Raw genomic sequence first — 55,896 nt, forward strand, 5'->3', positions numbered from 1 at the left:
TGTTTGTGGTGATGCCCATAGCTCTCCCCATCGGTGGCTACATGCGAAAGCTGCGCCGGATTATCGTTGGCCGCCGCGGGATGGAACCCCCCCAGCAGCCGCTCGGCGAACTTCTCCCCCGAATCCAGCAGCCCCTCAAACGCAATCGCACGCGAGCCCGGCCCGTCGTAAAAGAACACCGCCAGCGAGCGCCCCTCGTCCAGTTTTACGAGATAGGGCTGGGTCGGATCCACGTTTGCGTTCGCGGTCTCGGACCACGTCCGCGTCGCCGCGTTCGGGTCACTCCCCTCATCGCTCAAACGGCGCACCCGCGCACACTGAACCGGCGCAAGAATCGTAAACTTGATCCCCTCCTGCGCCAGCAGGTCGAGCACATGACGATTGGCCGCCGTCTCCGCCAACCACATCCCCTCCGGCTTCCGTCCGAACCTCGCTTCGAAGTCCGCGATCCCCCACCGGATCTGCGTCAACGCATCCCGCGTGCTGGCCAGCGGCATGATGATGTGGTTGTAGACCTGCGCCACCGCCGAGCCGTGTCCCGAGTACCGCTGCGCGCTGGCCACATCCGCATCCAGGATCATGCGGTAGGTGCGCGGCGCAAACTCCTCCAGCCAGCTCAGCAGCGTGGGCCCGAAGTTGAAGCTCATCCGCGAGTAGTTGTTGACGATGCGGATGATCTCGTTCTTCTTGTTCTGGATGCGCGAGGCGCCGTTGGGCGCGTAGCACTCTGCCGTGATGCGGTCGTTCCAGTCGTGATACGGCGCGGCGGAGTCCTGGATCTCGACCGTCTCCAGCCACGGGTTCTCGCGCGGCGGCTGGTAGAAGTGCCCATGGACGCAGATGTAGCGCGGCGGCGCTCCGTTGTCGGCGGGGGCGGTCTCAGGACGTTTGTTGCGTGTGCGTGCTCGTACCATCACTCGAACCAGAATATCGTCCCAAACCGCGGTGTTGTGCTGTTGCGGCAATCGCTTTCCATGCGGCAAAGCTCTTGTGGGACGACCATTCCGTTTGGAACCAGCCGCACCGAAGGAAGAAATCTGTGTCCGCGTGTAAGCTCGTCCGCAAACCTGGGTGTCTATAGGGGTGTGCAGGGCGAGATGATCTTCGAGCGGACCGGTGAAAAGAGCTTCGCGGAACTGGATTGGCCTCCCGCCGAGACGCTCGCATGCGGCGTCGGCATCTTGGCTTCGGCCGAGGCGCTCGCGCATAGCCAGCGCGCCCGCATCTTTCGCTTCCTCTTCTACTCGCTGCGCGAGCGCGAGGTCGCCGAGGAGCTAACGCAGGATGTGTTGCTGGCCGTGTGGCGCGCACGGGAGAGCTTCCGCGGCGAGTCGTCCCCGGAGACCTGGGTGATGCGCATTGCGGTCAACACGCTGCGCAATCACACCCGCACCGGGCGCTTCAAGTTCTGGCGGCGCGTGGAGAAGGTGGAGGTCGGCGAACTGCTGACGCCACCGCCAGACCCCGCCCGGTCGGCCGAGGCGACGTTGCTCGCGGAAGAACGGTTGCGTGCGGTGTGGCGCGCCGCGGAGAGATTGTCGGAGAGGCAGCGGAGCGTCTTCCTGTTGCACTTCGTGGAAGAGATGGAGGCGCGCGAGATCGCCAACGCCACCGGCATGGCATTGGGCACCGTGAAGACGCACCTGTATCGCGCCATCGATGCCGTCAAGGCAGCGGTACAAGCCGTTGAAGAGGAGAGAGTGCGATGAAGCATCCCGAGCAGGACGACAAATTCGACTCGTTGGGAGAACTGATGCACGAGTTCCGCGAGGCCTGTGTGCACACAGCGCATCGCGAGCAGGTCACGGCGCAGACGTTGCGCCATGAGCGGGCCGCAGCCGATCTGCGCGCTGACGTACGGCTGCGCTGGGGAGTGCCCGCACTGGCGGCGCTCGTACTGATGCTGTTCGGAGGAGGCTGGGGTGCGTGGTGGTATGCGCATCCTGAGCACGCCGGCCATGGCGCACCGCACACGGACGCCCACGTGACGAATTCATCCAATAGCCCCACGGACGCCGCCGCAGTTTCTGATGAGGCGCTGCTGAGCGCGGTGCAGAGCGATCTTTCCGATCGAGTCCCGCAGGCCCTCGAGCCCCTCGCGGTCTCGTACACCAGCAACAGCCGTGCCCATAACGGGCAGGAGGAGATGCAGTAATGACGACGAAGCGAAATGTAGTTCTGGCGGTAGCGCTGGGATTCGCGGGAGCTCTCGGAGCCGCGGGGCTGGGAGCTTCGGCCCAGGGCCCAGGCATGGGTCCCATCGGCCCAATGGGCCCAGGTCAGGGGGTCTACAAGATGGAACCCAAGGGTCCCGGCATACGTGGTGGTCCCGATCGCCTGCTGCCTCCAGGCACATGGTGGCGCGACCAACAGGTCATCACCGCCATCGGTCTCTCCGCCGATCAGCAGAAGAAGATCGACGCCATCTTCCTCGAGGCGCGCGTCCAGCTCATCCATCTGCATGCAACGCTCGAAGAGACCCAGGTGCGCCTCGACGATACGTTGAGCGCTCCCACGCTTGACTCGGCGAAGGCGCAGAAGCAGATCGACGATGCGGCGGACACCCGCGCCGGACTCGAGAAGGCCGAGGCGCACATGCTGCTCACCATCCGCGGCGTGCTCACCTCCGACCAGTGGGGCAAGCTGCAGACGCTGCATCCGCGCGGCATGGAGCGCAAGATGGATCGCGGATCGGATCGCGGCCCCGGGGGGCCAAAGAGCTTTCGTCGCGATGGGCCGCAGGACAACAGCATGCCGCACCCTCCCGCAGCAGGCCAGCGTCCCGACGGCCCGCCTTCGTCGCAACCTGAAGACCAGGAGTAGAAGTACCTGGTACTCCCCGAAGGCCGCCTCTTGAATCATGAGAGGCGGCCTATTTTCGGATGAAAGCCCTTACTCCGGCTGCACGATCTTGCCCGCCGCCAGGTCGCAGGCGCGCCACATGTACCAGCTGGCCACCGAGCTCCAGGGCTGCCACTTCTTCGCGCGCCGCACGATCTGGTCCTTCTTCGCCAGCAGGTCCGGCGTCACCTTCTGCGTGGGCTTGAGGCCCAGGAACGTCAGCGCAAAGCCCTTGCGGATGCCATAGTCATCCACCGGAAGCACGTTGGGCCGGCCCAGGCGGAACATCAGGAACATCTCCACCGTCCACTTGCCGATGCCGCGCACCTGCGACAGGTGCTCGATGATGGCTTCATCGGACATCTTCCGCACGCGCTCCAGGGTGGGCACGGTGCCATCCAGCGTCTTGGCCGCGAGGTCGCGCAGCGCCAGGGCCTTGTTGTGCGAGAGGCCCGCGTGGCGCAGCTGCTCGTTGGGGCCGTCCAGCAGCATCTGCGGCGAGAAGTGCACGGGCTCCTCGTACTCGTTCAGCCCAGTGAGAGGCTTGAAAGACTCGAGTAGGCGGCGATAGATCGCCGCCGCCGCCTTGCCATGCAGCTGCTGGTAGATGATCGATTCGGTCAGTGCCTCAAAGGGAGAAGTCGTCGCCGTGAGCCGCAGGGTGAATGGTCCGGCGCGCTCGATGAGCTTCGCCAGCTTGGGGTCAGCGGCGGAAAGCTCAGCAACGGCGAGCTCTGTGTCGTAGGGTGGCTTGCGGGTGCGGCCTTTGCGGGTGCGCGGCATGGAAAACCATCATAGGCGAAGAAGAACAAGACTGTTATAACTAAGTTGCAACACGTTATAACTTAGGTTATAACGGTGCCATGGCTATTGAGCTGAAGGTCCGCAAAGTCGGCAATGGATATGGCGTTCTGCTGCCTAAGCAGTTCCTCGAGGAGGCGGGCCTCGAGGAAGGGGCGATGCTGAGCCTGGAGCGGGTCGGCGGGGTGTATCAGCTTAAGCCGGTGGATGAAGAGTTCACGCGCCAGGTTGAAGCCTTCCTTCGCACCGAGCCCAGCCACCGCAACACGTACCGCGAACTCGCCAAATGAGCATCGTCTTCGTACGCGGGGACGTTCTCCGCAATGTGCATGATCGTCTCATCGAGAGATACGGTGGTCTCGCCGGAGTGCGCGACGAAAACGCGCTGGAGTCTGCTGTCGGCCGGCCCAGAAACATTCAGAGCTACGGCGGCGTGACGTCCATCGCTCATCTTGCGGCCGCACTGCCATGGGCTATCCTTCGCAATCACCCGTTCAGCGATGGGAACAAGCGCGCTGCGTTCGCTGCGCTGACGATCTTCCTCGACCGCAATGGATATGAGCTCACTTGCAGTGAGGTGGAAGAGACGGCCATGATCCTGCGCGCCGCCGCCAGCGAGATCACCGAAGAGGAGTGGACCGGGTGGGTAGCCCGTGTGATCGCTTCCGTGTCACACCGATAAGGTCCATCCCAATCCTCTCTCGACACCTCTCCCGTCGATATCCGGTCAGCAGGAATCTCTTCATGTTCCAAGTTGAACTCGGACTGTTAAGGGCTGCGTTCGCCTGCAAACTTTGTCGCCACCCATCATGGGTGATGTCCATCACAGTCAGTAGTGACGCGGCTTTCGCTTCCATGTGCACTTTGATACAGACATCTGCGCATGGCCGTTGCCCGAACATCTGCCTCCGATAATCGGAGTGCCCGCAAATCCCTCAAAAGAGTGCGCAACGCTGGCTTGATAAAGCTCCACTTTCCGCTGCTATACTCAGATTCCTGACCGGCAAGCTCTCATCATGACCACCCCGCAGAGGCTTTTCTGTTGACTGTGGGACCGGTCATGGCCCTTGAAGTTCAGGACATCGGTTGCCCCATGCGCGCCTTGGAGCGGCAGGGTAGCACAAAGCAATTTTGATCTAGACCCGAAGAGGAAGCGGGACGTACTCATGGCGCAAGTTTTTGACCGCAGTTCGAATGCACTGGCGCGCGCAAGCCTGGTGCTGACGGGCTTGATCGTCATCGCGCTCGGCGTGGCGCTGAACTACCTGCAGCGCTCGCCCTGGGTGACGAAGCAGGGTCAGCGGCCTGACCAGCCGGTGCCTTTCAGCCACAAGCACCACGTCGAAGGCCTCGGACTGCAGTGCCAGTACTGTCATACGTCCGTGGAGAAGAGCGCCTATGCCGGCATTCCCCCGACGAAGACGTGCATGAACTGCCACTCGCAGATCTGGACGAACGCGCAGCTCCTGGAGCCGGTTCGTAGCAGCTGGGCGACAGGCAAGTCGATCCAGTGGATCCGTGTCCATGACCTTCCGGACTACGTGTACTTCAATCACGAAATTCACGTGAACAAGGGCATCGGCTGTTCCAGCTGCCACGGCCGCGTCGACCAGATGCCGCTGATGTATGCCGAGAACTCGCTGCAGATGGAGTGGTGCCTCAACTGCCATCGCGACCCCGCGAAGAACCTCCGCCCCACCTCCGAGATCTACAACATGGCGTGGGAAGGCCCCAGCGGCGACAAGCCTGTGTGGTGCGGCACTACCGGCGCCGGTTCGGCGACAGCGCAGCAGGTCAACTGCACGCTCTCGGATCCTGCGAAGGCCTCCGAAGCTTCGATCGCTCCTCTCGCCAGCCGCATTCAGCTCGCGCAGGTGGAGATGACCGACAAGCCTGGCGCTCCCGCCACGGCAGCCCCGGTCTCTGACGTTCCTGCCATGCCCATGCTTCCGATCAAGTACCAGAAGTTCGAGAGCCAGCGCGCCCTCGGCTACTACCTGATGGACAAGTACCACATCCGCACTGCGAACGAGCTTTCGAGCTGCGAGGTGTGCCACCGATGAACATGAGAGACGAAGCCATGGATCAGAAAATGGCCCAGCCGGTGGCAGCGGCCCCGCAGATCGTAACGGCCATCAAGTCCGCGAAGAAGTTGACGCTGGCTGAGGTGCAGGAGAAGCTCTCCGGCAAGAGCGGCAAGCGTTACTGGAAGCACCTGGACGAGCTGGCGGACACGCCCGAGTTCCAGGAGATGGTGCGCGAAGAGTTCCCGCGCCAGGCTGGCGCCGGCGAGTGGATTGACTCGGTCTCCCGTCGCGGCTTCATGAAGGTCATGGGCGCGAGCTTTGCGCTCGCTGGCCTCGCAGGCTGCACCAAGCAGCCGGATGAGCCCATCTTCCCGTACGTGAAGCAGCCGGAGGATCTGGTCCTCGGAAACCCGATGTACTTCGCCACGGCCCATCCGTTCCCCACCGGAGCGGTGCCGGTGCTGGTCAAGAGCGAAGCGTTCCGCCCCATCAAGATCGAAGGCAATCCCGAGCACCCTGTCTCGAAGGGCAAGACCGACGCCTTCACCCAGGCGACACTGCTCGACCTCTACGATCCGGACCGTTCGCAGTTCCCGCTGTGGCGCGGCAACAAAGCCGACTGGGGCACCTTCCAGCAGGACTTCGCAGCGGCAGTCGATGCGACGCATGACGGTACCGGCGTGTACTTCCTGTCGGAGACCGTCACCTCACCCACGCTGGCGGCCCAGTGGAAGCAGGTTCAGGCCAAGTACCCCAAGGCCACGCTGGTGCAGTACGACGCCGTGAACGGCGACGTTGCGCGCGCTGCCTCCAAGGCTGCCTTTGGCGACTACCTCGATACCCAGTACAAGCTCGAGGATGCGGACGTCATCCTGTCCCTCGATGCCGACTTCCTCTCCGGCAACGCCTTCCCTGGCTTCCTTCCCATGGCCGCGGCGTATGCCGAGCGTCATCGCTACGAAGCCGGCAAGACGATGAACCGTCTCTACGTCGTCGAGACGATGCCGACCGTGACCGGCTACAAGGCCGAGCATCGCCTGGGCCTCAAGCCCAGCGAGATCGAGCACTTCCTCGGCCTGCTGGCAGATTTTGCCGGTATGGGCCGATCGAATAGCGAAGCAGAGTTCGACGGTAATCGTCTTGGCGAGGTTCGTAAGTTCGCCGAAGAGGTCTACAAGGACCTCAAGGCCGCCGGCGAAAAGGGTGTGGTGGTCGTCGGCCCGCAGAGTTCGCCCGCGGCGCACGCTCTCGCGCACCAGCTCAACGCTTCGATCGGCGCAGCCGGCAAGACCGTGGTCTACACCGAAACCCTGGCGGCCATTCCGTCCGATCAGGGCACGGACCTCAAGTCGCTGGTCGCTGCCATCAACGCCGGCCAGGTCAAGTGGCTGGTCACGCTCGGCGTGAACCCCATCTACAACGCTCCTGCGGACCTTGAGTTCAAGACCGCGTACCTGAAGGTGCCGGCCACGGTGCACCTCGGCAACTTCGTCGACGAGACCGGTGAGCTTTCGGCCTGGCACATCAACCAGGCGCACTTCCTGGAGAGCTGGTCGGATGCCCGTGCCTGCGATGGGACGATCACGATCATCCAGCCGATGATCGCTCCGCTCTATGACTCGAAGAGCGCGCACGATATCCTGCAGGCCCTGCTCGATCCCTCGATCAGCGCTCACGATGCTGTGGTTGCGACCGCCAAGACGTACATTACGGGCGGCGACTTCGCCAAGGCCTGGCGCAAGGCGCTGCACGATGGTTGGGTTGACGGCACGGCGTTCTCACCGAAGGCCACCAACGCGGCGAAGATGACCTCGCTCCCGGCCGCGGCGGTACTCGGCGGTCAGGATCTCGAAGTCAGCTTCCGCCCCGATCCTTCGCTGTACGACGGCCGCTACGCCAACAACGGCTGGCTGCAGGAACTGCCCAAGCAGGTGACCAACCTCGCCTGGGACAACGCCGCGCTGATGAGCCTCAACACGATGACCAAGTACGGCATCGAGGAGAACGACGCTCTCGAGCTCGAGCTCAACGGCCGCAAGGTGATCACGCCGGTGCTCATGGCTCCCGGTCATCCCGATGGCGCCGTCACCCTGCACCTAGGCTTCGGCCGCACCCGCGTGGGCCGTGTCGGCGAAGGCGTGGGCTTCAACGCCTACCTGCTCCGCACCTCGGACCAGCCCCTTTCGGCATCGGGCCTCAAAGTCAAGAAGTCAGGCGGCGTCTACGATCTCTGCGTCACCAAGGTGCACAACATCGAGCACCGCGGCAAGTACGCGCAGCACGACCTCGAGTTCAAGCACTACGACAACGAGGGCACCTACTCACTGGCCGGGCACGAAGCGTCGGAGCGCTCCATCATCCGCTACGCCACGCTGGCCGAAGTGCAGCGCGATGCCGACTACACGCATCACGGCACCTTCGATGCCCAGGGCAAGCCAACCGAGCATACCGTCGTCAATAAGGTCGGCTACAACCCCCAGGGTGAGGCTGTACCGCACGAAGAGAGCTTCTGGCCCGACGCCTGGCGCTACGATCACGTCGAAGTCGTGGGCAAGGAAGAGCGTGTCCTGCAGAACAAGTGGGGCATGTCGATCGACCTCAACAGCTGCATCGGCTGCAACGCCTGCGTGGTCAGCTGCTATGCGGAGAACAACATCCCCGTCGTCGGGCGCGAGCAGGTCAAGATCGGCCGCGACATGCAGTGGATCCGCATCGATACCTACTTCGAAGGCGATCTCCACGCCCCGCGCGCGCACTTCCAGCCCATGCTCTGCCAGCATTGCGAGAGCGCCGGTTGCGAGCAGGTCTGCCCGGTGGGCGCCACGGTGCACACGCCGGAAGGCATCAACACGATGGTCTACAACCGTTGCGTTGGCACCCGTTATTGCTCCAACAACTGCATGTACAAGGTGCGCCGCTTCAACTTCCTTCTGTACTCGTACAACGGCGAGGACTACGACCAGGAGAGCCTGAAGTTCATGCGCAATCCTGACGTCTCGGTCCGCAGCCGCGGTGTGATGGAGAAGTGCAGCTACTGCATCCAGCGCATCGAGCGCGTCAAGATCGAAGCGGACAAGGAAAACCGTTCCATCCGCGACGGTGAAGTCGTGACGGCCTGCGAGCAGGCCTGCCCGACCGGCGCCATCGTCTTCGGCAATCTGAACGACCCCAACGCCCGCGTGACCAAGCGCAAGGCCGAGGAGCGCGACTACCAGGTGCTGGCCGACTTGAACTACCGTCCCCGCACCAGCTACACGGCCGGCGTGATCAACCCGAACCCGGAGCTTGCATAACATGGCAACGCAAGGACCCATTCACGATCCCAACGAAGTCGTCGACCGGATGATCGACCCGCGAACCGGTGAGTTCGCGGTCATCGCCCCGGGCCACAACTTCCGGACGGTCACGCAGAAGATTGCGGATATCGTGCTCACGGACAACACGCCACTGGCGTGGTGGGGCGGGCTCTTCTTCGCAGCCACCGTCGCCCTGCTGATGGTCACGGCGATCACGTGGCTGGTCCTTAAGGGCGTCGGCATCTGGGGCGTCACGATTCCCGGCGCCTGGGGATTCGCCATCATCAACTTCGTATGGTGGATCGGTATCGGCCACGCCGGCACGCTGATCTCCGCCATCCTTCTGCTCTTCAAGCAGACCTGGCGCAACTCGATCAACCGCTTCGCCGAGGCCATGACGATCTTCGCCGTGTGCTGCGCGGGGCTGTTCCCGCTGCTGCACGTCGGCCGCCCGTGGCTCGGATACTGGCTGCTGCCGTATCCGAACTCGATGAACGTCTGGCCGCAGTTCCGCTCGCCGCTGGCCTGGGACGTCTTCGCGGTCTCGACCTACGCGACGATCTCGGTGGTCTTCTGGTACATCGGCATGGTGCCGGACTTTGGCACGATGCGCGACCGCGCCAGGAACCCCATCGCCAAGACCTTCTACGGCGTGCTTTCGCTGGGTTGGCGCGGTTCCACTCGCCACTGGATCCGCTATGAGTCCGCTTCGCTGCTGCTCGCCGGCCTCTCCACCCCGCTGGTTCTGTCAGTCCACACCACCATCTCCTTCGACTTCGCGGTCGCGGCGATGGCTGGCTGGCACACCACGATCTTCCCGCCCTACTTCGTCGCCGGCGCCGTGTACTCGGGCTTCGCGATGGTGCTGACGCTGGCGATCCCGATCCGCAAGTGGTATCACCTCGAAGACCTGGTCACGGAGCGCCACCTCGACAACATGTCGAAGGTCATGCTCGCGACCGGCTCCATCGTGGCCTACGGCTACGCCATGGAAGTCTTCATGAGCTGGTACTCGGCCAGCCACTGGGAGTTCTTCATGATGTGGAACCGCATGTTCGGCCCCATGGGCTGGGCATACTGGGTCCTCATCCTTACGAACATCCTCATCCCGCAGTGCACGCTGTGGTCCCGCAAGCTGCGCGTGAATGTGACCTGGCTGTTCATCCTCAGCTTCATCATTAACATCGGTATGTGGTTCGAGCGCTTCGTCATCGTTGTGACTTCGCTCTACCGCGACTACCTGCCATCCAGCTGGGGCACCTACCGCGCGACCAAGTGGGACTACATGCTTTTCATCGGAACGTGGGGCTTCTTCACCTCGCTGTTCCTGTTGTTTGCCCGCATCGCTCCGATGATCCCGATGTCCGAGATCCGCATGATGCTGCCCCAGACCAAGATTCGCCCGGGCGGCGCGGATGCTGAAGTTGTCACGCAGGAGGCGCTCTAATGCCTATCCAAGAGGGAGTCTACGGCCTGCTGGCTGAGTTCAATTCTCCCAGCGAGCTGGTGCACGCCACCGAGATGGCGCACCGCGCTGGCTACCGCCGCATGGAGTGCTACACGCCCTATCCGGTGGAAGAAGCCGCCGAGGCGCTGCGCTTCCACAAGACCCGCGTGCCGTTGATGTGCCTGGTCGGCGCGGTGATGGGACTCATCACCGGCTACGGTCTGGAGATGTGGGTGAATATCTGGGGATATCCGCTCAACATCAGGGGCATGCCTCTGTTCTCGTGGCCGGCGTTCGTCATTCCCGGCTATGAGTGGACGATCCTGTTCGCGGGCCTGAGCGCGGCCTTCGGCATGCTCGCGCAGAACGGCCTGCCGCAGCTCTATCACCCTCTGTTCAACGCTCCGAACTTTGCCAATGGAGCCACGACCGACAAGTTCTTCCTCTGCCTCGAGGCGTACGACCCGAAGTTCGACCGCGATGCAACGCGGTCGTTCCTCGAGCAGTTCAGCCCCGTGAGCGTGGTGGAGGTTGACCTGTAATGCCCGTCGAGATGCGAGATGCGAGATTCGAGATGCGCCGCGCGGAGCCCAACGCTCCCGCGCCTGCGATCCAGAGAGCAAGCATGATGCGTACGAAGTACATCCTGGCGTTGGGAGCTATGGCCTCGCTGCTCGTGCTGGCCGGCTGCCGCCAGGACATGCATGACCAGCCGAAGTTCTTCCCGCAGCGTGGGACCACGTTCTACGCCGACGGACGCAGCGTGCGTCCGCAGGTGGCCGATACGGTGGCCCGCGAGCAGCTGCACGAGGACTCGTACCTCTATACCGGCATGATCGCCGGCAAGGAGGGCGACGGCCTTCCGCTGCCGCTCACGCCGGAGCTGATGGCCCGCGGCCAGGAGCGCTTCAACGTCTACTGCACGGCCTGCCACTCGCGCGTCGGCAATGGCGACGGCATGATCGTGCAGCGCGGTTACAAGCCGGCTGGCAACTTCCACACCGACCGCCTGCGCAACGTTCCACTGGGTCACCTTTTCGCTGTGATGACCCATGGTTATGGCGCAATGCCGGACTACGCCGCGCAGCTCACCCCGGCCGATCGCTGGGCGGTGGCAGCCTACATCCGGGCCCTGCAGCTCAGCCAGGATGCCAAGCCCTCGGACGCGGGTTCGGTTCAGGCAGAAAGTCTGGAGACGATCGCGGCCAAGCAAGGCATGCCCGCAGCGTGGACCGAGCCGATGAAGTTTCCAGCGACCGCCGTATGGGGTCGCCCGCATACGCAGGAAGGTATGACGGCTCCGGTCTCGCCGACGGGCAAGCCGGTGCTGCCGGCGGCAACAACCGGTACGACGCCGGACACGGACAAGAAGGAAGCGGCTCCCGCAGCGGAGCCCAAGGCCAGCAGCACCACTCCCTAACCGGGGGTGGCTGAAGGCAAAACGAATTCCCCAGGCAGAGCAGCCTGGCAAGGTTGAAGGCGACTGACGCGATGGCAATAGAACACGGACAAGGCGGAGGAGCGATGGCCCACGGAGATCATGGCGATCACGGGCATCTCGATGCGCACGCTCATCATGGACCGCGCGCGATGCCCACGGTGCTGACCGCGCCCGAGGCGGTGACGGTATGGCGCAAGCGCGCGATGATCGTCGCGGTGGTGTTCACCGTCCTCTCTCTGGTGTTTGCGTTCACGGCGGAGGGCCGCGAGCACCTGCTCCGCAGCTACCTCATGGGCGTGATGACCTGCTTCAACTTCGTCGGCGGCGCACTGGCTTTCCTTCTGGTCCAGTACCTCTCCGGCGGTAAGTGGGGCGCCATCCTGCGCCGCCCGCTCGAGGCCATGACCCGCACCTTCTGGGTGGTTGTGGTCATGATGATTCCGATCTTCATCGGCATGAAGGCGCTCTACCAATGGGCGCGCTATGACACTCCTGAGAAGACGTGGAACGCCTGGAAAGCCGGCCAGATGACCCAGGAGCAGATGCTGACGGCCAACGCCAAGCACGCCATGCTCAGCCCCATCTCTGCGCTGGTGCAGACGGCCATCGTCTTCGCCTTCATGGGCATCGTTATTCACCTGGCGAACAAGTGGTCGCTCGAGCGCGACGCCGATCCCGCCGCGGGCACCGCCGGCAGCTACAACAAGTGGCGCGTGCGTTTCGAAAACCTCGCTGGCCCGTCGACCCTGATCTACGTGACCCTCATGACTGACTTCGTCATCATCTGGATCAAGTCGCTGGACGTCACCTGGTACTCCTCGGTCTACGGCGCGCAGCTGCTCGTCGCGCAGGGCTACGCGGTCCTCGCGCTGGGCATCCTCACGCTGATCCTGCTCTCCAAGTACGAGCCCATCAAGACAATGTTCCGCTATACCGAGCAGCACGATCTCGGCAAGCTGGCCTTCGCTTTCACGATGCTGAACATCTACCTCACGTTCTGCGAGTTCCTCATCATCTACTCGGGCAACGTGCCGGACGAAATTCCCTGGTACCTGAACCGCATCCGCGGCGGCTGGTGGGTCATCCTGTCGTTCAATGTGATCTGCCACTGGGTTGTGCCGTTCTGCATCCTGCTCAGCCGCGACTTCAAGCGCTCGCGCTCGAAGATGATCTGGCTCTGCGCCTGGATGATTGGAGCACGCTTCATCGATATGTTCTGGCTCATCGAGCCGAACTTCAAGGACGCGGCCGGCAACCTCCACCTGAGCGGCAACTTCGGCATCCTCTCCTACGTGACGGTGCCGGTAGCCGTCGTCGCCTGCTGGATGGTCTTCTACCTGGACCAGCTTGGCAAGCGCCCGCTGATCGCCGTCAACGACCCGGATACCGAAGAGCTTCTGGAGCCTGAACATGCCCACTAACGGACACGAAGGACACGATATGGGACAGCCCGAGGGAGTGGTGGCGCACGATGCGCCCAAGCTCGACTCCGAGCACCCGGGTTACGAAATTCAGGACGTCAACGTCGGTGGCATCATCACCTTCGTCGCGGGCCTGTGCGGCTTCCTCGCCATCTTCTTTGTCTTCTGCTTTCTGATGGGCAAGGCCATCAACACGGTCAACATCAATTCGTACACGGCCGACTATGGCAAGCCGAACCGCTGGGCGGGTGACCTCAGCGAACTCGGTCAGAGCCCACGCGGCGGTAGCCGTGAGAACCTCAAGTCCAATGGGCAGATCGAGCAGGAACAGCTCAAGAGCATGGCCGACGCCTTCCCGTCGCCCCGCGTCCAGACCGACGATGGCGCGCAGGATACGGCCGAGCTGCATGCCCGCGAGGACCTGCTGCTGAACTACTACTCGACCGCGAAGGATCTGCCTGCGGGCACGATCCGCATCCCGATCGAGAAGGCGATGGAGCTCGTCGTCGAGCGCGGCCTGCCCAAGGCGCCCGCGACCGAGACGGCCGCTGCCAAGCCGATGTTCGGCGACTCGATTCCCAAGACTGTCGCGCCCCTGACCGATGGGTTCTCACGCACCGGGTATGAGCTGCAGACCATCGCAGCCCGCAAGGAAAAGGTCGAGTACGAAGCGGAACGCAAGTAGACCGGTTCGGGCCCTCGTGGTCCGGACGTGACATGAGCTGATCGAAGACGATTGAGAGAAGGAATCACGGTGAAGCAGACGAACACAATGCGGAGCGGAGGGATGAAGGTAGCGCGGAGATTCGCGCTGGCCGCGTCGTTCGCCCTGGCGTGTTCGGCCGCGCTGGCCCAGGTCTCCGCCACCGGCGAGAAGAACATGGGCGAGAACACCGGCGACCAGCTGCCCAGCGTCCTCGAGCGCGTTCAGGTCACGCAGCATCTCAACGCCCAACTTCCGCTCGACGCCGCCTTCACGGATGACCACGGCAACCCGGTCACGCTCGCAAGCTACTTCGACGGCAGACACCCGGTCATCATCTCGACCGTGTACTACAACTGCCCGATGCTCTGTTCGGAGGAGATGGATGGCCTCGTCAGCGCGCTGATGATGGTGAACCTCAAGCCCGGCAAGGACTTTCAGATCGTGATGGTCTCCATCGATCCGACCGAAGGCCCGCAGCTTGCCGCACAGACCAAGGCGCGCTTCGTCAAGCGCTACGGTCATCCGGAGACCGCGGACGGCTTCCACTTCCTCGTCGGCCAGAAGGCTCCAATCGATGCGGTGACCAACGCGGTAGGCTTCGGCTACGTGAAGGTACCAGGGCCGGACGGCAGGCTCACCCAGTTTGCGCACGCGAGCTCCATCGAGATCGCAACGCCGACCGGAAAGCTGGCGCAGTACTACCTCGGCGTGGAGTACTCCCCGAAGGACATTCTGCTGGGGCTCGTCGATGCCTCCGGCAACAAGATTGGTTCGCCGGTGGCGAACATTTTGACCTACTGCTACCACTATGATCCGCAGACGAACAAGCACTCGCTGATCGTTGCGCGTGTGGTGCAACTGGCGGGCATCGCAACGGTGCTGTCGCTGGGCAGCTTCATGATCGTGATGTTCCGCCGGGACTTGAAGAACGGTGCGGAACCGGCAGTACACAACGACCGGCGAAACGGATAAAGGCGAACGATGGGTATCAGTCCAGTACTTTGGCAGTTTTTGGTGAAGTGGCTGCACAACGCAGCCCTCTTCCCGAGTGAGGCCTCCACCATCTCTCCGTGGATGGATGCCTTCTACCTGTTCCTGATCGTCATGACGATCGTGGGCCTCGCGCTGGTGGGCGTACTGGTCTTCGGCTTCGCCATCCGCTACCGCAAGGAGCGGAACCCGGTCGCGACCCAGGTGGAAGGCTCGACCCTGCTCGAGGCGACCTGGACGATCATCCCGCTCGCCATCTTCCTGATGGCGTTCGTGTGGGGCGCGCTGCTCTACTACCGCATCTACACGCCGCCCGCCAACGCGATGAACATCTACGTCGTGGGCAAGCAGTGGATGTGGAAGGCGGAGCACCCCGGCGGCCAGCATGAGATCAACGCGCTGCACGTTCCCACGGGCGTTCCGGTGCAGCTCACCCTCATCTCGCAGGACGTCTTTCACTCGTTCTCGGTGCCCGACTTCCGCGTCAAGCGTGAGGCCATCCCCGGCCGCTACACCACGGTGTGGTTCCAGGCCACGCAGCCCGGCGTGTACCACATGTTCTGCACGCAGTACTGCGGCACGCAGCACTCCGGCATGATCGGCGAAGTCACGGTGCTCAGCCCCGAGGACTACCAGAAGTGGTTGCAGCAGTCGGACTCGGGCATGAGCCTGGCGCAGAACGGCGAGCGCCTCTTCGCCTCGATGGGCTGCAACGCCTGCCACAGCGGCAATGCCGCCGCGCGCGGACCGAACCTCGCCGGCGTCTACGGCTCCAAGCTCACCCTGACGGACGGCAGTCAGGTGCTCGTCAACGACGCGTACATCCGTGATGCCATCCTGAATCCCAGCCAGCACGTGACTGCCGGCTTCGCCCCGATCATGCCCACCTACAAGGGCCAGATCAGCGAAGAAGGCCTGATCGATCTGGTGGAGTTCATCAAGAACCTCCAGTCCAACTACCGCGTGCAGCAGACGCAGATGACCTCTGACGGCGACCAGTCTGCACAACCAACCCCCACAGCGGGGCAGAGCGAGGCGGTGAAGCCATGAGCGCAGTCACAATCGTTTCCTTGCCGGATCAGGCAACAGCTACCATCCCGAAGAAGAACTACATCACCAGCGAGCACGGCCTGCTGAGCTGGCTGCTGACCGCGGATCACAAGCGGATCGCGATGCTGTACATGATCTCGATCACGTTCTTCTTCTTCATCGGTGGCGCCTTCGCCGGCCTCATCCGCCTCGAGCTCCTGACCCCGCAGTCGGACCTCGTCGCCGCGGACACCTACAACAAGTTCTTCACGATGCACGGCATTGTGATGGTCTTCTTGTTCCTGGTGCCCAGCGTGCCGGCGACGCTCGGCAACTTCCTGATCCCGATCATGATCGGCGCGAAGGATCTTGCGTTCCCGAAGATCAACCTGCTGAGCTGGTACCTGTACCTGATCGGCGGCACGATGACGCTGGCCGCGCTGGTGCTCGGCGGCGTGGATACCGGCTGGACGTTTACCACCCCGCTCTCCACGCACTACCTGAACACGCACGTCATCACGGCCGCGCTGGCCATCTTCATCGCGGGCTTCAGCTCCATCTTCACCGGTCTGAACTTCATCGTGACGCTGCACCGCATGCGCTGCCCGGGCATGACCTGGTTCCGCCTGCCGCTCTTCTGCTGGTCGCACTATGCCGCCAGTCTGCTGATGGTGCTCGGCACCCCGGTACTGGCTATCGCACTCGTGCTGGTCTTCCTGGAGCGCGTCTTCGGCGTCGGCGTCTTCGACCCCACCAAGGGCGGCGATCCTCTGCTGTTCCAGCATCTCTTCTGGTTCTATTCGCACCCTGCCGTGTACATCATGATTCTGCCGGGCATGGGCGTGGTCTCGGAGGTCATCTCGACCTTCAGCCGCAAGCGCGTCTTCGGCTACACCGCCGTCGCGTTCAGCTCGGTGGCCATCGCTCTCTTCGGCTTCTTCGTGTGGGAGCACCACATGTTCATCATGGGTGTCTCCAACTACTCGGCGCTGGTGTTCTCCCTGCTGACGATGCTGGTCGCTGTCCCTTCGGCCATCAAGATCTTCAACTGGGCGTTCACGCTGCAGAAGGGCTCCATCACCTTCGAGACCCCGATGCTGTACGCGTTCGGATTCCTCGGGCTGTTCACCATCGGCGGCCTGACAGGCGTCTTCCTCGGCGTGCTGGGCATGGACATCCACCTCACCGAGACCTACTTCATCGTGGCCCACTTCCACTTCGTCATGGTGGGCGGCATGCTGATGGCGTTCCTCTCGGGTGTGCACTTCTGGTGGCCTAAGATGACCGGCCGCATGTATCCCGAGTCGATCTCGAAGCTCGCGGCGGTGGTCACGTTCATCGGCTTCATCTTCACCTTCATGCCGCAGTTCATCCTGGGCTATCTCGGCATGCCGCGCCGCTATGCGGCATACCCGGCTGAGTTCCAGGTGCTCAACGTCTTCTCGACGGCGGGCGCGACGGTCCTCGGCGTAGGCTACATGCTGCCCATCCTGTATCTCGGCTGGAGCCTGAAGTACGGCGCCGTCGCCGGCAACAACCCGTGGCAGGCCACGGGCCTCGAGTGGCAGATCCAGTCCCCGCCGCTCACCGAGAACTTCCTCGAGACGCCCATCATGGACCACGAGGCGTACGACTACGAGTGGCTGGAGAAGCAGCAGACCGAAGGAGCGAAGTACATTGGATAACGCGATCACTTCCCCAGCGCCGATACATGCGCATCCGGTCGCTGGTCACGACCACGACCATGAGCACCTCTCGCTGCCGCAGCATCGCCATCACTTCGAGACGGAGGAGCAGCAGCGCGAAGCCGGAAGCTTCGGCATGTGGCTCTTCCTGCTGACCGAAATCATGTTCTTCGGCGGCATGTTCTTCGCCTACCTGCTGTATCGCAACTGGTACTATCCCGCGTTCGCCGCGGCGTCGAACCAGCTGAGCGTGCCGCTGGGCGCGATCAACACGGCCATCCTCATCTCGTCGGGCTTCTTCATGGCGCTCGGGGTGTGGGCTGCCGAGGTTCGCAAGCAGAAGTTCCTGGTGTGGATGCTGCTGCTCACCACCCTCTTCGGCATCGCCTTCCTTGGTGTGAAGTACTTCGAATACAAGGAGAAGTACGAGCTCCATCACATCCCGGGCAACGACTTCAGCATTGCCCAGTTTGTGAGCCCCGATAAGTACGGCATCAAGGAAGAGCCGCTCGCGCCGGACATGGCGGAGAAGACCCAGGTCTTCTTCTTCCTGTACTTCGCGATGACCGGCATGCACGCGCTGCACATGATTATTGGCCTCGGCCTGCTGGTCTGGCTGATCCTCCGCGCCCGCCGCGGCGACTTCTCCGCGGGGTATGTCGCTCCGATCGAGAACTTCGGCCTCTACTGGCACTTCGTCGATATCGTGTGGATCTACCTGTTCCCCCTGCTGTACCTCATCAACCGGCACCCCCTGAAGTAGAGGCTCGCCGGCAGGAAGTCAGCAGCACAAGAACTTTCGCAGTTTTCAAGAGAGGGCAAGATGTCTGAACACCACGGTTCTGAACTCCACGGCGACGTGCACGATCCGTTGAACGTTACGAACCCGGAGCATGCGGAACACCACATCGTCTCGCCGATGCAGTACGTGCTGGTGTATGTCACGCTGCTCATCCTCACTGGCATTACGGTGGGTGCGGCGTACATTCCGCTCGGCGTGTTCAACCCCATCGTGGCGCTGCTCATTGCGACCATCAAGGCCTCCGTCGTCATCCTGTTCTTTATGCACGCGGCCTATCAGTCGCGCCTGATCAAGCTCACCATCGGCTCCGGTTTCTTCCTCTTCCTGGTGCTCATTGCCATGACGATGCTCGACTACATGAGCCGCGCCTGGGGCGCCTGGTAAACCACTCCCGCGCGGCTCTCGTCTCAACCCGAGACCGAGCCGCGCTTTTCCTCTTGCCGCTCCGGTAAACGGAGATCCGCCTCTGTGGCGAAGATGCACGCCCCCCCCGCCGCGAAACACCCGCCCTCTCGCATCCTGTTTGTCTCGCGCGATCCCATCGCGCATCAGCACGGCGGCAGCACCACCTACGCGCTGAACCTGCTGTCGGCGCTTACCGCGCTCGGAGCGGAAGTCACCCTTGTCGTGACGCTGGCAGCGAGCCGCTCGCCCCGGCCCTGGTTCCGGCTCACCACCCCATACCCCACAGGCATTCGCGTCCAGGTCCCGGGCTATCTTCGCCTCGGGGATCTCTACCTGCGTCCGTGGTCACCGCACGCGTGGGCCCGGCTGCTGCTGCGCGTCGCGGCTCGCAAGTACTCGCTTGAGCCCCTCGCCGCGCTCGCCAAAAAGATCTTCGGTGACGGCATCTGTGGCTACGCCTGGGATCTCACTCGTCCCACCGCCGGGGAACGCGCCCTGCTGAACAAATCCATCCAGCACATCCAGCCAACCACGTTGCTCGCCAACTACGCCTACTGGGGCGATGCCCTCGCGGAGCTTCCTTCGACGACGCTCCGCCCCAAGCGCGTCATCCTCATGCACGACCTGCTCGCGGCGCGCGTTCGCAGCTTCGAGGCCCGCGGCCGCGAGCTCGACTGCCCTTACATCAGCGAGACCACCGAGCTGCGCTGGCTGAACGGCGCAGATACGCTCCTGGCCGCGCAGCAGCGCGAGGCCGATGCCATCGCCGCGAAGGTCCGCGGCCAGGTCCTCGTGCTCCCCGTCACGATGACGCCGCACGCTCCCTCGGCGAACCCGGAGCCCGGCCTCTGCCTGTTCGTCGGCTCACGCATCGCCCCCAATGAGTCCGCACTGACATGGTTGCTGGAAGAAGTCTGGCCGCTGGTCATAGCCGCCGTTCCACAGGCCAAACTCGAAGTCGTCGGCGCGATCTCGCAGGTCGTACCGCAGCCCCCGCCGCCGGGCGTCGTGCCGCTCGGCTTTCAGCCGTCTATCGAGGCCCCGTACCAGCGCTCCTCCGTATGCGTGGTTCCACTGATCATTGGCAGCGGCATCAAGATCAAGCTGCTGGAAGCCCTTAGCTATGGCAAGGCCACCGTCGCCACGCCCGTTGGGATCGAGGGTCTCGAGGCCATCGCCAGCAACGCAGTCGAGGTCGCCAGCGAGCCGCAGACCTTCGCCGCGGCCATCGTGCGCCTGCTCACCGACAGCTCTGCACGCCAGCAACTCGAGCAACGCGCCCACGCACTCGCGCAGCAGCAGTTCGATCCGCGACGGCAGCTCGACCCAGCCTTCCTCGACGCAGTGTTGTGACGGGATCTGGCAATTATTGGGCGAACGCTATTCCGCCTCGCGCCCATATCGTGGCGGCAGCGGCTCGCGGCGTCTCCTACGGTAGCCCGCAATGGTGGCGATGACGGCCCAGCCCCCCCACGCGAACATCGCAAGGAACATGGCGACAACGAGCCAGTACCATCCGAGGAAGTCCCATGCGTTCCGTAGCGCGCTCATGGCCGCCATATTGGCATACCCGTAGTCCCGAAGCAACTGAGCGTTACCGAACGTGCGTACCCGGTGGCGTGATCTTCACCACATTCGCCCGGCAGCTGCGCAGTCCCTGGCAAGCAATCGGCCGCAGGTCCTTGGACATACACACCTCGATCGCCGTCAGGGAATTGTGGCCGCAACTCAGCACGAGGCTCCCTTGCGGAAAGCTCGGATTCACCGCGTAGAAGTCGCCGAGGATCTGCGACGGCGGCAGCATCAGCTCGTGGTCGATGTGCTGAAACTCCGCAGGCACATGCACGCTCCGGTAGGCCTGGTGCTCCATCGCGAAGAACCGATCCGGCCCCACCGCGGAGCAGGTGCCATGCTTGTCCCACTCACGTTCGAGCAGCGAAAGGTCCGGCGTCACATCGAGGTTCTTCGCCAGGTCGCGCGGCGCGGGCTCATGGCTGCAGAAGACCGGATAGCTGCCATCGTTGTTCTGCGGCCACAAGCCATGCAGGATGAACCCCTCACGCGCGGCGCACTGCGGCGACGTGCCCTGGATCGCGCAGAACTCCGGCGACCACGAGAGGTTCATCAGGTAGAAGTCAAAGTGTCCCGGCGCGTCCGGATGTTGCGCCTGCGCGCGTGGCGCGGCCAGTGTGACTACGAAGATCAAAAGGACAGCGGCAAGAGCAATCATGCGGGCGCGAATCATCAGGTTCCCCTCGTGTCTCGTATCAACTTCCAGCCAACGCACACCCATCATAGGCGAGCCTCGCGCTAACGCTCCAAGCCCGCTCGAGTCCGGCATTCACAGGTTGCTCCATCCCTCCGCGCTATGCTGGATGCCATGAGCGAAGCGACACCAACGGGCCCGACGCCCGAAGCAACCCAACGTAAGAGCGTGGCGGTCTTCTGCGCCTCGGCAAACGGCGCGCGGCCCGACTATCGCGCCGCCGCAGAAGAACTCGGCAGGGCACTCGCCGCGCGCAACATCGGGCTGATCTATGGTGGCGCGAAGGTCGGCCTCATGGGCGCCGTGGCCGACGCTGCACTGGCCGCCGGCGGATACCTCGTCGGCGTCATCCCACACGTCCTCGTCGATATGGAAGTCGCGCACGACGGCATCAGCGAGCTGCACGTGACCAGCACCATGCACACCCGCAAGGCCCTCATGGCCGAGAAGGCCGATGCCTTCATCGCCATGCCCGGCGGCTTCGGCACCTTCGAAGAGCTCTTCGAAGTCGTGGCCTGGCAGTCCCTCAAGATCCACTCCAAGCCGGTCGTACTGCTCAACGTCGCAGGCTTCTACGACACCATGCTCAAGTTCCTCGACGAGTGCGACCGCGAAGGCATGCTGCGCAGCCACAGGCATCGCCTGCTCACAGCAAGCTCCGTCGAAGAGGCGTTGCAGCTGGCGAGACTCGTGTAGGCGCGGTTAGCGAATGGGCCGGGCGGAAAGCGGTCGATACAATAGAGAGATGCTCTCTGCCTCGGCTCCGCACTGGCGATACATCTGGCTCGTGGTCGCGTCGCTGCTTGCGGGCGTGATCAACGCCATGGCCGGCGGAGGCTCGTTCCTCTCATTCCCCGCGATGCTGGGCATGGGCGTTCCGCCAGTAAACGCCAATGCGACCAACACCGTCGCTTTATGGCCCGGGCAGCTCACCTCCATGGCCGCGCTGCGTGGCGATCTTCGCCGCGACCTGCTGTGGCCCGTGATCATCACCAGCATCCTCGGCGGGATCACGGGGGCGGAGGTGCTGCTGCATACGCGGCAGGCTACCTTCATGAAGCTCATCCCCTGGCTCATCCTTGGCGGCACGCTCATCTTCGGCGTCAGCGGCCCCATCTCGCGCTGGCTGCGCTCGCGCGCGTCGGAGCCACATGCTACGCTCGCGGGGACAGACCGCCGCATCGCGCCCATCCCCTTGTCGCTCGCGCTCTTTCCCGTGTGCTTTTACGTTGGCTATTTCGGCGCGGGTGGCGGCTTTCTCGTGATGACCATCCTCGCGCTCTTCGGCGTGGAGGAGATGCACACGCTGAACGCACTCAAGGTCCTCGCCGCGATGACCTCGAACCTCGTTGCCATCATCACCTTCATCCTTACCGGCGCCATCGTCTGGCACTACTGCATCATCTCGATGATCTTCGCGGGGATCGGCGGCTACCTCGGAGCGAAGTTCGCCAAGCGCGTCAGCGGCGAGACGCTGCGCGGCATCGTGGTGGTCGTGGGCTGCGTTATCGCAGCGTATTTCTTCTGGAAGCAAGCGCACGGCGGCTAATCGGTGTGCGGCGCGGTGAGAAAGCCCCGCGCGAAGGGAGTCAACATGAGTCATGAAGGAATCAGGATGGTTTCGGCCGAAGAGGCAGCTCGGGCCGACAGGCCGCAGCTCGGCGGCGCGGCGATTCAGCCCGCGAAGGTAAAGATCGACAAGAGTGGCGGCACCGGCATGCGCATCGAGTGGAAGGATGGCCACGTCAGCGAGTGGCCCTTCGCCTGGCTGCGCCTCGCGTGCCCTTGCGCGACGTGCCACGAAGAGCGCGAAGGCGCAGGCCGCGAGCCCGGCGTCCCCAAGCCCAAGCCACAGAGCCTGCTGCCTATGTATGAAGCTCCCGCGCGGCCGGTCGCGGTCATCCCCATTGGCAAGTACGCCGTGAAGTTCCAGTGGAATGATGGCCACGAAGCCGGCATCTACTCCTGGGACTACCTGCGCAACGTCTGCGACGTGGAGTGGGAAAGGCAGCGCGCCAACCGCACCTAGAGCGTGCGCCAGAAGGGCCCGGACAATGTCCGGGCCCTTCTGGGTTACAACCGTTCGCCGAGGAATCCTATGCCAGGGCGAGCTCGGCTTCTTTGGAGGCTGCCGGCGCGCTGTGCTTGCCGGTGATATCCAGCACGATGCGGCCGTCGATCTTGCCGGCATGCATCCGCGCGAAGATATCGTTTATGTCTTCGATCTTCTCGGCCTTGGTGTGGGCGTGCACGAGACCTTCTCCAGCGAAGGACAGTGCCTCGGCCAGATCAAGACGTGTGCCCACGATGGAGCCGCGAATGGTCAGAGCCTTCAACACCACCTCAAAGATGGGCAGAGGGAACGACCCCGGAGGCAGACCGTTGAGCGCGATGGTGCCACGTGGGCGGGTCATGCCGATGGCTTGCGCAAACGCTGGCGTCGAAGGCGCTGTCACCAGTACAGCGTTGGCTCCGCCAATCTCCTTCTGGAAGAAGGCTGCGGGGTCCTGCGTCTTCGCGTTGACGGTAAGCTTCGCACCGAGGCTGCGCGCGAGCGCCAGCTTCTCGTCGGAGACATCCACCGCTGCAACATGGAAGCCCATCGCCTTCGCATACTGCACAGCCAGGTGACCCAGGCCGCCGATGCCGGAGATCACAACCCAGTCGCCAGGCTTCGCGTTGGTCGACTTCAGCCCCTTGTACACCGTAACGCCCGCGCACACGATTGGAGCCACGTCGATGAAGTTGACGTTGGAGGGCAGATGAGCCACATAGTTCGGATCGGCCACTGCATAGTCCGCATAGCCGCCGTTCTTGGTGTAGCCGCCAAACTCCGCCTTGGAGCAGCAGGACTCTTGCCCTGCGAGGCAGTCGAGACACTGTCCGCATGCGGAGTACAACCACACGATGCCGACGCGATCGCCTTCCTTCACCGTCTTCACATTCTTGCCCACGCCGGAGACGAAACCGACGCCCTCATGGCCGGGGATGAACGGCGGCGTCGGCTTGATCGGCCAGTCGCCTTCCGCGGCGTGCAGATCGGTGTGGCAGACGCCGCAAGCTTCCATCTTGATCTGAATCTCTTCAGGACCGGGCTCGGGAATCGCCATCTCCTGGATCACCAGGGGCTTTCCGAACTCACGAACAACCGCCGCTTTCATTGTCTTTGCCATCTCACGTTCCCTTCGTTGTGCGTGCTGCATGGATTGCAATGGGCGGCTACAGATTTTCCGCTTCAGGCAGAGAAAGGGAGTCGCTCGTTTCAACATCGTTACCAAGGCTGTGGCTCCGCGGCCCGTCCGACACTATCGTCAGGACGAGCCGCGCAGCACGTGTTGCTCTAGAAGAAGCCGAGAGCCTTGGGGCTATAGCTCACCAGCAGGTTCTTGGTCTGCCGATAGTGGTCGAGCATCATCTTGTGTGTCTCGCGACCGAAGCCCGACTCCTTGTAACCGCCGAAGGCCGCACCGGCCGGATACAGGTGATAGCAGTTGGTCCATACGCGTCCAGCCTTGATGCCGCGGCCAAGACGATACGCATCGGTGCCGTTACGCGACCACACGCCGGAGCCGAGGCCGTACGGCGTATCGTTGGCAATCTCCAGAGCCTCTTCGATCGTGCTGAACTTCGTCACCGAAAGCACTGGTCCAAAGATCTCCTCCTGGAAGATGCGCATCTTGTTGTGTCCGACGAAGACGGTTGGCTGCACATAGTAGCCGTTCGCCAGATCGCCTTCCATCTTTGCCGCTCCACCACCGGTCTTGCAGACAGCACCCTCGTCCTTGCCGATCTGGATGTACTCGAGGATCTTCTCCAGCTGATCGCGTGAAGCCTGTGGCCCCATCTGTGTCGTGGGATCGAGCGGATTGCCCACCTTGATCTTCGCCACGCGCGCCACAGCCCGGTCGACGAACTTGTCGAAGATGGACTCGTGCACGAGAGCACGCGACGGACAGGTGCAAACCTCGCCCTTGTTGAACGCGAACAGCGCAAACCCTTCCAGCGCCTTGTCCAGGAAGTCATCGTCCTTGTCCATCACGTCGGCCATGAAGATGTTCGGCGATTTGCCGCCCAGCTCCAGCGTCTGCGGGATCAGGTTCTCGGACGCATACTGCATGATCAGCCGGCCGGTCGTCGTCTCTCCCGTGAAGGAGACCTTCGCGATGCGCGGATTCGCGGCCAGCGCCTTACCGATCTCGCCACCCGGCCCCGTCACCACGTTGATCACGCCCGCAGGCACGATGTCTTTGATCAGGTCCATCATGGTCATCAGGCTCAGCGGTGTGTTGGAGGCTGGCTTGATCACCGTGCAGTTTCCTGCAGCAATCGCGGGTGCAATCTTCCAGGCCGCCATCAGCAGTGGAAAGTTCCACGGGATGATCTGCCCGACCACACCCATGGGCTCCTTGAAGTGATACGCGACGGTGTCCTTATCCAGCTCACCGGCCGAGCCCTCTTCCGCGCGGATGCAGCTCGCGAAGTAGCGGAAGTGGTCGATCGCCAGAGGAACATCGGCGTTGCGTGTCTCGCGAATGGGCTTGCCGTTGTCGAGCGTCTCCACCATCGCCAGCAGCTCGAGGTTCTCTTCCATCCGGTCGGCGATCTGGTTGAGAACCGCTGCACGCCCTGCGGCTGAGGTGTTGGCCCACTCATCCTTGACTGCGTGCGCAGCATCGAGCGCGGTTTCCACGTCGGCCGCCGAAGAGCGTGCGAACTCGGCCAGCAGCGCGCCATTGATCGGGCTATGGTCGGCGAAGTACTTGCCTTGGACCGGAGCGACCCATCGGCCACCGATAAAGTTGTCGTACCGCGAGCGCACACCATCCTTGCGAATGGTCGAAAACGCCTGCTCAAAGATTGCGTCCTGAGTTTCCAACACTGCTGCTGACATAAAATACCTTCCTCGTGAAACGTGAATCCATCAACGTCACGAAGTCTGCTACCCGCGACATAGGACTGGATGTGATCGCAGGCACGGACAACATATTTTGCAGGGGACTAACATATAAAGGCGGCGGCTAACCGCCTCGTCTCCTCAATCAAGGAAAAACGCCACTGTGGGGGGATCGTTGCCCTGGTCGCCGATGGCAGACCAGACACGGCTATTCCGTTCAAGGGACAGGGAATACGCCCGCAGCCTGATTTCCAGTGGCATGGTTTCACCGGGGACAGAGAGCTCGCTGCGGGCAGGAAGCAATCGCGTTCGGTTGCCGATTCCGATCCTAGGCCGCTCATCTGCAGTGCGGAGCGCCGGCCTTCACGAGTGCCGACACACCCGTTCTAATATGGGCTGCCGCGAAGTTTGGTGGTCCCAGCCGCCGCGTCAGTGTTACGCCGCCGGCAGCTCCGGCGTGGCCGCCAGCAGCTGCTGCGTGTAGGGCTCGCTGGGACATTCGCACACTTGCTGCCACGGGCCCAGCTCCACCACGCGCCCACGCTGCATCACCGCGACGCGGTGGCACAGGTACCGCACCAGCGGCATCGAGTGCGAGATGAACAGGCACGTCAGACTGTAGCGCTGCTGCAGGTCGCGCAGCAGGTTGATCACCTGTGCGCCCACCGAGACATCCAGCGCGCTCACCGGCTCATCGAGCACCAGCACCTCCGGCCGCAGCGCCAGGGCACGCGCAATGTTGATGCGCTGCCGCTGTCCCCCGGAGAACTCATGCGGATAACGCGGCAGCGCCGACGCCTCCAACCCGACATCGCTCAGCATCCCTGCAAGCCGCGCGTCGAGATTCTCTTTGGCGCTCCCGCGGCCCTCTTCCGGCTGCTCGCCATGAATCGCAAACGGTTCGCAAAGGATCTGCCGCACCGTCATGCGAGGATCGAGCGCGGCATAAGGATCCTGAAACACCAGCGACAGCCGGCGACGCAGCCGGCGCATCTCGCCGCTGCCGCAGCCCAGCACATCGATCTCGCTTGCATGCCCATCGCTGTTGTACGGCCGATACACCACACTGCCCGACGTGGGCTCGATGAGCCGCAGCATCATGCGCGCCACGGTGCTCTTGCCCGAGCCCGACTCTCCCACCAGTCCCAGCGTCTCACCGCGATACAGCGACAGCGACACATCGTCGATCACGCGCACCCGACCGTAGTCCTTTACCAGGTGGCGGGCTTCGAGCAGCGGCGTTGCAGGCACGGACGTATCAGGCAAATCCAGAACAGGCTCCATCGTCAGATCGACTCCGAGAAGATGACCTTCCATCCCGAAGGCGTCTTCTCAAAGATCTCACTAAACGTTCCGCGAATCTCTCCGCCGCCTTTCTTCGTTCGCGTCAGGCGATACTTGCCGGTGGCCAGCGCGAAGTTCTCGCCCAGCTCACGCACCTCGACCTCGCTGTTATCCAGCTCGCCCATCGACTCTCTGTTCGGGTACAGCAGATGGAACGCGTTGCGGATATTGCCCATCCCCCGCACCGGCGCGCCGAGCATCATCGACGTGTCGGCCGCGTCCTTGAAGTGCGAGAGGTACTTCTCGAGATCGCCTGCGTTCCACTCGTCCTGTTGCGCCAGCACGACCTTCACCACCGCAAGCTGCTGTTTGCTCGCAGTGAACAGCGGATCACTGCTCTGCGCAGATGCGGGCGCAGTCCATAGTGCGATCGTCAGAAGCAGGGCAGGGCATCGCATGGTTACTCCTCCGGTCTGCTGATTCTACGGACGGCGCTTCCGGCCGGATTCCGCCGGACAGAGTCTACGCGCTTCCGTCTTGTCCTGGGGTCGCCGGACTTACTTCGTCAGCGGCGCGTGCACCGTCGTGGCGTCCCGCACAATCTTCCACCCCGCGGGCGTCTTCTCCACAACCAGCAGAAAGTATCCGTCTGCACTGCCGCCACCTGCTGCCGTGCGCTCCAGGTGGAACCACCCGGTGACGGTGGCAAAGTGCGCATCCAGCGGCTGCACATCCAGCTGCGAGAAGCTGAGCGTCCCCATCACTTCCTTCGTTGGATAGCGCGCCTTATACGTCGCCAGCATCCCCGCGTAGCCGTGGCTGATCGTCGCCCCAATGAACTCGATCTCCGGCGAGTTCTTGTAGCAGGTCGCGAAGGCGTCCAGGTCGCCGCGGTTCCAGTCGTCCGCGCTCTTCTGCATCATGGTGTTGATGGCTGCGGCCTCCGCGGCGGGAGCCTGCGCGGTTGAGGAGAGACCAACCGCGAACGCGAGCAGGGCGGCGGCAAGAAAGCGGAGGGAAAAGCGTGTCGTAGAGCGCATGCAGGGACTCCTCGAAGCGATGGCGGACGCCTACAATATTGCCATGAGCCAGCCTCAGGCCAACACGCATGTGGTGCATTCGGTCTGCACGCACGACTGCCCGGATTCCTGCGGCGTGCTGGTCACCGTGGACTCGCTCACAGGCCACGCGACGAAGGTCCAGGGCGATCCCGCGCACCCGGTGACGCGTGGGTTCCTGTGTGGCAAGGTCGCGCGCTATCTCGACCGCGTCTACGCTCCCGACCGCCTGCTCTATCCCATGCGCCGCAAGCCGGGTGTGCCCAAAGGCCCACTGCCGCAGGGCGCGGAGACCGAAGCCTTCGAGCGCATCAGCTGGGATGAAGCGCTGGACACCATCGCCGCGCGCCTCACCACCATCGCCCGCGAGTACGGCCCCGAAAGCATCCTGCCCTACAGCTACGCGGGTACCATCGGTCAGCTCGGCTTCGGGTCGATGGATCGTCGCGTCTTCCATCGCATGGGGGCCTCGCAGCTGGACCGCACCATCTGCTCCAGCGCCGGTGGCGAAGGCCTCAGCCGCGTCTACGGCACGCGCGTGGGCCCCACGCCGCAGGAGTTCGCCCTCGCGAAGCTGATCCTCGTGTGGGGCGGCAACGTGCACGGCAACAACATCCACCTCTGGCCCTTCATCGAGCAGGCGCGCCGAGATGTTGCAAAGCTCGTCGTCATCGATCCCTACCGCACCCGCACCGCCGCGCTCGCCGACCAGCATCTGCGCGTGAACCCCGGCACCGACACGCTGCTCGCCCTCGCGATGATGCATGTACTCTTCCGCGATGGTTATGCGGATGAAGCCTACCTGCGCGAGTGCGCGCATGGCTGGGAAGAACTGCGCGACCACGCGCTCAAGTCCCAGCACTCGCCACAAGCGGCCGCGTCCATCACCGGCATCAATGCCGAGACCATCGAGGGGCTCGCCCGCGCCTACGGTCTGCAGAGCCGCAGCATGGAAGCCTCCGCCGTCATTCGCGTGAACTATGGCATCCAGCGCAGCGAAGGCGGCGGTACGGCAGTGCGCGCCGTCAGCATGCTGCCACTCATCACGGGTAGCTGGAAGCAGCGCGGCGGCGGCGTGCTGCTCTCCATGAGTAAAGCTTTCCCGTTCGCGAGCGAGCGCCTGCAGATGCCCGAACTCATGCGCCAGAGCCCGCTTGGGCGCGAGGCCCGCGTCATCAACATGAACGAGCTCGGCCTCGCGCTTACTGAACTAGGCCGCACGCCGAACCCTTCGCCGACACTTCCCGGAGGCCCTCCGGTCAAGGCGCTCTTCGTCTACAACTGCAACGCCGCAGCGGTCGCACCGGACTCCGAACGCGTCCTCGCCGGCCTGCGCCGCGACGACCTCTTCACCGTCGTGCATGAGCAATTCTTCACCGACACCGCCGACTACGCCGACATCCTCCTGCCCGCCACCACCTTCCTCGAGCACGAGGAGCTGATGGGCAGCTACGGCCATCGTGTGGCGCAGCGTTCGTACCGCGCCATCGAGCCGCTCGGCGAAGCCCGCTCCAACGTCGCACTCTTCGGCGACCTCGGCCGCCGCATGTTCCCCGGCGAACCTGCCTTCGAAGCCACCGAGCTGGAGCTAATCGCTACCGCCCTCGACGTGAAAGGCCCAACCCTCGCGAAGATCGATCGCGAAGCCCTCGAGCGCGACGGACAATTCGAGCTCCTGCTGCCCACGAACGACCGTGGACAGGTACTGCCCTTCAGCACGCGCGACTGGTTTCATAACACCACCAGCGGCAAGGCCGAACTGCTGCCCGTGCCCGAGTTCCTCGCGCCGGTAGAGTCGCGCTCCGGCGAGGACGCAAAGCTCTTCCCACTCGAGTTCCTCCCGCGCAAAGCCGACAACTACATGAACACCACGTTCGCGAACCACGCCGTGCATCAGCAGATGGAGCGCCGCACCGCCGGCATACTGGAGATGCACGAGAGTGACGCGAAGCCGCGCGGTGTCGCCGATGGAGACCGCGTCGCGATCTTCAACGCCCGAGGCCGCATCACGCTCACGGCTCGCGTAGGCAGCATGGTTGGCGCTGGCGTGGTCTCCGCACGGCTCGACTGGCAGAAGCTGGCTGCAGATGGAAAGAATGTCAACGCCCTCACCAGCCAGCGCCTCACCGACATCGGCGGCGGCGCGACGTTCTACTCCACGCTGGTTGAGGTGGAGAAGGTTGAGAGCAACGAAGAGGCCATCGCCGCCGACTGACGCTGCTTTTCATCCCGCTACACACAATCGGGCCGAACCTCTTCGTGCTGTTTCATCGCCGCATCTCACTTGATCGAGCGATGCACTCGCACAGGAGACGTTGTGGCCGTCAAGAATCCAAAAGACCTCTACACCCTGCAGGATCCCACCAAGCAATACCCCCGCGGACCCTTCAAGAAGCAGCCGCAGAACGTTCCCGGCAAGGACAGCAAGCTCAAGCCGCTCGCCGATCACGGCGAGGAGAGTTATCGCGGCAGTGGCCGGCTCGCAGGCCGCAAGGCCCTCATCACCGGCGGCGACTCCGGCATCGGCCGCGCCGCAGCCATCGCCTTCGCGCGCGAGGGTGCTGACGTCGCCATCAACTACCTCCCCAGCGAAGAGTCCGACGCGAAGCAGGTCATCGCGCTCATCGAAACCGAGGGCCGCAAGGCCTTCGCTCTACCCGGAGACCTCAAGAGCGAGAAGTTCGCGCGCCGCCTCGTGAAGGATGCCGCGAAGAAGCTCGGCGGCCTTGACATCCTCGCCTGCGTCGCGGGCAAACAGCATGCGGTCGATGCCATCGCCGATGTCACCACGAAGCAACTCGTCGAGACCTACGAGGTCAACGTCTTCTCGCTCTTCTGGGTCTGTCAGGAAGCGCTCAAGCTCATGCCGCCCGGCGGCTCCATCATCACCACCGCGTCCATCCAGGCCACGCATCCCAGCCCCAGCCTCATCGACTACGCTCCGACCAAGGCGGCCATCCTCGCCTTCACGCGTGCCCTCGCCCGGCAGGTCGCGGCAGACGGCATCCGCGTGAACTGCGTCGCTCCCGGCCCCGTGTGGACGCCACTGCAGACCTCCGGTGGCCAGCCCCAGAAGAAGATCCCCACCTTCGGTTCGGAGACCCCGATGGGCCGCCCTGGCCAGCCCGTCGAGATGGCCCCGCTCTACGTCCTGCTGGCCTCGCAGGAGTCCAGCTACGTCACCGGCGAGGTCTACGGCGCCACAGGCGGCCTGGAGATCGGCTAAGCTCGATCTCGTGAAGGGCTCTCGCGAAAACATGCGCATCGACAAGTGGCTGTGGGCCGCGCGCTTCTACAAGACGCGCGCCCTCGCCTCCAAGGCCTGCGACCTCGGGCGCGTGCGCCTCAACGGCGTGCTCGCCAAGCCCGCCCGAGAGGTCAAGCTCGGCGACCGCCTCAGCATCACCAACGAGTCGGGTCTCTATGACATCGAGGTGCTCGAGCTCAGCGAGATTCGCGGCCCTGCCGCCGCCGCGCAGAAGCTCTTCAGCGAGAGCGACGCGAGTCGCGAGGCCCGTGCCAAGCTCCTCGCCGACAAGCGTGCGATGGCGCAGTTTGAAGCCCTGCCCGAGGCCAAGCCTACCGGCCGCGATCGTCGCGTGTTGAACAAGTTCCGCGGTCGCGAGCGCTAAACCGGCGCTCAGCGCGGAAGCACCCGCGCATACTCGTATACCCACGCCTCGACCGTCGACCCATCCGCCATCGTCACGGTCGTTCGTGTGCGCACGAAGAGGCTCGCATCCGGGCGCGCGGGATGGTACTGCTCGTACGCGTCCAGCTCAGTCCACAGCGCTGGCTCAGGCACGCGAAACACATGTCCCGCCACCGTGCCGGCTGGATCCAGCACGATCGCCGGATAGTTCCGGAACTGGTACTTGCGGGCCGCGATGGTGCCGTCGCCCACCAGCTCCAACTGCCGCGCCGCGCGAGCAATCTCGGCCGGAGCCCGGTCCGGGTGCAGTGTTCCATAGACAAAAATCAGGTCTTCCGTCCGGTCACTCATGCGTCGTGTCGACGTCTCCGCTTCTGCACGAACCCGGACCGCGCCTTGCAGGCAAACAGGGGCGCAGGCCTGGGCGCTCGGTGCGATCGAGCGCAGTCCTGGACACCGCTGCCCTCCCGTGACCCCGGAAGGGTCGCAAGACGCAGAGCGGACTCAGAGAAATGTTGTGCTGCTTGAGAGCTGCAATCCCGGTTGGATTTGAACCAGTTTACGCGAGTCCGGTGGACTGCGCCTGCTCGTGCGCGTGATAGCTCGAACGCACCAGCGGCCCGCTCTCCACGTGCCGAAACCCCATCGCCAGCGCCTCGTGCTTCAGGAAGGCGAACTCGTCCGGGGTGTAGTACCGCGCCATCGGAAGATGGTCGCGCGAAGGCCGCAGATACTGCCCGATCGTCAGGATGTCCACCTTGCGATCCGCGAGATCGCGGAAGACGCCCAGCAGCTCGTGCATCTCCTCACCCATGCCGACGATGATGCCGGTCTTGGTCACGATCTGGTCGCCCTCGCGGTCGTCGAACATCTCCGCCGCGATCTCCTTGGCATGCTTCAGGAAGTGCAGCGACTTCTCGTATCGCCCACCGGACTTCGCCACGCGATACAGCCGCGGCACCGTCTCGATGTTGTGGTTCAGGATCTCCGGCCGCGCCGCAACCACCAGCCGCAGTGATTCCTCATTGCCCTGGAAATCCGGCGTCAGCACCTCCACGCGGCAGCCCTCAGCTTGCAGCCGGATCTGCCGGATCACCTCAACGAAGGCTTGCGCCGCACCCAGGTTGTCATCGTCGCGGTTCACGCTGGTGATCACCGCGTGCTTCAGGCCCAGCTGCGCGACGGCATACGCTACGCGCTCCGGCTCCTGGTGGTCGATCGGCTCCGGCTTGCCCTTCGGCACCGCGCAGAAGCCACACCGCCGCGTGCAAAGGTTGCCGAGCATCATGAACGTCGCAGCCTTCTGGTTCCAGCACTCGCCGATGTTCGGGCAATGCGCGCTTTCGCACACCGTGTGCAGGTTCAGGTCGCGCGCCATCTTCTTCAGGCTGTGAAACGTCTCGCCCATCGGCGCACGCGCCTTCAGCCACTCCGGCTTGGGAGCAGGCCTGCGCGGCGAAAGATCGATCTGGACGAGGTCGGAAGAAGCGAAGGCAGCCATAGCGCTTTAATAATTGTAGACCGCAGCACGATTCGACCGTCATCAGGCCAGGCCAGCGCGTGGCCGATGATCGCCGGGGTAAAGCGCGAATCCCGCCGCGCACCGTGGCGTACTCCGCGCCCGCTGCGTTTGCAGTTCACGCATGGAGGCGATGACCTCTGGCAGCAAAGGAGAATCCGCTAACCTACCGCACCCGCTCGCGAACCTCAGTCCGCACCAGGTACAGGAAGAACAGCAGATCGAAAACCCCCTGCACCAGGTACGGCGGAATATGGGTGTGCGCAAACCCATAGAAGTACCCCGAAGCCATCAGCAGGCAGCCCACCGTCACCAGCGCCCATCCCCAGCGCTGCCGGCGCAGAAACCCGAAGACCCCGATCACCAGCAGCGTGCACACGCCCAGCACGCTGTACTTCGCAGGGCCGCCAACGAACTTGCCATTGATCGCCGCGAAGGCATTCAGCATTGCCATCAGCAGCAGGTACATCGCAATCAACGCCATCCCGGGCAGGATGCCGGGCAGCGCGCGCGGTCCAGGCCGTGAGGCAGTGGTTACGGGTGCAGGAAGGATCTCGGGGCTGGGAGTCTCGTCAGGCATGAGTCGGAGCTAGAGCGTGTGCAGATAAGCGATCAACGCGGTGAAGTCCTGCGAGCCCCGCTCGAAGTCTCCGGTTGGCGGCATCATGTTGCGGCCATTCTGGATGACCGCGCCCACACGATCGTCATTGGCCGGGGCTCCGCTGGGAAGGTACGGCTTCTTGTACAGCCCCAGCAGTGACGGCCCATGCAGGTCGCCCGTTTTGCGATCATAGTGGCAGCTCGCACAGCGGGACGTGAAAAGCTGGTGCCCACGCGCCTCATCCGCCGTCAACTGGTCCAGTGGCTTGGGAGGAGGCGTCGACTTGCAGCCAGCCGGCAGAAGCGGGACCAGCAGGAATGCGATTCGAGATGCGAGATGCAAAGTCCTTGCGTGGCCCAGGGGAGGATGCCCACCGAGGGCGTCCGCGCGTCTCGTCTCTCGCATCTCGTCTCTCTTACTTCGCATCGTTCTTGAAGATCTCTTCCGCGAGGAAGTTCTGCACCTTCGCCTGGTCGTGCAGGATCTCCGAGTAGGCCGCCTTCAGCAATGACGACCGGCTGTCGTGCAGCTGCTGGCGAATCGCCTGCTGCACGCGAGGATCGCTCAGGTCGCGCTGTCCGGCGTTGGCCTTCTCGATCAGCTTGAAGACCGCGTAGCCGCCTACCTTCTTCGGATCGTTGGGATCCGGGAAGGGAATGATGTCCGTCGTCTGCCCGGCCTTGAGCTTCACAATTGCCGTAAACAGCGCTGTGTTCTGCTTCAGTTGCGATTCCGGCACCATGCCCATGTCCCCGCCATTCGACGAGGTCTGCGGGTTCTCACTGAAATTCATCGCCAGAGTCGAAAAGTCATCGCCCGAATCCAGCCGGTTCTTCAGCGCCTGGATCTTCTTCTTCGCCTCGGCATCGGTCGTCGCCTTGTTGTTCTGCAGGTTCGTTCCGCTCGCCTGCGGCGACGTCGTCACGATGATCTGCCCAAGGTGATACATGTTCTCGATGAAGTTGAACTCCGCCTTGTGCGCGTTGTAGTACGAGTTCACATCCGCATCGGTCACGGTAATCCGCGAGTCGATCTCCTTGTTCAGGAGCTTGTTCTGCGTCAGAGAGTGACGAAGTTCGCGGCGCACCTCATCCAGCGTGAGGTTGGAAGCCTTCAGCTTCGCCTGGAACTGCTCCTCCGTGTACGGAGCCTTCATCTCGGCGACCTTCGCATCCACCTCGGCATCCGTCGCCGTAAGGTTCTGCGTGGCAGCGCGCTGCTCCACAATCTGATCGGTGATCAGACCCTGCAGGATCTGCAGCTTCGCCGAATCCACCTGGTCCTGCGACGGCGCGCCCTGCTGCGGATTGCTCGCCGTCTGCGCCAGGTAGATCTTGTCGATCTCGGCGCGCAGAATCGGGTGGCCATTGACGGTCGCGGCCACGCCATCCGTCGGCCCTTTATGGCAACCGGCAAGCGCGAGCGTGGTCGAGAGGAGGAGTGCGGAGAAGCGGGAGATCTTCAGCATGGGGAGGTCATCAGAAACGCGCCCGGTGGGCACGTTCATCCTGTTAAGTCTACAGGAGCAGGCCCCGATTCGGGATTCCAGACCGGCAATCCCTCCTGGACCGCCGCCGCGAGCAGGCGGTGATCGGATGCGATGAAGAAAAAGCGATCTTCAACCCCTAAAAATTGAGCTACGTGAAGTGCCGAGGCAAGCTGCAGGCTGTCCAGCGTGCGCAAGCTACGACGAAATACCAAAGCGCGGCAGCGATGTCGAGTATCTCCTCCCGTAAATCCCACCTTATGCAGCGGGAATATTCGGCCAGGAGGACGCGCTCCAGTGTTTCCCTTGCTGTGGTCGAGAGACTACCCTCTCGCGTGCGGCGAGCCAGCGCGGACATCACTTCGACCTTGAGCAGAATCGAAACCAGCACCTGGCCGTCCGCTTCAGGGACGATGACCTGTCGCAACTCTTCGCTGCCTTGTTCCCTCACGTGGAGCTTCAGGAAGCAGCTCGAATCAAGGAAAAAGTAGTTCAGTCGAAATCACCCTGCCGTTCGCGAAGAATCGTCTGCGAAAGCGGTTCGCCATCGACCTTGAGAAGCGGCATCCGGCTCTCAGATTTCGATCCGGTTGGCGCAGCGGACTGACGCTCCGCCACCTTCCGGTAGAGAGGGTTGCCGGGACGGATGTGAGACCGTCCCTTGCTGTCGAAGATAGTCACCGTCTCGAGTTCCTGGGCGCTCTTCATCGGAAAGCTCCGTTGGCAGCAGTGTATGTCAATTATCTAAAGCTGTCCCAGCTCCACCACGCGCACGCTGGTGATCGCTTCCACCTCGCGCAGCTCCCGGATCGCCAGCTCCAGCGTGGGTGCATCGCCCGGCTCGAGATCCAGCTGCACCACCGCCAGCGCGGAGCCCTCGCCCATGGCAGCCTTCATCCTGCGCCCCAGTGCGAAGTTCGCGATGTTCAGCTGCGCCGCGCCCAGCAGTGTGCCGATTCGCCCAATCACACCCGGAACATCCTTGTTGCGGATGATCACCAGCGTCTCCGCCAGCTCGGCCTCAATGTCGATACCGTCGTAGCTCAGCAGCCGCGGGCTCTTGCCATGCAGCACCGCGCCAATGCCCGTCCAGTCGCCGGCCTCGCCCGCGTGCGACCCCGTCTTGCGCGACCAGTGGATGCTCAGCCGCAACGTCGCTCCCGTGCCGCCCGGAACATACTCGCGCTTGTCCTCCTGCACCCGGATGCCGCGCTCCTCCGCAGCCGACGCCGCGTTGATGCGGTTCACGCCATCCGCGCCGCGCAGTACGCCCGCAATCGCGGCGTTGCGCACCATCTCGGTCTTCATCGCCGCCAGGCGGCCGGTGTAGGTCAGCGAGATGCTCTCGACGGTCCCCAGCTCCTCGCTTTGGCCCGGCCGTCCGGCCGAGTGCCCCAGCAGCTGCCCCAGCCGCGACGCCATCTCGATGTACGGCGAAAGCTCCGCGTACTCCTCTTCGCTCAGCGACGCCACGTTCACCGCGTTCTGCACCACGCCCAGCTTCAGGAAGTCCCGCACCTGGTTCGCCAGCTGAATGCCAATCGCCTCCTGCGCCTCATCCGTCGAGCCCGCAATGTGCGGCGAGAGCAGCACCTGCTCCAGTTCGAAGTACGGCGAATCCTTCAACGGCTCCTGGCGGAAGACATCCAGCGCCGCGCCCGCGACATGGCCGCTCTTGATCGCCTCCACCAGCGCCTCGTCGACGATCAGCTCGCCTCGCGCGCAGTTAATGATGCGCACCCCCTGCTTCATGATCGCCAGCGAGTTCTTGTTGATCAGCCCCTCGGTCTGCGGCGTCAGGCCGACATGCAGCGAGAGGAAGTCGCTCGCCGAAAACACCTCGTCGATCGCCACCAGCGTCACGCCGTTCTCTCTCGCAATTACCGGCGCGACGAACGGATCGTAGCCCAGCAGGTTCATGCCAAACGCCTTCGCGCGCCGCGCCACCTCCAGCCCAATGCGCCCCAGTCCCACGATGCCCAGCGTCTTGCCGCGCAGCTCCGAGCCCTGCAGGCTCTTCTTGTCCCACTTGCCTGCGTGCATGCCGGCGTTCGCGCGCGGTATCGACCGCGACATCGAGATCATCAACCCCAGCGTCAGTTCGGCCACAGCGACTGCGTTCGCACCCGGTGTGTTCATCACCACGATGCCCCGCCGCGTCGCCGCTTCGGTATCGATGTTGTCCACGCCCACGCCCGCGCGGCCGATGATGCGCAACTTCGGCGCTGGGTCCAGCAGGTTCGCGTCCGCCTGCACGGCCGAGCGCACGATCAGCGCATCCGCATCGGCCAGCGCGGCGGCCAACCCTCCGGCAGGAATCTGGTCGGCGGTAATGACGTTCCAGCCCGGCTCCCGGGCGAGGATGGCGACGGTGGCGGGCGAAACTTTTTCTGCGATGACAATCTTCAAGGCATGCTCCGGGCGCGTGCTGCGCAACACCCTTAAGTGTACCGGGCAGGAACGAACATCGGATGAAGGCGGTCGCTCATCGCGCAGCCTCAGCGGCGGCTTGTGGGCCGCCATCCGGTTCTTCAGCGCCTTGTCGAGATAGGCCTGCTGCGTCTCGCGGGCAGCGCTCCCTTACCGGTACTGATTCATCAGCATCGGGTGCGTTCCGATGAAGACGATCATGCTGGGGGTATCTTCAACGCCCTGCAGCACACCCTGGCAGGTGAGCAGGTACAGGTTGTCGCGCCGCAGCAGATCGAACAGAGACTGCGCGTGCGTGGACAGCGCCAGCAGAAGCTGGTCACGCTGCGCTGGGGTGACATGCAGCGTGCTTTCTGGCCGCACGTTGCTTCCCGTCGCGAGCTCAAAGCGCGTCAGCAGGGCACTCGCCTCGCGGATGCGGTCCACCTCACGGTCGTCGAATTCGGATTGCAGGTCCAGCTGCGCGTATACCTGCGCAAGATCGTTGGGCAGAAACATCACCGTCCCCGCAGCCTTGGCGGCCGGCCACACATTGCGCTCCGGCGCGGTCATCACCTTTCGGCTGGCCCTCGGATCGCGCGGCGGCAGGGCCACATCGATGAAGCCGTTCTTCACCGGTGCGGTTCGGACGGCAATCAGCGCCGCACGGTCCCACAGCATGTTGGGAACGTTCACTTCGAGGTGGATGGAGAGAATCTCCACATTGCGCTGAGCCTCGGAACGCATGTTGGCTTCCAGCTCGTGGCGCAGGTGCCGATGATGGATCATCTCCACCGTCTGCTCGAGACCCACAGCAATGATCAGGCCAACCACAATCGTCGCGATGTGGATGAAGAAATCTTTCCACGTGTGCGTAGCTTCGTGCGGCGGATGAACGTCGAGCATGGACCGAAGGCTCCGGGGTGCGAGATGGCGTTGCGTAGTGCGTGTCCGGGCCCGTAGGAATCGAATTCGGTCTTCCACGTTCTATCGAGTCAAGGGATCGAGCGAGACCCCAAACCAGTCCGCAATCCCCAGCACGATACCCGCCGCTAAGGCGATCATCGCGACGCGCAGCAAAAACCCGCGCCAGGTGCCAGGAGGATGGCGGGACAACAGATTGGAAGGCATGATGGCTGGCGACCAGTGTAGCGAAGCCGCCGCAATTTTCCGTTAGTTTTTTCGCGCTGCCTTCTTCTTCGCCGCGGGTCGTCTCGCCGAGCCCTTCGCCGTCGTGCGTGCACTCCGCGCCGCACCGGCTCTCGCCGCAGCTCGCCGCCGCACCGGCGCCGCATGGACGATCTTCTCCTCCGGCATCAACGGCAGTCCGTTCAGCTGATACAAGATATTGTTCGCGCCCTTGAAGGCATTCGAGTGCGTGTACACCGGCCCGTCCGTGAAGGCCACAAAGATAGCCGTATTGGTCGGATGGCTGAGCGCGATGTACGTCGTAAACCCCGCGCCTCCGCCAGTCTTCTGGATCAGCTCGCTGCGCGTCCCATCCGCAAGGTGCATCCAGCCCAACCCAATGCCGCTGATGTCGCCCGCATGGTCCAGTCCCTGCTGCCGGATCAGCTCCGACGGCAGCAGGTACACGTTCTGCGCAGCCAGATCCTGCATCGGAATCTCGGGCTGATTGCTGCCCATCAGGTATTGCAGCCAGTGCGTCATATCCGCCGCAGTCGAGTACACACCTGCACTCGCGACCGAGTTCACTGTCGCGGCGCATTCACCCTCGTTGTGCGATCCACGTAGCAGCCGCGCGCACTGTTCCGGTGTTGGAGTAAACCCCGTGTCGCGCATCTCCAGCGGCTGCGTCGTGCGCTCCGCGAAGAGCTTTGCATACGGCTGATGCGTCGCATTCGACAATGCATCGCCAAGGAAGTCGAAGCCCAGGTTCGAGTACAGCGCCACCGTCATCGGAGCACTCGCCAGATGCCCCTTCGGCAGCCACGCCCAGCGCAACGCCTCATCCGGAAATGTAAAGTGCGCCGCGCCGCGCGGCGCTGGGCCAATCTCGCGCGGCAGCCCCGCCGTATGCGTTGCCAGTGACTCCAGCGTGATCGGCTTCGCATCGCGCTCCGGCACTCGCACTCCGCGGGGAGCATATTTCTGCAGCGGATCGTTCAGCTGCACTGTCCCGTCCTTCACCAGCTTCATCAGCAGGTCGGTCGCGAAGATCTTCGAGAGCGAGCACAGCCGCAGCAGGGAAGTCTCCGTCGGCCGCTGACCGCTGCCCGGAAACGTCTCACCATAGCCGCGGAAGAACACCTCATGCCCGCGCACCACCACCATCACCATGCCCGTCGAGCCCGACTTCGCGAACAGCTCCGCACCCAGCGAGTCGGCCGAGGTAAGGTTCGTCAGTGGAGGTCCGGCGACGACAGGAGCCGGCGAAGTCTGGGCCGAAAGCGAGAGACCAAGCAGAGTGTAAGCAGCCACAGCGAGAGAGCAAAGACGCATACCTCGAAGATAGCCTGTCGATCCGCTGCGGATGCGTGAGTCCGTCCAGCGAGGGACCTTCTCACGCAATGGAGGAACGTCGAGGCTACTGCTTGCCCTGCACTGCCGCCTGGCAGCGGTCGTGATACTGCTGCACGATCTGCCCCAGCGCGAGTAACTCCACCTGGATCTCCGCGTTGGACTTAAGCACCGTGTGGAAGTCATCCGCTGAAAGCTTCGCTGGATCAATTCCCATCTTGAACGGGGCGAGCGCCAGGATATCGCGGTCGAATAAGGCCTCAGCGCGCCCCTCGATGAAGTCCTGCGAGGTGTACAGGTCGGAGTATTTCTGGACTTCGTCATAGGGCATGAAGCTGAGCGCCCCTGTCTCGTGCGCTGTACGCCATGCGGCGCTGGAGAAATCGTTCCACTCCATCGTGTTCTCCACGCTATAGCCCTTGGCGTCGGGATTGTCCTGCACGATGTGAATGGTCTTGATGTTATTTTCGATCGTCTTGACGTTGGCCTGCTCGTGGCTCAGGTCCTTCTGCGCGTTGTCACAGTTCTCGGCGATCTCGCGATGCAGATTCTCTCGCGCCTCCGCAACCAGGTGCTGGTGATGCATATGCTCCACCAGCGCCTCCAGCATCAACGCAATGAACAACCCGATGGTGACGATCGCAATGTGCGTGAAGAAGTCTCTCCAGCTGTGAACAGGCTCGTGCGGTGCGTGGACATCCATCAGGACCTCGTAAGTTACAGCTCTTCGCTTGCGTTGTTGTAGATGATGTCGAGTGAGCGCGCCAGATCGTCAAGCAGCTTCAGATCCACCAGCGCCTGCTCCGTCCCAGCGATCATGCGGTCGATCTCCTCCGGCGAGAGCGAGCCGATCGTGCGCCCGCCCTGCATCGCTGCGGAGCTCGCGTAGACGTCGCGGATGTATACCGTGGCCTGCTCGTTCACATACCCTTGCTGCCCATAGATCACCGAATAGCCTTGCGCCTGGTCGTAGCTCATCAGGGCCACCGCTCCGGTGTTGCGCGCCGTATCCCAGCTCGCACTTAGAGGCCCGCTCCAATGCCAGTTGAAGTCCGGCGGAACGTCGGTGCCCTTGTGCGCCTTGATCGCCGTAAGCAGCGCCAGGTTGCTGCTCAGCGACTGCTCGGAGGTCTTGATCTGCTTGCGATCGGTTGCGAGCAACTTGCGATTCTCGACAAGTTCCTGGTGCAGATTCGTTTCGGCCGCATGCAGCAGGTGACGGCTATGCAGGTTCTCGACCACAGCCTCCAGCCCCAGCGCGATCAGCAAGCCAATCGTGATGGTGAGGATGTGAAGCAGAAAGTCTTTGAAGGTGTGGATCGGCTCATGCGGCGCGTGAACATCCATGATGGCTGCAGTGTAGCGGAAGATTCCCACGGGAAGCAGCGTCGCTTCGAAATTGCAGATCCGGACGCCCGCGACAGCCGCATCATCATGCTCGTGGAGGCAACGGTGCAGGACGAAACCACGGCCTGGACAGCAAGGAAGCTCTCCCACGAGGACGCTCGCCGGGAGCAACTCCTTCACTGGAGGACGAAAAGTATTCCCGAGCGTCTGGCGGCCATGACCGCGCTCACACAGCGAATGCAAGCGTTGCGAGGCTCAGCGGCACATGAACAGCAAGCAGATCTCACTCCTCGCCGCGTTCGCCGAGACCTGATGAATCTCTGATACCGTCTTCTAGCGAAAGAAGTGCGGCACAAAGCTCGATAGGTTCCCCGTGATCGGCCCCGCATCCTCGCGGATGCCCATCCCTCCGCACTCCTGGTCGATCATCCACAGCCCCAGCACCGGCCAACGCATCGCCGGGTTCGCCGGGTTATCCGCTGCAGCTGGATCACGGAAGCTCACTGCCGGCCCCAGTCTCTGGTCGATCAGCTTGCGGTCCGTGTACGGTCCTTCGGTGGTGATCACCTTGCCATGCGGTGTCACCATCGTCAGGTTCTGGCCCTCGCGCGAGTGCATCGGCTTGCGCACCCACCCGGGAGCCGGTTGCCACGCGCTGCTCGCATCGACAAACTTCGCCTCCAGCAACAACTCATGCCCGGGATACATCTCCCACAGCACCGGCAGCAGACCCTTGTTGCTCAGCAGCATCTTCCAGATAGGCTCAATCCACGTGACGTCCTTGTAGGTCTGCAGGCACTCCTGCGCAAACGCCTCGTCCATCATCGACTCCCACGGATACAGCTTGAAGATCGAACGCATCGCGTTCTCTTCCGGCGCTGTGTCGACGAAGCAATGACGTTCGTCGCTCCAGCCAATGTCGTGCATCAGCATCTGCAGCGTGGCCACGCCCGCCTGCTCGGCCGTATCGCGCAGGTACGCCACCGTCAGCAGGTCTTCGGGAAAGTCCGCGCTCGCAAAATACACCGGCTTGGCCAGGTAGCCGTCGATGTCCTTCCACTTCGCGATCAGCCGCTCATGCAGGCTGTTGAACTGGTCGGCGTTGGCAATATGTGTCGGAGCCTTGCCGGCTTTCACATCCTCCAGCCAGTACCATTGCACCACCGCAGCCTCGAGCAACGAAGTCGGCGTATCGGCGTTGTACTCAAGCAGCTTCGGCGGAGCGCTGCCGTTGTACAGCACATCGAAGCGCCCATACAGCGCAGGAGGCTCCTGCTCCCATGCCCACTCGATCACCGGCACAGCCTCAGCCGGAATCTCCAGCTGCTCATACCGCTTTTCGTCGATGACCTTCTGCGCCGCAGCCAGGCACATCTCCTGCAGCGTGTTGGCCGCGGCCTCCAGCTGATCCACCTCGGCCGAGGTGAACTCGTAGCAAGCCGATTCATCCCAATACGGCTTGCTGCCCGGCTCCAGCGCCTCAGGCGTATGGAACGTCAGCCCCTGGGCCTCGACCGTCGCCTGCCAGTTGTCGCGCGTCTTGATCGCATGTCGCAGCATTACTCTCCGCCCCCGCCACCATGACCGCCGCCCTCGCCCGAAAAGCTGGAGCCGAAGCCCCCGCGCGAGGTGCCAGATCCAACCGAGTAGCTATGTCCCGGCGTCGGCATGTAGCCGCCTCCGCTCACGAAGCTGCCAATCCCACCACCCGAACCGCCATAGTAGTAGCGGTAGATGTGCGGATAGAACACCCCGCCGGTGTAATGGCCCCCGCTGTTGTTCGGGTCGCCCGCCACGGTCTGGCCCGGCTGCAGTCCCTGGCAGAATTTCGCATCCACCACGCGGCCCTGCTCATCCACGCAACGCTGCGGATCAGTGTGGTGACAGCCCGTGAGCAGCGCCGCAGCCGAGGCCGCGAGGATGGGTGCGATGACATGCTGAGAACGCCTGCTGGGTCGGCGCATAGAAAGGGATCGTCCTGTCTCCGGTCGGATGGACAACATCTTAGCCGAGCCCGATGTAGGGAGCGAGAAAGACTTCTGCCGCGGCACCTCAGGTTGCCGCGGTCCCTCAACGGCGCTACCTGCCAGTCGGCGCCTTCGTAACCGGTGCAGGAGCCGCCGGCGCTGCCGGCTTCGGCTCCACATAAGGCGCCGGAGGCGTCACACCCTCCGCCCGCAGCGCGTCGTCGATCACCTGGAAGATGAACTCCACCGGCACTGCGCCATCCACCTTGTCGCCGTTGATGAACAGCGACGGTGTGGCCTCAATGCCCAGGCTCGTGCCCAGCTTCTGCGAAGCCGCAATCGCCGTCGTGTCGTTCTTCTTGATGCACGCATCGACCTTGGCCTCATCGACCTTCTGCGTCTTGGCCTGCTCACGCGCCAGCGTGTCGAGCTGCTCGGTCGCGCGCGGCAGCGTCTTCTCCGCTTTCGCATCCTTAGGGTCCGCACCCAGATCCGAGGCATGCGCGTGGATATAGTCCACCATGTTCCAGTAGCCCGGTGTCGACTGCTCGGCCATACAGTTCACATCCAGCGCCGCATGCATCGCCCACGGATGCTGCTCCAACGGAAAGTCCTTGTACACAAACCGGACCTTGTCGCCATAGCGCTGCGTGATCAGCGGGAACAGCGCCGCGTGCAGATGCGCGCAGTACGGGCACTCCAGGTCGTCGAAGCCCACGATGATCACCGGAGCCTTCTCGTCGCCACCACGAGCAGGACGTCCAGCCGAGCTCAGCATCTCCCGAGGATTCGTCGGCAGCGTGTACTTCGTAAACTGCGCCAGCGTCGCACCATCGTTCGAGACCAGGAACGTGATCGGCCGCGAGGCCTTCCCATCCGACTCAAACGTGATGTTCACCGTCGAGAACCCCGGAACCTCCGAAGCCACCGGCGTACTGATGTGAATGGTCGACATCGGTGGCAGCTGCGCCTTCTGCCGCAGCAACACCTCTACGCGCCGCGACTCCTCCAGCGACAACGGAGTTCCCGGCTTGATGACAGTGCCCGTCACCGCAGGAGTCTGCGCATGGCAGCCCAAGGTAGCAAGCGTGGCGGCGAAAAGGAGCGAGGGAAGGCAGCGGGACAGCACGCTTTCATTATCGCAGCAGGACAGTGGGCGGAGAAGCAGAACAGCAGAGGAGCAGAACAGCAGAACAGTCCCCCCGGCCGCCGACTAGGCGGTGGGCGAGTCCCCGTCGGCCTTAGGTTTCTCCGGATCCTCAAGTGTGTGCATGAAGGCGACGAGCATTCGTCCAACTTCTGCCGACAGGCTCTCGACGACTAGTCGGAGATCGACAGCCCCGAAACCCAACTCCTGAGCGATCGTCAGCTGTGTCTGCAGCTCCATGTTGGAACCACGTGACATCGCGAGGAACGACTTGAAATCGCGGCGAGTCTGCCGTCCCCAACCCTCCGCAATGTTGCTCGCGATGGACACGCCTGGGCGCCGCATCTGCGCGCTCAGTCCGTAGGTTTCTTCGCGCGGAAATCCAGCGGTAAGCCTGTACACCGCAACGCTCAGCTGCACAGAGCGCTGCCAGACGGTAAGCTCCTTGAAACTCTTCGCCATCCTTCGCTTTCCAGCTCTGCGTCGCGAACGATCCGGCCCCAGTCCAACTGTTCTACTGTTCTACTGTTCTACTGTTCTACTGTTCTACTGTTCTGCTGTTCTGCTGTTCTGCTGTTCTGCTGTTCTGCTAGTACTCCCGCGGGTACACCCGCGACATCCGATCATGCCAGGCCAGCCGTTCTCCGTCCACGGCCATCCACAGGATGCCCATGCCCAGCGGCGCCGCGGCCAGCAGCATCGCTCCCAGACGCCGGCGCATAGCGTTCCGCGTCGGGTTGTCGTCGGTGAAGGTGCACAGCGCCAGCCGGGCCACGCGCATGCCTGGCGTCGCCTCGCTGAAGCTGAAGAACAGCATCTCGTACAGCGCAAAAATTGCAGCCAGCGCAATGGCTCCGGTCACGCCGAGCGTCGCCAGCTTCGTCCCATTCAGCACCTGCGGTGCAATCTTTACAAACACCGTCGCGAACGCCACAAAACCCAGCGCCACCAGCGTGCCATCCACTGCCATCGACATCGCGCGCCGCTCCAGCGACGCCGCATGCACCGGTACGGGGATGTACACCTCAGCCGGCATCATCGCCATATCGGCCAGCGGGTCCTCGATGCGCAGCACTGGCTCATCGAGCACCATGCCGTGCCACTCCGCCGTCGACGAAGTCTCCACCTCCGGCTCGGAGCTCACCAGCTCCGCCTCGACCTCGAAGATCCGCAGTTGCGGCTCGGGCTCGCCTTCCTCGCGCAGCGGACCCTCGGCCAGCCGCGGACGCACCTTGCGCGGCGCCACAATCAGCCGCGGAAACTCGATCAGGTTGCCGGGAATCGGCGTCAGCTCCAGCGAGTGCCCGTCGAACGCCTCGGAGTGCCGGAACGCCAGCTCCGCGTCCAGCGCCTCGAGCTCATGCTCGGCTGCCTCGGGCGCAAAGCCATCCGCCGCACCGCCCGAGTTCACCCTGCGGGCATTCGCCGGCTCGGGGACCGCAAGCTCGCCCGCCAGCTGCACCCGCAGCGTGGGAGGTTCAACGGGAACCGCCGCCGTAAAAAGGTCTTCCGCTTCGAAGAACGACGGCGTAAACGGTTCGGCCTTCCGCTCAGCGGGCGGCCGCCCTGCCGGTTCATTCGCAAACTGAATCCCCGGTGCTGCCTGCGCCGTCTCCACCCGCTGTGCCTCAACCTGCCGTTCCACCAGCCGCGGCTGCGGGGCGGCATCCGCGCGGTACTGCTCCAGCTCGGTCAGCAACTGCCGCTGCGCGTCGGCGATCGCCCGCGCATTGCGGGCCGCGACCTCGGCCTCGGCCTGTGCGCGCTCCAGCGCCTTCTCGGACTCCTGCGCCAGGAACTCGTGGTAGCTCACGCTCTGCTCATAGCGCGCGGCAACCGCCTCGCGCACGCGCGACGCTGCTCCGCGGCCGCCATGCTTCTCGCGGCGGGCCCGGGCGCGCTCTTCGGCCTCGGCCTCCTGCGCCTGCACGGCGGCCCGGCGATGGCGATGCTCCGCCAGCCGCTCCGCGGCGAACTGCTTCAGGGCCAGCGAGCCCTGGGTCGGCGCCGTGTGGCCCGTCCCGCTCATGCTGACGTCCTGTATCTCCTGTTGTGCTGCGGCCTCATGCATGGCTGCGTCTTCACTCCTGGCCCAAAATCTTCGAGCTTCGATGGGGCATATTCCGGCTTTGCCGCTTTGCCGTTCCGCCGCCGAATCCGGCTGCCGCAACGAACCCGAGGTGAAATCGTCTAATCTCAACTCGTGGACGGTTTCGCCTCACCTGCAGCTTCCAACTCACACGTCTCGCGCCGTGCCCGCATGGTCCTTTGGCGAATAGCCCTTTGGTTCATAACTACCACCCAGCTTCCGGCAATGCATCCTCAACTGCTGGCACAGGGCGTAACCGCCAAGGCACCCCCCGCCGATACAACCCAGTTAACCCCTGTGGATGCAGCCGCGCCGCTTCCCGATGCCCCGGACCCCACGACGGACGTCCTGCAGCGCATCCCCGTCGCCCAGCCGCTGCCCGACAAGCACCCGCCCGACAAGGCCATTATCGAAAGCGACAACCCGCAATCCCTGCGCGGTGATGTTTATTCGGCCTCCGGCAACGTCGTCCTCACCTACCAGGACCACATCCTGCACGCCGACTCCATCCGCTACAACCGCGCCACGGGAGAGGTCGAGTTCGAGGGCCACGCCAAGCTCACCGGCGGCGACAACGACGAGTACATCGAAGCCTCCCGTGGCGCCTACAACATGCGCTCTGGCACGGGCCAGTTTTACGATGTGCACGGCTCCGTCGGACTCGAGGATCGCCTGGCCCGCAACACCAATCCGCGCGCCGCGCAGCCTGCGTCGACCACCGGCGCCATCGTGGGAACTCCTGTCGGCCCAGCCTCCCGCACCACCTATGCCAACGCGAATCCGTTCCTCTTCGAGGGCCGGCTCGTCATCAAGACCGGTCCCGAAGACTACACCGTTTACGACGGCTCGGTGACCAGTTGTCTTCTGCCTCGTCCGGACTGGCAGATCTTCGCCCGCAAGATCACTATGGCGGACGGCAAGGCGCACGCCGCCGGCTCCACCTTCAAGCTGCTCGGCATCCCAATGCTCTTTCTGCCCTACGTCACGCATCCGGTCGACACCGAGCAGCGCCAGAGCGGCATCCTGATCCCCGAGCTCAGCTTCTCCAAGGGCACCGCAACCGCCGGTTCCAAGGGCCTCACCATCGGCGAACAGGGCTACCTCGCCATGGGCCGCTCCGCCGACCTCACCCTGGGGCTGCTCTTCTACTCCGACCGCGGCTTCAGCGAGAACGGAACGTTCCGCCTCCGCGGCCTGGGCAACAACTTCGCCACCGCCCACTTCTCCGCTCTGGAGGATCGCGGGTTCCACTACCAGGCCGCCACGCTCTCCGGACAGCTCATCACCCTCTACGCCAATCAAGGCGGTGAGGACGTCACGACGGCCTTCCGCTATGACTTCACTCCCAAGACCCGGCTGGTCGGCGACGTGGAGTACCTGAGTTCCTACATCTACCGCGAGGCGTTCACCGAGAACTTCAACCAGGCCGTCAGCTCGGACATCAACTCCGTCGTCTTCGTCACTCAGGAGACCAACGGATATGCGCTCTCCGCCCGCTTCGATCGCTACGAGGGGCTCAAGGTGGTTCCCACCTACCGCACCGCCGGCCAGGAGGTGAAGATCTTCCATGCGCCCTCCTTTGATTTTGATTCTGTGGATCGCGCAATCCCCGCAACACCCTTCAAGTGGAATGTCTCTACCTCGGTCGCAGGGCTCAAGCGCGTGCAGCCGAACTTCGTCAGCTCGGGCATCACCGAGCGCTTCGACCTCCGCCCCGAGGTCTCTCTCCCGCTGCACTTCGATGGCTTCAACGTGAATGCCTCGATCGCCGCACGCGAGACCGTCTACTCGCGCTCGCGGCGCGTTCCGTACGGTGGTCCCAACCCTGCCAACACCCCGCCTTTCGAGCTCCGGGATCCGGTCAACCGCGCCGACGTCGAGTTCAACATCGACCTCCGTCCACCGGTCATCGCGCGCGACTTCAAGGTTCCCGCGAAGCTCCAGAACTTCCTGGGTGACGAAGTCCGCCACACCGTCGAATCGCACCTCACCTACCGCGATGTGAAGGGTGTCGATAACTTCCTCGCCATCCTGCGCTTCGACGACACGGACCTGGTCAGCGATACGAATGAGCTGGAGTATGGCGTGGTGCAGCACCTCTACTTCAAGCCGCACCCCAAGGCCGCGAAGCTCCCCGAAGGCTGTTCCGCTGCTCCTGCCCTCAAGGCCGATCCCGACGCGGAAGCTGAGCACCCTGAGTCGCAGGAAGATCCCGACCAGCAGCCTTCCATCGATGCCAACGGCATCCCCAACGCCTTCGCCACCGCGCCGGATATCCCCACCCGCACCCACAAGCGCCATGCCGGGCCCTGCGATCAGCCCAGGCCCGTCGTTGCCCAGCGGGAATGGTTCAGCTGGGAGCTGAAGCAGAAGCTGTTCTTCGATCAGACTTTCGGAAACGCGGTCATCAATCAGCGCCGCAACATCTTCGAGTCCACTCTCAACCTGTCCGGCATCGCCTTCCTCACCGAGCCACGCGGTATCTCACCCCTCATCTCACGCATGCGCCTCCGCAGTTCCGGGCACACCGACATCGAATACGACTTCGACTATGACACCGGCGCCTCGCGCTTCACCAGCCAGAACCTCTTCCTCGACGTGCATGAATCGAAGTGGTTCGGCGGAGCCTCCTACGCTCGCCTCAACGCTCCCGGCCGCTTCTTCACCGAGGTGGTCAACCAGACCACCAACACGGCCACGGGCCTCACCAGCTCGCAGGTCTCGAACTTTAACCAGCTCCGTCTACTGGGCGGCTTCGGCACCCCCACCCGCCCCGGCCTGGCGATGGCCGCAGGGGCCGGCATGGACCTCAGCACCAACTCCGTCCAGTACCTCACCGTGCAGGCCAGCTACAACTGGAACTGCTGCGGTCTCTCCGTCGAGTACCGCAAGTACAACCTCGGCAACGTCCGCGACGAGGGTACGGAGAGCTTCAACTTCACGCTCGCCAACATCGGCTCGGCCGGCAACATGCGCCGCGCCCAGTCCCTCTTCTAGGGCTACTCCGCCGGCGGCATCTTCGCTCCCGCGCGAATCCACGCCGTCACCGCCGCAATCTCCGCATCCGAAAGCTTCGACTTCGGCGGCATCGGCCCCGGAGGATCGGACTTCTGCTCGTGCCGGATCAGCGTGATCAGCAGCGAGCTCTCCGGGTGCCCCGGGATCACATCCGCGCCCCGCTTGCCCCCGCGCAGAATCGCCTCTGCCGAGTCCAGCCGCAGATCGCCCTTGTGGTTCATGCTGGCGTGGCAGCGATAGCAGTTCTCGCGCAGGATCGGCTGCACCACCTGGGTGTAGTACGCGGGCGAATCTACCGGCGGCGGTGGTCCCGGTTTCGTACACCCCGTGGCTGCCAGCGCCAGCCCCGCCGCCGGCCAGAACAGCGCCGCGACCGTGTGACGCCCGGAATTACCGGGGTTTTGTCGTACTTTTGTCTCCTCCCTGGTTGGGGGATAGGAGCGGCCCCGCAGGGCTTGTAGGCTTTTCAGTAGAGTTCGCATACGTCCGCTCCCTCCACTGTAAGCAATGACTCGCCCCCGGGTCGGCGCCCAGCCCTGGACCCGGAACGGGCGCGGTCCCGTCTCAACCCTGCAATCCGTCCCTCCGCCGCCTCACCCTGGCGCGACTCGGGGCCGATACCGGGGTTGAAGCGGGGAAGAACCCGGCACGATACTCCCAACGAAAGATGTTGCAGGGTAGGCTGAAGAGGCTCTGGTGGGTCTCCGTGGCCGCCCCTACAATCGGGTCACGCAATGAAGAAGTATCCTGGCCTTTCTGCCGTGATGCGCCACACGCTGCGGCATCTGCCTGCCTTCCTGCTCGGCGTTGCTGCCGTCGCGGCTCCTGGCGCGGCCTCCGCGCGGCGTCCGGACCACTCGACGCACGCTCGCCGCTCCGAAGCCCCCGAGCGCCCCGACTTCAGCCGCACCTCGTCTGCCGCCAAGTCTCAGCGGAAGCACGCCCCCAACGCCGGATCTAGCTCCAGCGCCAGGGGTAACGAGCACAAGGCCCACGAAGGCCAGGGCAACTCCAGGCCCTCCGCCAAGTCTCCCCACCAGGGCTCCCCGCGCCGCAAGCACCAGATCCAGCCCGACGACGACTACGAACCCATCACGATGAAGCGCGTCCGCAACGACCGCAATGCGCCGTCGAAGGCCACCGAGCGCCACCACCTCGCCGAGCGTGAGCCTGCTCCCATGACCCGCGGCGCGGCAGACCGTGCTCGCGAGCGCTCCGAGCGCGTTGCAATCGCGGCAGCAGAAGTTCGTGAACCCCGTGAGACTCCCCGCCGCGTCGAAGCCAAGCCCACTCGTGAGCCGGAGCACGCCACCGTCGCCGCCAGCCTCCCCCTCAGCACCAACGACTTCCTCCGCGCAGCCCACGGTGAGTCCAACCCTGAGGCCAATCCCACCGAGCACGTTCCGGAGCGCACCACCCTCCGCCTGCTGCACTCTGGCGCTCCCTACGCCTCCGGAGTCGCCCACCCCTCCGACGCTCCGGTGACCATCACCGCCGCCCCGTCGGCTCCCAGCTATATCGACGAGCGCCAGGTCGCCGAGGCCCAACGCGTCGCCATTGGCGTCGCCCTTCGCCCCTCGGTCAGCCCTGCTGCCAGCTCCCAGGCGATCACTGCCGCCGCGACCCAGCAGTCTCAGCCGCGCATCGCCGCCTCCTCGTTGCCCGCCGCGCCGCCCACCGCGCTTCTGCCTGAGCCGCGCATCGCCACCTACCCGCAGCAGGCCGCCATCACCACCGCCTCCGTCAGCGCCCCGCCCTCCGAGCGTTCCTACATCGCCGCCCGCACCATCGCTGACTTGGACGCCGCCCGCGCCCCCGAAGACGTCGTCCGCGCCACCGCGCTCGGCCCGCTCACTCATCAGGAGATGGCCTCCGCCGCCGTTGCACCTTCGCTGCCCGGCCTCTACTCGCGTGACGGCCACATGATCATGCCCGCGCCCCTCAAGGGCTCGCATGAGGTCCTCCTCCACCAGAACGAGATGGCCGACGCCGCCGGCCTCACTCGCATCCGCAACGACCGCGACCTCGACCAGCTCCGCGAGCAGCACCGCCTCGTCGACTTTCCCGAGAGCGACGGCCTCCGCGTCAACCCCGAGCTCCCCGAGCGCCGCCGCTGCGCCCGTCCCTGGACGGTCGCCTTCGCCGCCCAGATGGCCCGCGCCTACTACAACGAGTTCCACGAGCCCTTCACCATCAGCTCGGCCGTCCGCACCATGGCCTTCCAGGCCCGGCTGCAGCGCGTGAATGGCAACGCCGCCGCCACCCGCGGCGAGGCAGCCTCGCCTCACCTCACCGGCCAGGCCTTCGACATCGGCAAGACCGGCCTCACCCGCGACGAGATCGCCTGGCTCCGCAACTACCTCGCGCCCATCATCGACTCCGGCAAGATCGACGTCGAGGAAGAGTTCCAACAGGCCTGCTTCCACATCAGCGTCTACCCCGGCGCAACCGCACATCGCCGCACCCAGCTCGCCGAGATGCGGTAACAACCCAAACGGGGATTGACCACTGGCCTCTGCTCGGGGATTCGCGCAAAGATCGCCAGGCCCGCCACAAATACCGCCGCGTAACTCTGCGTCCTTCGCGTACTCCGCGTTCGCAGTTTCCCCCGCACAAATAAGAACGGCTGCCTGAGGGCAGCTGTCTCTCGTTCTGGCAATAAGCGTTACTTCTTCGGCGAAGGCACCTTCGCGCCCTTCTTCCGAGCCTCACTCAGCCCAATCGCAATCGCCTGCTTCGGGTTGGTAACCTTCTTGCCGCTGCCGCCGCTCTTCAGCTTGCCCTGCTTCATCTCCCGCATCTCTGTCTCCACCTGCTTGCCTGCCGCTGGAGAGTACTTGCGCGAGCTCTTCTTCACAGCCTTCTTGGTGGCCTTCTTCGCAACGCTCTTCGTTGCTGCTTTCTTCGTAGCCTTCTTCACCGACTTCTTGACCGCCTTCTTGCTCGCGGCCTTCTTCACTGCCTTCTTCGTTGCCATTCTGGGTGTTACCTCCCACCACAGTAGGAGCGCATCGCTATCGCCCGCGTTGTACCGGGTGCCGATCCAAGAACCGTCGCGACTTCACTGCCAGGTACACACCCGCACCAATCGCCGCACCGAAGAAGAGCCACGTCTTGATCAGCGCCGACCGATCGCGCTGCCGATCCAGCGCTCCACTCTTCCACGCCGCATACGTAGCGTTCAAATCATCCGCCAGTCCGGGAATCGTGATTGCGCTGAAGTGTCCAGCAGCATCCGGAGCAGCAGGCAATGACCCGAAGATCCGCTCCGGCTCTGAATACTTCGCTTCGCGGTCCTTCGGTACCTCACGCATCGTCGCGTTGAACTCCGCATCGCGCTTGTCGGTGAAGAACGTATCGTCCGCCGTGTTGGGGAACAGCGTCACCTTGCCCGTCAGCTTCTTCTCAACGGCCGACACCACGTCCTGGCACACGCCAAACGCGAAGTAGCCACCGAACGGAATCTTCCCATGCACCTCATGCAGGTGCGTGTACGCCACCGTCGCCACACTCGCCAGCCGTGTCACCTCGATAGCCTGTGCGCCCGTATACGTATGCGCTGCACGCTTCAATACCCACGCCTGGTCCAGCGTATCCATCACCCGCCACTCCGCCTTGCCATCCACGCCGAAGTACCAGCTCACATCCGCATTGATTTTCGGTCCGCGAATCTTCCACTCCAGCTCCGCATGACTCACCGGCACCAGCAGGTGCCGTCCCTGCGCGTTCGGCACCTCAATGCCGCTATCGATCCAGAACGGAGCCATCACGTCCTGACTCTTGTAGTGCATGTGCGCAAAGTTCGCGAAGTACCGGGCATCGATGACGCTGACCTCGAGCCCCGCATCCTGCAGCGCCTTCAACAGCTCCTGCGGTGTGGTCGCGTGCTTGCCGAAGACGCTCACCGTCGCAACTGACGCGCCCTCGATCCCATTCGCCGCCAGCCGATTCAGCACATACGCCAGCCGCTCGCTCTCCGCGTGCTCCGGTGCGAACTCATTCGGCCCATCGCCGCGCGTCACGCCATGCCCCAGGTCCGTGATCTGACCCTCAAGCGTGAACCCCTTCAGCGTCGAAGGCTCATCCAGCGAAATCGTCTGTTCTTTATCGAGCGCATACTCGCCCACATCCAGCCACGACCGGTTCGCCGCCGCCTCGGGCGAAGCACCTGGCTTCACCGAGCTATCCTTCTCCAGCATGGCGTCCTTGCCCGCCACATGCCCCACCACGCGCACCGTCGGCGTGATGCGGTGCATCGTCCATCCCGGGAAGCGATCAAGCCCGCTCCAGTCCTGCCCCAGCAGCCGCTTGCGCAGCTCGTCGATCAGCTCCGGCGTCATCAGCACCGGCCCATGCTTGCCCTCCGCATTCTTCTCCGGAGCTAGCGAAGCGATCAGCTGCTCGTTGAATGTCGGCTCCGCACGCATCATCTGCGAAAGCAGGATGGCGTTCGCCGGCATCGGCTCTTCAGGCGGCGTGTACGAGCGCGTGCGGCAGCCCAGCAGGCTCGCCACAGCACCCAGCCCCACGCCCAGGATGGACATCGTCTTCCTCCACTGCATGAACGCCATTAGAACCTATCCGGCACCGTTCACGTTACCTCCCACATCAGAGAACAGGACCTCGCCCCTGTTCCCCTCGCAACCTCACACCTGTACAGCGTCGCCTGCTTCTGGGGCTCCACGGCCGCCTTCAATCAACCACGAACCGGTGCCCCATATCTCGAAGAGATGTGGGTTCGCAGGATGTATATGTTCCAGTTCATCCTTTAGCTCTGAAACAAAAACGCCACCCGCTTCGGGCTCTCCTTCGCCCACTGGGTAGTCGAGATCCAAGCCGCCGCCAGCACCAGCGCTCCACCCGCAGTCATCAGCGCAAAAATCGGATGCGTCGCCTGCGCCAGATCCGTATGCTGCGCCCGGCTCACACTCACCACCGTGCCTGCAACCGCCACGCCCAGCGCCGCGCCCACTTGTCTTCCCGTCGACGCAATCGCCGCCGCCACACCCGCCTGCGACAACGGCATCCCCGCCACCGCTGAGTTCGAGATCGCCGGGTTCGACATCCCCAGCCCCACGCCAAACAACGTGTACGCCACCATCAGCAGTGCCATCGGTGTCGTCGCTGAAAGCTCACCCAGCAGCAGCGTCGCGGTAACGAAACCCACGCCCGCAATCACCAGCGAAGGCACCGGCCCGCGCTTCGCCACCAGCCGCCCCGACAACGGTGCGGAGATCATCATCGCCAGCGCCAGGGGCAGTGTAGAGAAGCCCGTCCGCAGCGGTGACAGCCCCCGCATCTGCTCGAGATACAGCGCGTTCAGAAACAGAAATCCCGAGAAGCAGCCAAACGAAGTCAGCGCCAGCACCGTCGCGATAGAGAAGGGAACACTGCGGAAGAACTGCAGGTTCAGCAGCGGCTCGCTGCGTCGCGACTCAACGAGGAGGAACAACACAAACAGCACCGCCGAAGCCCCAAACAGCCCCAGGATCACCGGCGATCCCCACCCTCGCTGCGGTCCATCGATGATCGCGTACATCACCATGCCCAGCGTCAGGAAGATCAGCACCTGCCCCGGAGGGTCCGGCCGCCGCGCCTTCGCCGCCTTGCTCTCCGGCACGTAGATCGCCGTCAGCACCACGGCGATCGCGCCCAATGGGACGTTGATGTGGAAGATCGTCCGCCAGCCCACCGTCTGCGTCAGAAACCCACCCAGCATCGGGCCAATCGCCAGCGACGCTCCCGCCACCGCGCCCCAGATCCCCACGGCCCGCGCCCGATCCCCCG

The 55,896-nt window shown here is 63.7% G+C and carries 57 protein-coding genes and 1 pseudogene (1 of these 58 only partly in view); 27 read left to right on the forward strand and 31 right to left on the reverse strand.

The window, feature by feature from the left end:
* Positions 1-914, reverse strand: a pseudogene (locus tag AC5E6W_RS08570) (DUF3536 domain-containing protein); the annotation flags it as partial.
* Between the two features lie 183 nt (positions 915-1,097).
* Between AC5E6W_RS08570 and AC5E6W_RS08575 the strand changes: the two are divergent.
* From AC5E6W_RS08575 to AC5E6W_RS08585, 3 genes are read left to right on the forward strand one after another with little or no spacing between them, the layout of a single operon-like run.
* A complete protein-coding gene (locus AC5E6W_RS08575; protein WP_491751865.1) occupies positions 1,098-1,709 on the forward strand; it encodes an RNA polymerase sigma factor in 612 nt (203 codons plus the stop codon).
* Positions 1,706-2,155 (forward strand): hypothetical protein, encoded by a 450-nt coding sequence (locus AC5E6W_RS08580; RefSeq protein WP_491751866.1) that lies wholly within the window; start codon positions 1,706-1,708, stop codon positions 2,153-2,155. Before AC5E6W_RS08575 ends, AC5E6W_RS08580 begins: the two co-directional genes overlap by 4 nt.
* Positions 2,155-2,823 carry a Spy/CpxP family protein refolding chaperone gene (locus tag AC5E6W_RS08585; RefSeq protein WP_491751867.1) on the forward strand — a complete coding sequence of 223 codons (669 nt, stop codon included), beginning with the start codon at positions 2,155-2,157 and terminating at the stop codon, positions 2,821-2,823. The genes AC5E6W_RS08580 and AC5E6W_RS08585 overlap by 1 nt, the downstream gene beginning before the upstream one ends.
* Before the next feature lie 69 nt (positions 2,824-2,892).
* On the opposite strand, the gene AC5E6W_RS08590 is transcribed toward AC5E6W_RS08585, so the two are convergent.
* Positions 2,893-3,624: a DNA-3-methyladenine glycosylase family protein gene (locus tag AC5E6W_RS08590; protein WP_491751868.1), complete on the reverse strand. Its 732-nt coding sequence runs from the start codon at positions 3,622-3,624 to the stop codon at positions 2,893-2,895.
* An 80-nt stretch (positions 3,625-3,704) separates the two neighbouring features.
* Between AC5E6W_RS08590 and AC5E6W_RS08595 the strand changes: the two genes are divergently transcribed.
* From AC5E6W_RS08595 to AC5E6W_RS08665, 15 genes are all read left to right on the forward strand, one after another.
* Positions 3,705-3,932 (forward strand): AbrB/MazE/SpoVT family DNA-binding domain-containing protein, encoded by a 228-nt coding sequence (locus AC5E6W_RS08595; protein WP_491751869.1) that lies wholly within the window; start codon positions 3,705-3,707, stop codon positions 3,930-3,932.
* Complete coding sequence (locus tag AC5E6W_RS08600; protein WP_491751870.1) at positions 3,929-4,324, forward strand: type II toxin-antitoxin system death-on-curing family toxin; 396 nt, start codon at positions 3,929-3,931, stop codon at positions 4,322-4,324. The genes AC5E6W_RS08595 and AC5E6W_RS08600 overlap by 4 nt, the downstream gene beginning before the upstream one ends.
* 484 nt (positions 4,325-4,808) lie before the next feature.
* Complete coding sequence (locus AC5E6W_RS08605; protein ID WP_491751871.1) at positions 4,809-5,705, forward strand: cytochrome c3 family protein; 897 nt, start codon at positions 4,809-4,811, stop codon at positions 5,703-5,705.
* Positions 5,706-5,722: 17 nt separating this feature from the next.
* Positions 5,723-8,962, forward strand: a complete 3,240-nt coding sequence (locus tag AC5E6W_RS08610) for a TAT-variant-translocated molybdopterin oxidoreductase (RefSeq protein ID WP_491751872.1) — start codon at positions 5,723-5,725, stop codon at positions 8,960-8,962.
* A 1-nt stretch (position 8,963) separates the two neighbouring features.
* A complete protein-coding gene (gene nrfD, locus AC5E6W_RS08615) occupies positions 8,964-10,412 on the forward strand; it encodes an NrfD/PsrC family molybdoenzyme membrane anchor subunit (RefSeq protein ID WP_491751873.1) in 1,449 nt (482 codons plus the stop codon).
* The gene (locus tag AC5E6W_RS08620; RefSeq protein WP_491751874.1) at positions 10,412-10,954 is read left to right on the forward strand and encodes a DUF3341 domain-containing protein; all 543 of its coding nucleotides are present in this window, start codon (positions 10,412-10,414) and stop codon (positions 10,952-10,954) included. The genes nrfD and AC5E6W_RS08620 overlap by 1 nt, the downstream gene beginning before the upstream one ends.
* Positions 10,954-11,832, forward strand: coding sequence for a c-type cytochrome (locus tag AC5E6W_RS08625; protein ID WP_491751875.1), 879 nt, complete (start codon positions 10,954-10,956; stop codon positions 11,830-11,832). The genes AC5E6W_RS08620 and AC5E6W_RS08625 overlap by 1 nt, the downstream gene beginning before the upstream one ends.
* A gap of 71 nt (positions 11,833-11,903) precedes the next feature.
* Positions 11,904-13,274 carry a hypothetical protein gene (locus tag AC5E6W_RS08630; RefSeq protein WP_491751876.1) on the forward strand — a complete coding sequence of 457 codons (1,371 nt, stop codon included), beginning with the start codon at positions 11,904-11,906 and terminating at the stop codon, positions 13,272-13,274.
* Complete coding sequence (locus AC5E6W_RS08635; protein WP_491751877.1) at positions 13,264-13,959, forward strand: hypothetical protein; 696 nt, start codon at positions 13,264-13,266, stop codon at positions 13,957-13,959. The genes AC5E6W_RS08630 and AC5E6W_RS08635 overlap by 11 nt, the downstream gene beginning before the upstream one ends.
* Before the next feature lie 69 nt (positions 13,960-14,028).
* A complete protein-coding gene (locus AC5E6W_RS08640) occupies positions 14,029-14,952 on the forward strand; it encodes an SCO family protein (protein ID WP_491751878.1) in 924 nt (307 codons plus the stop codon).
* 9 nt (positions 14,953-14,961) lie between these two features.
* Positions 14,962-16,020: a cytochrome c oxidase subunit II gene (gene coxB / locus AC5E6W_RS08645; RefSeq protein ID WP_491751879.1), complete on the forward strand. Its 1,059-nt coding sequence runs from the start codon at positions 14,962-14,964 to the stop codon at positions 16,018-16,020.
* Positions 16,017-17,684 carry a cytochrome c oxidase subunit I gene (locus AC5E6W_RS08650; RefSeq protein WP_491751880.1) on the forward strand — a complete coding sequence of 556 codons (1,668 nt, stop codon included), beginning with the start codon at positions 16,017-16,019 and terminating at the stop codon, positions 17,682-17,684. The genes coxB and AC5E6W_RS08650 overlap by 4 nt, the downstream gene beginning before the upstream one ends.
* Positions 17,677-18,447: a cytochrome c oxidase subunit 3 family protein gene (locus tag AC5E6W_RS08655; RefSeq protein ID WP_491751881.1), complete on the forward strand. Its 771-nt coding sequence runs from the start codon at positions 17,677-17,679 to the stop codon at positions 18,445-18,447. Before AC5E6W_RS08650 ends, AC5E6W_RS08655 begins: the two co-directional genes overlap by 8 nt.
* A 60-nt stretch (positions 18,448-18,507) precedes the next feature.
* The gene (locus AC5E6W_RS08660) at positions 18,508-18,870 is read left to right on the forward strand and encodes a cytochrome C oxidase subunit IV family protein (protein ID WP_491751882.1); all 363 of its coding nucleotides are present in this window, start codon (positions 18,508-18,510) and stop codon (positions 18,868-18,870) included.
* Between the two features lie 93 nt (positions 18,871-18,963).
* Positions 18,964-20,244, forward strand: coding sequence for a glycosyltransferase (locus AC5E6W_RS08665; RefSeq protein WP_491752022.1), 1,281 nt, complete (start codon positions 18,964-18,966; stop codon positions 20,242-20,244).
* Between the two features lie 27 nt (positions 20,245-20,271).
* On the opposite strand, the gene AC5E6W_RS08670 is transcribed toward AC5E6W_RS08665, so the two are convergent.
* Together AC5E6W_RS08670 and AC5E6W_RS08675 are read right to left on the reverse strand one after the other, a co-directional pair.
* Entirely contained in the window at positions 20,272-20,442 is a 171-nt protein-coding gene (locus AC5E6W_RS08670; RefSeq protein ID WP_491751883.1) for a hypothetical protein, read from the reverse strand.
* A 43-nt stretch (positions 20,443-20,485) separates the two neighbouring features.
* Entirely contained in the window at positions 20,486-21,136 is a 651-nt protein-coding gene (locus tag AC5E6W_RS08675) for a ribonuclease T2 family protein (RefSeq protein ID WP_491751884.1), read from the reverse strand.
* 135 nt (positions 21,137-21,271) lie between these two features.
* Between AC5E6W_RS08675 and AC5E6W_RS08680 the strand changes: the two genes are divergently transcribed.
* The 3 genes from AC5E6W_RS08680 to AC5E6W_RS08690 are packed head-to-tail and all read left to right on the forward strand — an operon-like array spanning position 21,272 to position 23,186.
* Complete coding sequence (locus AC5E6W_RS08680) at positions 21,272-21,853, forward strand: LOG family protein (protein ID WP_491751885.1); 582 nt, start codon at positions 21,272-21,274, stop codon at positions 21,851-21,853.
* 49 nt (positions 21,854-21,902) lie between these two features.
* Entirely contained in the window at positions 21,903-22,706 is an 804-nt protein-coding gene (locus AC5E6W_RS08685; RefSeq protein WP_491751886.1) for a sulfite exporter TauE/SafE family protein, read from the forward strand.
* A gap of 45 nt (positions 22,707-22,751) precedes the next feature.
* Positions 22,752-23,186, forward strand: a complete 435-nt coding sequence (locus tag AC5E6W_RS08690) for a DUF971 domain-containing protein (RefSeq protein WP_491751887.1) — start codon at positions 22,752-22,754, stop codon at positions 23,184-23,186.
* A 67-nt stretch (positions 23,187-23,253) separates the two neighbouring features.
* Here the strand turns inward: AC5E6W_RS08690 and AC5E6W_RS08695 are convergent, their stop codons facing one another.
* From AC5E6W_RS08695 to AC5E6W_RS08715, 5 genes are all read right to left on the reverse strand, one after another.
* A complete protein-coding gene (locus tag AC5E6W_RS08695) occupies positions 23,254-24,330 on the reverse strand; it encodes a zinc-dependent alcohol dehydrogenase (RefSeq protein WP_491751888.1) in 1,077 nt (358 codons plus the stop codon).
* 167 nt (positions 24,331-24,497) lie between these two features.
* Positions 24,498-26,048, reverse strand: coding sequence for an aldehyde dehydrogenase family protein (locus AC5E6W_RS08700; RefSeq protein WP_491751889.1), 1,551 nt, complete (start codon positions 26,046-26,048; stop codon positions 24,498-24,500).
* A 438-nt stretch (positions 26,049-26,486) separates the two neighbouring features.
* A complete protein-coding gene (locus AC5E6W_RS08705) occupies positions 26,487-27,335 on the reverse strand; it encodes an ATP-binding cassette domain-containing protein (RefSeq protein WP_491752023.1) in 849 nt (282 codons plus the stop codon).
* Positions 27,336-27,337: 2 nt separating this feature from the next.
* Positions 27,338-27,793 (reverse strand): YybH family protein, encoded by a 456-nt coding sequence (locus tag AC5E6W_RS08710; protein WP_491751890.1) that lies wholly within the window; start codon positions 27,791-27,793, stop codon positions 27,338-27,340.
* Positions 27,794-27,892: 99 nt separating this feature from the next.
* On the reverse strand, positions 27,893-28,375 hold the full coding sequence (locus AC5E6W_RS08715) for a YybH family protein (RefSeq protein WP_491751891.1): 483 nt from the start codon (positions 28,373-28,375) through the stop codon (positions 27,893-27,895).
* Between AC5E6W_RS08715 and AC5E6W_RS08720 the strand changes: the two genes are divergently transcribed.
* The 3 genes from AC5E6W_RS08720 (at position 28,374) to AC5E6W_RS08730 (ending at position 32,025) form a co-directional block, all read left to right on the forward strand.
* Positions 28,374-30,608 carry a molybdopterin-containing oxidoreductase family protein gene (locus AC5E6W_RS08720; RefSeq protein ID WP_491751892.1) on the forward strand — a complete coding sequence of 745 codons (2,235 nt, stop codon included), beginning with the start codon at positions 28,374-28,376 and terminating at the stop codon, positions 30,606-30,608. The two genes, AC5E6W_RS08715 and AC5E6W_RS08720, sit on opposite strands and share 2 nt — an antisense overlap.
* Before the next feature lie 102 nt (positions 30,609-30,710).
* Positions 30,711-31,619, forward strand: a complete 909-nt coding sequence (locus AC5E6W_RS08725) for an SDR family oxidoreductase (RefSeq protein ID WP_491751893.1) — start codon at positions 30,711-30,713, stop codon at positions 31,617-31,619.
* Between the two features lie 10 nt (positions 31,620-31,629).
* A complete protein-coding gene (locus tag AC5E6W_RS08730) occupies positions 31,630-32,025 on the forward strand; it encodes an RNA-binding S4 domain-containing protein (protein WP_491751894.1) in 396 nt (131 codons plus the stop codon).
* 8 nt (positions 32,026-32,033) lie between these two features.
* On the opposite strand, the gene AC5E6W_RS08735 is transcribed toward AC5E6W_RS08730, so the two are convergent.
* The 13 genes from AC5E6W_RS08735 to AC5E6W_RS08795 all read right to left on the reverse strand — a co-directional run bounded on the left by AC5E6W_RS08735 (position 32,034) and on the right by AC5E6W_RS08795 (position 41,888).
* Entirely contained in the window at positions 32,034-32,396 is a 363-nt protein-coding gene (locus AC5E6W_RS08735) for a gamma-glutamylcyclotransferase family protein (protein WP_491751895.1), read from the reverse strand.
* A 208-nt stretch (positions 32,397-32,604) separates the two neighbouring features.
* The gene (gene lipA, locus AC5E6W_RS08740) at positions 32,605-33,546 is read right to left on the reverse strand and encodes a lipoyl synthase (protein WP_491751896.1); all 942 of its coding nucleotides are present in this window, start codon (positions 33,544-33,546) and stop codon (positions 32,605-32,607) included.
* Positions 33,547-33,730: 184 nt separating this feature from the next.
* A complete protein-coding gene (locus tag AC5E6W_RS08745; protein ID WP_491751897.1) occupies positions 33,731-34,144 on the reverse strand; it encodes a hypothetical protein in 414 nt (137 codons plus the stop codon).
* A 9-nt stretch (positions 34,145-34,153) separates the two neighbouring features.
* Entirely contained in the window at positions 34,154-34,570 is a 417-nt protein-coding gene (locus AC5E6W_RS08750; RefSeq protein WP_491751898.1) for a c-type cytochrome, read from the reverse strand.
* 10 nt (positions 34,571-34,580) lie between these two features.
* Positions 34,581-35,633 carry a SurA N-terminal domain-containing protein gene (locus AC5E6W_RS08755; RefSeq protein WP_491751899.1) on the reverse strand — a complete coding sequence of 351 codons (1,053 nt, stop codon included), beginning with the start codon at positions 35,631-35,633 and terminating at the stop codon, positions 34,581-34,583.
* A 169-nt stretch (positions 35,634-35,802) separates the two neighbouring features.
* Entirely contained in the window at positions 35,803-36,102 is a 300-nt protein-coding gene (locus AC5E6W_RS08760; protein WP_491751900.1) for a PIN domain-containing protein, read from the reverse strand.
* A gap of 41 nt (positions 36,103-36,143) precedes the next feature.
* On the reverse strand, positions 36,144-36,359 hold the full coding sequence (locus AC5E6W_RS08765) for a hypothetical protein (RefSeq protein ID WP_491751901.1): 216 nt from the start codon (positions 36,357-36,359) through the stop codon (positions 36,144-36,146).
* 36 nt (positions 36,360-36,395) lie between these two features.
* Positions 36,396-38,060, reverse strand: a complete 1,665-nt coding sequence (gene serA / locus AC5E6W_RS08770) for a phosphoglycerate dehydrogenase (RefSeq protein WP_491751902.1) — start codon at positions 38,058-38,060, stop codon at positions 36,396-36,398.
* Positions 38,061-38,231: 171 nt separating this feature from the next.
* Positions 38,232-38,966, reverse strand: a complete 735-nt coding sequence (locus AC5E6W_RS08775; RefSeq protein WP_491751903.1) for a hypothetical protein — start codon at positions 38,964-38,966, stop codon at positions 38,232-38,234.
* An 81-nt stretch (positions 38,967-39,047) separates the two neighbouring features.
* Positions 39,048-39,191 carry a hypothetical protein gene (locus AC5E6W_RS08780; protein WP_491751904.1) on the reverse strand — a complete coding sequence of 48 codons (144 nt, stop codon included), beginning with the start codon at positions 39,189-39,191 and terminating at the stop codon, positions 39,048-39,050.
* A gap of 42 nt (positions 39,192-39,233) precedes the next feature.
* Positions 39,234-40,523, reverse strand: a complete 1,290-nt coding sequence (gene ampH / locus AC5E6W_RS08785) for a D-alanyl-D-alanine-carboxypeptidase/endopeptidase AmpH (protein WP_491751905.1) — start codon at positions 40,521-40,523, stop codon at positions 39,234-39,236.
* A gap of 85 nt (positions 40,524-40,608) precedes the next feature.
* Positions 40,609-41,244, reverse strand: a complete 636-nt coding sequence (locus AC5E6W_RS08790) for a hypothetical protein (protein WP_491751906.1) — start codon at positions 41,242-41,244, stop codon at positions 40,609-40,611.
* Between the two features lie 14 nt (positions 41,245-41,258).
* Complete coding sequence (locus AC5E6W_RS08795; RefSeq protein WP_491751907.1) at positions 41,259-41,888, reverse strand: hypothetical protein; 630 nt, start codon at positions 41,886-41,888, stop codon at positions 41,259-41,261.
* On the opposite strand from AC5E6W_RS08795, the gene AC5E6W_RS08800 reads away from it, so the two are divergent.
* A complete protein-coding gene (locus AC5E6W_RS08800) occupies positions 41,868-42,212 on the forward strand; it encodes a hypothetical protein (protein WP_491751908.1) in 345 nt (114 codons plus the stop codon). The genes AC5E6W_RS08795 and AC5E6W_RS08800 overlap by 21 nt on opposite strands.
* 9 nt (positions 42,213-42,221) lie before the next feature.
* Here the strand turns inward: AC5E6W_RS08800 and AC5E6W_RS08805 are convergent, their stop codons facing one another.
* From AC5E6W_RS08805 to AC5E6W_RS08825, 5 genes are all read right to left on the reverse strand, one after another.
* A complete protein-coding gene (locus AC5E6W_RS08805) occupies positions 42,222-43,448 on the reverse strand; it encodes a glutathionylspermidine synthase family protein (protein WP_491751909.1) in 1,227 nt (408 codons plus the stop codon).
* Positions 43,448-43,852, reverse strand: a complete 405-nt coding sequence (locus AC5E6W_RS08810) for a hypothetical protein (protein WP_491751910.1) — start codon at positions 43,850-43,852, stop codon at positions 43,448-43,450. Before AC5E6W_RS08810 ends, AC5E6W_RS08805 begins: the two co-directional genes overlap by 1 nt.
* A gap of 115 nt (positions 43,853-43,967) precedes the next feature.
* Positions 43,968-44,984 (reverse strand): DsbA family protein, encoded by a 1,017-nt coding sequence (locus AC5E6W_RS08815; protein ID WP_491751911.1) that lies wholly within the window; start codon positions 44,982-44,984, stop codon positions 43,968-43,970.
* 84 nt (positions 44,985-45,068) lie between these two features.
* Entirely contained in the window at positions 45,069-45,464 is a 396-nt protein-coding gene (locus AC5E6W_RS08820) for a four helix bundle protein (RefSeq protein WP_491751912.1), read from the reverse strand.
* Positions 45,465-45,591: 127 nt separating this feature from the next.
* Positions 45,592-47,073 carry an RDD family protein gene (locus AC5E6W_RS08825; RefSeq protein WP_491751913.1) on the reverse strand — a complete coding sequence of 494 codons (1,482 nt, stop codon included), beginning with the start codon at positions 47,071-47,073 and terminating at the stop codon, positions 45,592-45,594.
* A 243-nt stretch (positions 47,074-47,316) separates the two neighbouring features.
* Between AC5E6W_RS08825 and AC5E6W_RS08830 the strand changes: the two genes are divergently transcribed.
* Positions 47,317-50,088 carry an LPS-assembly protein LptD gene (locus tag AC5E6W_RS08830; RefSeq protein WP_491751914.1) on the forward strand — a complete coding sequence of 924 codons (2,772 nt, stop codon included), beginning with the start codon at positions 47,317-47,319 and terminating at the stop codon, positions 50,086-50,088.
* Positions 50,089-50,090: 2 nt separating this feature from the next.
* Here the strand turns inward: AC5E6W_RS08830 and AC5E6W_RS08835 are convergent, their stop codons facing one another.
* A complete protein-coding gene (locus AC5E6W_RS08835) occupies positions 50,091-50,591 on the reverse strand; it encodes a c-type cytochrome domain-containing protein (RefSeq protein ID WP_491751915.1) in 501 nt (166 codons plus the stop codon).
* A 252-nt stretch (positions 50,592-50,843) separates the two neighbouring features.
* Here AC5E6W_RS08835 and AC5E6W_RS08840 point away from each other — a divergent pair, with 252 nt between their 5' ends.
* On the forward strand, positions 50,844-52,595 hold the full coding sequence (locus AC5E6W_RS08840) for a DUF5715 family protein (RefSeq protein WP_491751916.1): 1,752 nt from the start codon (positions 50,844-50,846) through the stop codon (positions 52,593-52,595).
* A gap of 179 nt (positions 52,596-52,774) precedes the next feature.
* On the opposite strand, the gene AC5E6W_RS08845 is transcribed toward AC5E6W_RS08840, so the two are convergent.
* From AC5E6W_RS08845 to AC5E6W_RS08855, 3 genes are all read right to left on the reverse strand, one after another.
* Positions 52,775-53,086: a DUF6496 domain-containing protein gene (locus AC5E6W_RS08845; protein WP_491751917.1), complete on the reverse strand. Its 312-nt coding sequence runs from the start codon at positions 53,084-53,086 to the stop codon at positions 52,775-52,777.
* A gap of 37 nt (positions 53,087-53,123) precedes the next feature.
* The gene (locus AC5E6W_RS08850; RefSeq protein WP_491751918.1) at positions 53,124-54,680 is read right to left on the reverse strand and encodes a hypothetical protein; all 1,557 of its coding nucleotides are present in this window, start codon (positions 54,678-54,680) and stop codon (positions 53,124-53,126) included.
* 197 nt (positions 54,681-54,877) lie between these two features.
* Positions 54,878-55,896 carry the 3' portion of an MFS transporter gene (locus AC5E6W_RS08855; RefSeq protein WP_491751919.1) on the reverse strand. The gene runs 340 nt beyond the window's last position, so only the last 1,019 of its 1,359 coding nucleotides appear in the window; the start codon falls outside the window, past its right edge; the stop codon is at positions 54,878-54,880.

This window comes from Bryocella sp. (genome assembly GCF_058498515.1).

Bases quoted from the DNA above. Each gene is read 5' to 3' on its own strand.
- AC5E6W_RS08575 (WP_491751865.1), top strand. From the start codon at position 1,098: ATGATCTTCGAGCGGACCGGTGAAAAGAGCTTCGCGGAACTGGATTGG.
- AC5E6W_RS08580 (WP_491751866.1), top strand. From the start codon at position 1,706: ATGAAGCATCCCGAGCAGGACGACAAATTCGACTCGTTGGGAGAACTG.
- AC5E6W_RS08585 (WP_491751867.1), top strand. From the start codon at position 2,155: ATGACGACGAAGCGAAATGTAGTTCTGGCGGTAGCGCTGGGATTCGCG.
- AC5E6W_RS08590 (WP_491751868.1), bottom strand. From the start codon at position 3,624: ATGCCGCGCACCCGCAAAGGCCGCACCCGCAAGCCACCCTACGACACA.
- AC5E6W_RS08595 (WP_491751869.1), top strand. From the start codon at position 3,705: ATGGCTATTGAGCTGAAGGTCCGCAAAGTCGGCAATGGATATGGCGTT.
- AC5E6W_RS08600 (WP_491751870.1), top strand. From the start codon at position 3,929: ATGAGCATCGTCTTCGTACGCGGGGACGTTCTCCGCAATGTGCATGAT.
- AC5E6W_RS08605 (WP_491751871.1), top strand. From the start codon at position 4,809: ATGGCGCAAGTTTTTGACCGCAGTTCGAATGCACTGGCGCGCGCAAGC.
- AC5E6W_RS08610 (WP_491751872.1), top strand. From the start codon at position 5,723: ATGGATCAGAAAATGGCCCAGCCGGTGGCAGCGGCCCCGCAGATCGTA.
- nrfD (WP_491751873.1), top strand. From the start codon at position 8,964: ATGGCAACGCAAGGACCCATTCACGATCCCAACGAAGTCGTCGACCGG.
- AC5E6W_RS08620 (WP_491751874.1), top strand. From the start codon at position 10,412: ATGCCTATCCAAGAGGGAGTCTACGGCCTGCTGGCTGAGTTCAATTCT.
- AC5E6W_RS08625 (WP_491751875.1), top strand. From the start codon at position 10,954: ATGCCCGTCGAGATGCGAGATGCGAGATTCGAGATGCGCCGCGCGGAG.
- AC5E6W_RS08630 (WP_491751876.1), top strand. From the start codon at position 11,904: ATGGCAATAGAACACGGACAAGGCGGAGGAGCGATGGCCCACGGAGAT.
- AC5E6W_RS08635 (WP_491751877.1), top strand. From the start codon at position 13,264: ATGCCCACTAACGGACACGAAGGACACGATATGGGACAGCCCGAGGGA.
- coxB (WP_491751879.1), top strand. From the start codon at position 14,962: ATGGGTATCAGTCCAGTACTTTGGCAGTTTTTGGTGAAGTGGCTGCAC.
- AC5E6W_RS08650 (WP_491751880.1), top strand. From the start codon at position 16,017: ATGAGCGCAGTCACAATCGTTTCCTTGCCGGATCAGGCAACAGCTACC.
- AC5E6W_RS08660 (WP_491751882.1), top strand. From the start codon at position 18,508: ATGTCTGAACACCACGGTTCTGAACTCCACGGCGACGTGCACGATCCG.
- AC5E6W_RS08665 (WP_491752022.1), top strand. From the start codon at position 18,964: ATGCACGCCCCCCCCGCCGCGAAACACCCGCCCTCTCGCATCCTGTTT.
- AC5E6W_RS08670 (WP_491751883.1), bottom strand. From the start codon at position 20,442: ATGAGCGCGCTACGGAACGCATGGGACTTCCTCGGATGGTACTGGCTC.
- AC5E6W_RS08675 (WP_491751884.1), bottom strand. From the start codon at position 21,136: ATGATTCGCGCCCGCATGATTGCTCTTGCCGCTGTCCTTTTGATCTTC.
- AC5E6W_RS08680 (WP_491751885.1), top strand. From the start codon at position 21,272: ATGAGCGAAGCGACACCAACGGGCCCGACGCCCGAAGCAACCCAACGT.
- AC5E6W_RS08685 (WP_491751886.1), top strand. From the start codon at position 21,903: ATGCTCTCTGCCTCGGCTCCGCACTGGCGATACATCTGGCTCGTGGTC.
- AC5E6W_RS08690 (WP_491751887.1), top strand. From the start codon at position 22,752: ATGAGTCATGAAGGAATCAGGATGGTTTCGGCCGAAGAGGCAGCTCGG.
- AC5E6W_RS08695 (WP_491751888.1), bottom strand. From the start codon at position 24,330: ATGGCAAAGACAATGAAAGCGGCGGTTGTTCGTGAGTTCGGAAAGCCC.
- AC5E6W_RS08700 (WP_491751889.1), bottom strand. From the start codon at position 26,048: ATGTCAGCAGCAGTGTTGGAAACTCAGGACGCAATCTTTGAGCAGGCG.
- AC5E6W_RS08705 (WP_491752023.1), bottom strand. From the start codon at position 27,335: ATGGAGCCTGTTCTGGATTTGCCTGATACGTCCGTGCCTGCAACGCCG.
- AC5E6W_RS08710 (WP_491751890.1), bottom strand. From the start codon at position 27,793: ATGCGATGCCCTGCCCTGCTTCTGACGATCGCACTATGGACTGCGCCC.
- AC5E6W_RS08720 (WP_491751892.1), top strand. From the start codon at position 28,374: ATGCAGGGACTCCTCGAAGCGATGGCGGACGCCTACAATATTGCCATG.
- AC5E6W_RS08715 (WP_491751891.1), bottom strand. From the start codon at position 28,375: ATGCGCTCTACGACACGCTTTTCCCTCCGCTTTCTTGCCGCCGCCCTG.
- AC5E6W_RS08735 (WP_491751895.1), bottom strand. From the start codon at position 32,396: ATGAGTGACCGGACGGAAGACCTGATTTTTGTCTATGGAACACTGCAC.
- lipA (WP_491751896.1), bottom strand. From the start codon at position 33,546: ATGGCTGCCTTCGCTTCTTCCGACCTCGTCCAGATCGATCTTTCGCCG.
- AC5E6W_RS08745 (WP_491751897.1), bottom strand. From the start codon at position 34,144: ATGCCTGACGAGACTCCCAGCCCCGAGATCCTTCCTGCACCCGTAACC.
- AC5E6W_RS08750 (WP_491751898.1), bottom strand. From the start codon at position 34,570: ATGCGAGAGACGAGACGCGCGGACGCCCTCGGTGGGCATCCTCCCCTG.
- AC5E6W_RS08755 (WP_491751899.1), bottom strand. From the start codon at position 35,633: ATGCTGAAGATCTCCCGCTTCTCCGCACTCCTCCTCTCGACCACGCTC.
- AC5E6W_RS08765 (WP_491751901.1), bottom strand. From the start codon at position 36,359: ATGAAGAGCGCCCAGGAACTCGAGACGGTGACTATCTTCGACAGCAAG.
- AC5E6W_RS08775 (WP_491751903.1), bottom strand. From the start codon at position 38,966: ATGCTCGACGTTCATCCGCCGCACGAAGCTACGCACACGTGGAAAGAT.
- AC5E6W_RS08780 (WP_491751904.1), bottom strand. From the start codon at position 39,191: ATGCCTTCCAATCTGTTGTCCCGCCATCCTCCTGGCACCTGGCGCGGG.
- ampH (WP_491751905.1), bottom strand. From the start codon at position 40,523: ATGCGTCTTTGCTCTCTCGCTGTGGCTGCTTACACTCTGCTTGGTCTC.
- AC5E6W_RS08790 (WP_491751906.1), bottom strand. From the start codon at position 41,244: ATGGATGTCCACGCACCGCACGAGCCTGTTCACAGCTGGAGAGACTTC.
- AC5E6W_RS08800 (WP_491751908.1), top strand. From the start codon at position 41,868: ATGCGGCGCGTGAACATCCATGATGGCTGCAGTGTAGCGGAAGATTCC.
- AC5E6W_RS08795 (WP_491751907.1), bottom strand. From the start codon at position 41,888: ATGGATGTTCACGCGCCGCATGAGCCGATCCACACCTTCAAAGACTTT.
- AC5E6W_RS08805 (WP_491751909.1), bottom strand. From the start codon at position 43,448: ATGCTGCGACATGCGATCAAGACGCGCGACAACTGGCAGGCGACGGTC.
- AC5E6W_RS08810 (WP_491751910.1), bottom strand. From the start codon at position 43,852: ATGCGCCGACCCAGCAGGCGTTCTCAGCATGTCATCGCACCCATCCTC.
- AC5E6W_RS08820 (WP_491751912.1), bottom strand. From the start codon at position 45,464: ATGGCGAAGAGTTTCAAGGAGCTTACCGTCTGGCAGCGCTCTGTGCAG.
- AC5E6W_RS08825 (WP_491751913.1), bottom strand. From the start codon at position 47,073: ATGCATGAGGCCGCAGCACAACAGGAGATACAGGACGTCAGCATGAGC.
- AC5E6W_RS08830 (WP_491751914.1), top strand. From the start codon at position 47,317: ATGCATCCTCAACTGCTGGCACAGGGCGTAACCGCCAAGGCACCCCCC.
- AC5E6W_RS08835 (WP_491751915.1), bottom strand. From the start codon at position 50,591: ATGCGAACTCTACTGAAAAGCCTACAAGCCCTGCGGGGCCGCTCCTAT.
- AC5E6W_RS08840 (WP_491751916.1), top strand. From the start codon at position 50,844: ATGAAGAAGTATCCTGGCCTTTCTGCCGTGATGCGCCACACGCTGCGG.
- AC5E6W_RS08845 (WP_491751917.1), bottom strand. From the start codon at position 53,086: ATGGCAACGAAGAAGGCAGTGAAGAAGGCCGCGAGCAAGAAGGCGGTC.
- AC5E6W_RS08850 (WP_491751918.1), bottom strand. From the start codon at position 54,680: ATGGCGTTCATGCAGTGGAGGAAGACGATGTCCATCCTGGGCGTGGGG.